Source organism: Geodermatophilus chilensis, from assembly GCF_002802985.1.
Taxonomy (GTDB): Bacteria; Actinomycetota; Actinomycetes; order Mycobacteriales; family Geodermatophilaceae; genus Geodermatophilus; species Geodermatophilus chilensis.
On the sequence record NZ_NVPT01000016.1, the window covers coordinates 1 to 48,720 of the forward strand.

The 48,720-nt window shown below is 73.1% G+C and carries 57 protein-coding genes, 1 pseudogene and 1 other annotated feature; of the genes and pseudogenes, 32 read left to right on the plus strand and 26 right to left on the minus strand.

The genetic code is table 11. From position 1 onward, the window contains the following. Window positions 1-1,129, plus strand: a 1,129-nt coding sequence (locus CNO22_RS04285) for a nickel/cobalt transporter (RefSeq protein WP_232806782.1), incomplete at its 5' end; no start/stop codon positions are given. 920 nt (window positions 1,130-2,049) lie between these two features. Here the strand turns inward: CNO22_RS04285 and CNO22_RS04295 are convergent. After that, window positions 2,050-2,712, minus strand: coding sequence for a Crp/Fnr family transcriptional regulator (locus tag CNO22_RS04295; protein ID WP_198588093.1), 663 nt, complete (start codon window positions 2,710-2,712; stop codon window positions 2,050-2,052). Between the two features lie 287 nt (window positions 2,713-2,999). On the opposite strand from CNO22_RS04295, the gene CNO22_RS04300 reads away from it, so the two are divergent. From CNO22_RS04300 to CNO22_RS04315, 4 genes are all read left to right on the plus strand, one after another. After that, on the plus strand, window positions 3,000-3,455 hold the full coding sequence (locus tag CNO22_RS04300) for a DUF6789 family protein (RefSeq protein WP_100498118.1): 456 nt from the start codon (window positions 3,000-3,002) through the stop codon (window positions 3,453-3,455). A gap of 8 nt (window positions 3,456-3,463) precedes the next feature. Beyond that, window positions 3,464-3,799 (plus strand): glutaredoxin family protein, encoded by a 336-nt coding sequence (locus CNO22_RS04305; protein ID WP_198588094.1) that lies wholly within the window; start codon window positions 3,464-3,466, stop codon window positions 3,797-3,799. After that, window positions 3,789-4,373, plus strand: coding sequence for a TlpA family protein disulfide reductase (locus CNO22_RS04310; protein ID WP_100498119.1), 585 nt, complete (start codon window positions 3,789-3,791; stop codon window positions 4,371-4,373). Before CNO22_RS04305 ends, CNO22_RS04310 begins: the two co-directional genes overlap by 11 nt. Window positions 4,374-4,560: 187 nt before the next feature. Next, window positions 4,561-5,385, plus strand: a complete 825-nt coding sequence (locus CNO22_RS04315) for a transposase family protein (RefSeq protein WP_100498160.1) — start codon at window positions 4,561-4,563, stop codon at window positions 5,383-5,385. Between the two features lie 124 nt (window positions 5,386-5,509). Here the strand turns inward: CNO22_RS04315 and CNO22_RS04320 are convergent, their stop codons facing one another. The 3 genes from CNO22_RS04320 to CNO22_RS04330 form a co-directional block, all read right to left on the minus strand. Then, window positions 5,510-6,712: a site-specific integrase gene (locus CNO22_RS04320; protein WP_198588095.1), complete on the minus strand. Its 1,203-nt coding sequence runs from the start codon at window positions 6,710-6,712 to the stop codon at window positions 5,510-5,512. Between the two features lie 386 nt (window positions 6,713-7,098). After that, a complete protein-coding gene (locus CNO22_RS04325) occupies window positions 7,099-9,267 on the minus strand; it encodes an acyltransferase family protein (RefSeq protein WP_100498121.1) in 2,169 nt (722 codons plus the stop codon). A gap of 171 nt (window positions 9,268-9,438) precedes the next feature. Then, window positions 9,439-10,362: an oxygenase MpaB family protein gene (locus CNO22_RS04330; RefSeq protein ID WP_100498122.1), complete on the minus strand. Its 924-nt coding sequence runs from the start codon at window positions 10,360-10,362 to the stop codon at window positions 9,439-9,441. Window positions 10,363-10,853: 491 nt separating this feature from the next. Between CNO22_RS04330 and CNO22_RS04335 the strand changes: the two genes are divergently transcribed. The 3 genes from CNO22_RS04335 to CNO22_RS27460 all read left to right on the plus strand — a co-directional run bounded on the left by CNO22_RS04335 (window position 10,854) and on the right by CNO22_RS27460 (window position 12,636). After that, window positions 10,854-11,759, plus strand: a complete 906-nt coding sequence (locus tag CNO22_RS04335) for an alpha/beta fold hydrolase (protein WP_100498123.1) — start codon at window positions 10,854-10,856, stop codon at window positions 11,757-11,759. A 59-nt stretch (window positions 11,760-11,818) separates the two neighbouring features. After that, window positions 11,819-12,010 (plus strand): hypothetical protein, encoded by a 192-nt coding sequence (locus CNO22_RS04340; RefSeq protein WP_100498124.1) that lies wholly within the window; start codon window positions 11,819-11,821, stop codon window positions 12,008-12,010. Window positions 12,011-12,471: 461 nt separating this feature from the next. Then, window positions 12,472-12,636 (plus strand): alpha/beta fold hydrolase, encoded by a 165-nt coding sequence (locus CNO22_RS27460; protein WP_157936795.1) that lies wholly within the window; start codon window positions 12,472-12,474, stop codon window positions 12,634-12,636. A 111-nt stretch (window positions 12,637-12,747) separates the two neighbouring features. On the opposite strand, the gene CNO22_RS04345 is transcribed toward CNO22_RS27460, so the two are convergent. Both CNO22_RS04345 and CNO22_RS04350 read right to left on the minus strand, forming a co-directional pair. After that, window positions 12,748-13,077 carry a GNAT family N-acetyltransferase gene (locus CNO22_RS04345; protein WP_100498125.1) on the minus strand — a complete coding sequence of 110 codons (330 nt, stop codon included), beginning with the start codon at window positions 13,075-13,077 and terminating at the stop codon, window positions 12,748-12,750. Window positions 13,078-13,276: 199 nt separating this feature from the next. Then, window positions 13,277-14,968: a PHA/PHB synthase family protein gene (locus CNO22_RS04350; protein ID WP_100498126.1), complete on the minus strand. Its 1,692-nt coding sequence runs from the start codon at window positions 14,966-14,968 to the stop codon at window positions 13,277-13,279. 671 nt (window positions 14,969-15,639) lie between these two features. On the opposite strand from CNO22_RS04350, the gene CNO22_RS04355 reads away from it, so the two are divergent. Both CNO22_RS04355 and CNO22_RS28115 read left to right on the plus strand, forming a co-directional pair. Beyond that, on the plus strand, window positions 15,640-16,431 hold the full coding sequence (locus tag CNO22_RS04355; RefSeq protein WP_198588096.1) for a ZIP family metal transporter: 792 nt from the start codon (window positions 15,640-15,642) through the stop codon (window positions 16,429-16,431). Window positions 16,432-17,057: 626 nt separating this feature from the next. Next, window positions 17,058-17,243 (plus strand): hypothetical protein, encoded by a 186-nt coding sequence (locus CNO22_RS28115; RefSeq protein WP_198588097.1) that lies wholly within the window; start codon window positions 17,058-17,060, stop codon window positions 17,241-17,243. Window positions 17,244-17,886: 643 nt separating this feature from the next. Here CNO22_RS28115 and CNO22_RS30040 read toward each other — a convergent pair. The 11 genes from CNO22_RS30040 to CNO22_RS04405 form a co-directional block, all read right to left on the minus strand. Then, window positions 17,887-18,054: a DDE-type integrase/transposase/recombinase gene (locus tag CNO22_RS30040; RefSeq protein WP_408609688.1), complete on the minus strand. Its 168-nt coding sequence runs from the start codon at window positions 18,052-18,054 to the stop codon at window positions 17,887-17,889. A gap of 39 nt (window positions 18,055-18,093) precedes the next feature. Further along, a complete protein-coding gene (locus CNO22_RS30045; RefSeq protein WP_408609689.1) occupies window positions 18,094-18,483 on the minus strand; it encodes an IS3 family transposase in 390 nt (129 codons plus the stop codon). Beyond that, window positions 18,391-18,519 (minus strand) — a sequence feature (AL1L pseudoknot). It overlaps the preceding gene by 93 nt. After that, window positions 18,480-18,803, minus strand: coding sequence for a transposase (locus CNO22_RS30050; protein WP_408609690.1), 324 nt, complete (start codon window positions 18,801-18,803; stop codon window positions 18,480-18,482). It overlaps the preceding feature by 40 nt. The genes CNO22_RS30045 and CNO22_RS30050 overlap by 4 nt, the downstream gene beginning before the upstream one ends. A gap of 324 nt (window positions 18,804-19,127) precedes the next feature. Next, window positions 19,128-19,358: a hypothetical protein gene (locus tag CNO22_RS04370; RefSeq protein ID WP_100498129.1), complete on the minus strand. Its 231-nt coding sequence runs from the start codon at window positions 19,356-19,358 to the stop codon at window positions 19,128-19,130. A 155-nt stretch (window positions 19,359-19,513) separates the two neighbouring features. Next, a complete protein-coding gene (locus CNO22_RS04375) occupies window positions 19,514-19,723 on the minus strand; it encodes a hypothetical protein (RefSeq protein WP_100498130.1) in 210 nt (69 codons plus the stop codon). 754 nt (window positions 19,724-20,477) lie between these two features. Next, window positions 20,478-22,808: a carbamoyltransferase HypF gene (gene hypF, locus CNO22_RS04380; RefSeq protein WP_100498131.1), complete on the minus strand. Its 2,331-nt coding sequence runs from the start codon at window positions 22,806-22,808 to the stop codon at window positions 20,478-20,480. A gap of 23 nt (window positions 22,809-22,831) precedes the next feature. Further along, window positions 22,832-23,887, minus strand: coding sequence for a hydrogenase expression/formation protein HypE (gene hypE, locus CNO22_RS04385; protein WP_232806783.1), 1,056 nt, complete (start codon window positions 23,885-23,887; stop codon window positions 22,832-22,834). Window positions 23,888-23,931: 44 nt separating this feature from the next. After that, window positions 23,932-25,071: a hydrogenase formation protein HypD gene (gene hypD / locus CNO22_RS04390; protein WP_100498133.1), complete on the minus strand. Its 1,140-nt coding sequence runs from the start codon at window positions 25,069-25,071 to the stop codon at window positions 23,932-23,934. Next, complete coding sequence (locus CNO22_RS04395) at window positions 25,068-25,724, minus strand: D-sedoheptulose-7-phosphate isomerase (protein ID WP_198588098.1); 657 nt, start codon at window positions 25,722-25,724, stop codon at window positions 25,068-25,070. Before CNO22_RS04395 ends, hypD begins: the two co-directional genes overlap by 4 nt. After that, complete coding sequence (locus CNO22_RS04400; RefSeq protein WP_198588099.1) at window positions 25,721-26,437, minus strand: HypC/HybG/HupF family hydrogenase formation chaperone; 717 nt, start codon at window positions 26,435-26,437, stop codon at window positions 25,721-25,723. Before CNO22_RS04400 ends, CNO22_RS04395 begins: the two co-directional genes overlap by 4 nt. Next, the gene (locus tag CNO22_RS04405) at window positions 26,434-26,754 is read right to left on the minus strand and encodes a HypC/HybG/HupF family hydrogenase formation chaperone (protein WP_100498134.1); all 321 of its coding nucleotides are present in this window, start codon (window positions 26,752-26,754) and stop codon (window positions 26,434-26,436) included. The genes CNO22_RS04400 and CNO22_RS04405 overlap by 4 nt, the downstream gene beginning before the upstream one ends. A 105-nt stretch (window positions 26,755-26,859) precedes the next feature. Between CNO22_RS04405 and CNO22_RS29615 the strand changes: the two genes are divergently transcribed. The 3 genes from CNO22_RS29615 to CNO22_RS04420 are packed head-to-tail and all read left to right on the plus strand — an operon-like array spanning window position 26,860 to window position 28,352. Further along, the gene (locus CNO22_RS29615) at window positions 26,860-27,618 is read left to right on the plus strand and encodes a nucleotide-binding protein (protein ID WP_100498135.1); all 759 of its coding nucleotides are present in this window, start codon (window positions 26,860-26,862) and stop codon (window positions 27,616-27,618) included. Further along, a complete protein-coding gene (locus CNO22_RS04415; RefSeq protein ID WP_100498136.1) occupies window positions 27,615-27,932 on the plus strand; it encodes a nucleotide-binding protein in 318 nt (105 codons plus the stop codon). The genes CNO22_RS29615 and CNO22_RS04415 overlap by 4 nt, the downstream gene beginning before the upstream one ends. A 21-nt stretch (window positions 27,933-27,953) precedes the next feature. Beyond that, window positions 27,954-28,352, plus strand: coding sequence for an ATP-binding protein (locus CNO22_RS04420; protein WP_100498137.1), 399 nt, complete (start codon window positions 27,954-27,956; stop codon window positions 28,350-28,352). Window positions 28,353-28,359: 7 nt separating this feature from the next. Here CNO22_RS04420 and CNO22_RS04425 read toward each other — a convergent pair whose 3' ends face one another. Continuing rightward, window positions 28,360-29,148, minus strand: coding sequence for a nucleotide-binding protein (locus CNO22_RS04425; protein WP_100498138.1), 789 nt, complete (start codon window positions 29,146-29,148; stop codon window positions 28,360-28,362). Window positions 29,149-29,272: 124 nt separating this feature from the next. Between CNO22_RS04425 and CNO22_RS04430 the strand changes: the two genes are divergently transcribed. Then, a complete protein-coding gene (locus CNO22_RS04430; RefSeq protein ID WP_100498139.1) occupies window positions 29,273-29,821 on the plus strand; it encodes a NifU family protein in 549 nt (182 codons plus the stop codon). Window positions 29,822-29,831: 10 nt separating this feature from the next. Here the strand turns inward: CNO22_RS04430 and CNO22_RS04435 are convergent, their stop codons facing one another. Further along, on the minus strand, window positions 29,832-30,326 hold the full coding sequence (locus CNO22_RS04435) for a hydrogenase maturation protease (protein ID WP_157936796.1): 495 nt from the start codon (window positions 30,324-30,326) through the stop codon (window positions 29,832-29,834). A gap of 19 nt (window positions 30,327-30,345) precedes the next feature. Between CNO22_RS04435 and CNO22_RS04440 the strand changes: the two genes are divergently transcribed. From CNO22_RS04440 to CNO22_RS04465, 6 genes are all read left to right on the plus strand, one after another. Beyond that, window positions 30,346-31,584, plus strand: a complete 1,239-nt coding sequence (locus CNO22_RS04440; protein ID WP_100498141.1) for a tetratricopeptide repeat protein — start codon at window positions 30,346-30,348, stop codon at window positions 31,582-31,584. Further along, window positions 31,581-32,327 (plus strand): biotin--[acetyl-CoA-carboxylase] ligase, encoded by a 747-nt coding sequence (locus CNO22_RS04445; protein WP_100498142.1) that lies wholly within the window; start codon window positions 31,581-31,583, stop codon window positions 32,325-32,327. Before CNO22_RS04440 ends, CNO22_RS04445 begins: the two co-directional genes overlap by 4 nt. Window positions 32,328-32,460: 133 nt before the next feature. Beyond that, window positions 32,461-32,643: a hypothetical protein gene (locus CNO22_RS27465; protein ID WP_157936797.1), complete on the plus strand. Its 183-nt coding sequence runs from the start codon at window positions 32,461-32,463 to the stop codon at window positions 32,641-32,643. After that, a complete protein-coding gene (locus CNO22_RS04455; protein ID WP_100498144.1) occupies window positions 32,640-32,897 on the plus strand; it encodes a hypothetical protein in 258 nt (85 codons plus the stop codon). The genes CNO22_RS27465 and CNO22_RS04455 overlap by 4 nt, the downstream gene beginning before the upstream one ends. After that, window positions 32,894-33,160: a hypothetical protein gene (locus CNO22_RS04460; protein ID WP_157936798.1), complete on the plus strand. Its 267-nt coding sequence runs from the start codon at window positions 32,894-32,896 to the stop codon at window positions 33,158-33,160. The genes CNO22_RS04455 and CNO22_RS04460 overlap by 4 nt, the downstream gene beginning before the upstream one ends. Further along, the gene (locus CNO22_RS04465; RefSeq protein ID WP_100498146.1) at window positions 33,157-33,387 is read left to right on the plus strand and encodes a hypothetical protein; all 231 of its coding nucleotides are present in this window, start codon (window positions 33,157-33,159) and stop codon (window positions 33,385-33,387) included. Before CNO22_RS04460 ends, CNO22_RS04465 begins: the two co-directional genes overlap by 4 nt. Window positions 33,388-33,444: 57 nt before the next feature. Here the strand turns inward: CNO22_RS04465 and CNO22_RS04470 are convergent, their stop codons facing one another. After that, window positions 33,445-34,239, minus strand: a complete 795-nt coding sequence (locus CNO22_RS04470; protein ID WP_157936799.1) for a hypothetical protein — start codon at window positions 34,237-34,239, stop codon at window positions 33,445-33,447. Between the two features lie 142 nt (window positions 34,240-34,381). On the opposite strand from CNO22_RS04470, the gene CNO22_RS04475 reads away from it, so the two are divergent. Continuing rightward, entirely contained in the window at window positions 34,382-35,011 is a 630-nt protein-coding gene (locus tag CNO22_RS04475; RefSeq protein ID WP_100498148.1) for a hypothetical protein, read from the plus strand. Window positions 35,012-35,044: 33 nt separating this feature from the next. On the opposite strand, the gene CNO22_RS04480 is transcribed toward CNO22_RS04475, so the two are convergent. The 3 genes from CNO22_RS04480 to CNO22_RS04490 are packed head-to-tail and all read right to left on the minus strand — an operon-like array spanning window position 35,045 to window position 39,112. Further along, entirely contained in the window at window positions 35,045-35,800 is a 756-nt protein-coding gene (locus tag CNO22_RS04480; protein ID WP_100498149.1) for a hypothetical protein, read from the minus strand. A 16-nt stretch (window positions 35,801-35,816) separates the two neighbouring features. After that, complete coding sequence (locus tag CNO22_RS04485; protein WP_100498150.1) at window positions 35,817-37,718, minus strand: nickel-dependent hydrogenase large subunit; 1,902 nt, start codon at window positions 37,716-37,718, stop codon at window positions 35,817-35,819. Window positions 37,719-37,750: 32 nt separating this feature from the next. Continuing rightward, the gene (locus CNO22_RS04490) at window positions 37,751-39,112 is read right to left on the minus strand and encodes an NADH-quinone oxidoreductase subunit B family protein (protein ID WP_198588100.1); all 1,362 of its coding nucleotides are present in this window, start codon (window positions 39,110-39,112) and stop codon (window positions 37,751-37,753) included. 104 nt (window positions 39,113-39,216) lie between these two features. On the opposite strand from CNO22_RS04490, the gene CNO22_RS04495 reads away from it, so the two are divergent. The 3 genes from CNO22_RS04495 to CNO22_RS04505 are packed head-to-tail and all read left to right on the plus strand — an operon-like array spanning window position 39,217 to window position 40,741. Beyond that, window positions 39,217-39,603, plus strand: a complete 387-nt coding sequence (locus tag CNO22_RS04495) for a hypothetical protein (RefSeq protein WP_100498151.1) — start codon at window positions 39,217-39,219, stop codon at window positions 39,601-39,603. After that, on the plus strand, window positions 39,600-39,974 hold the full coding sequence (locus CNO22_RS04500) for a PadR family transcriptional regulator (RefSeq protein WP_100498152.1): 375 nt from the start codon (window positions 39,600-39,602) through the stop codon (window positions 39,972-39,974). The genes CNO22_RS04495 and CNO22_RS04500 overlap by 4 nt, the downstream gene beginning before the upstream one ends. Next, on the plus strand, window positions 39,971-40,741 hold the full coding sequence (locus tag CNO22_RS04505; protein ID WP_157936800.1) for an ATP-binding protein: 771 nt from the start codon (window positions 39,971-39,973) through the stop codon (window positions 40,739-40,741). Before CNO22_RS04500 ends, CNO22_RS04505 begins: the two co-directional genes overlap by 4 nt. Here the strand turns inward: CNO22_RS04505 and CNO22_RS04510 are convergent. Next, on the minus strand, window positions 40,716-41,588 hold the full coding sequence (locus CNO22_RS04510; RefSeq protein WP_100498153.1) for an oligopeptide/dipeptide ABC transporter ATP-binding protein: 873 nt from the start codon (window positions 41,586-41,588) through the stop codon (window positions 40,716-40,718). The two genes, CNO22_RS04505 and CNO22_RS04510, sit on opposite strands and share 26 nt — an antisense overlap. A gap of 117 nt (window positions 41,589-41,705) precedes the next feature. Between CNO22_RS04510 and CNO22_RS27470 the strand changes: the two genes are divergently transcribed. Next, window positions 41,706-41,912, plus strand: a complete 207-nt coding sequence (locus CNO22_RS27470) for a hypothetical protein (RefSeq protein WP_157936801.1) — start codon at window positions 41,706-41,708, stop codon at window positions 41,910-41,912. 64 nt (window positions 41,913-41,976) lie between these two features. Here CNO22_RS27470 and CNO22_RS28825 read toward each other — a convergent pair whose 3' ends face one another. Together CNO22_RS28825 and CNO22_RS30055 are read right to left on the minus strand one after the other, a co-directional pair. Then, window positions 41,977-42,288 carry a hypothetical protein gene (locus CNO22_RS28825; protein WP_232806784.1) on the minus strand — a complete coding sequence of 104 codons (312 nt, stop codon included), beginning with the start codon at window positions 42,286-42,288 and terminating at the stop codon, window positions 41,977-41,979. Between the two features lie 64 nt (window positions 42,289-42,352). Next, a pseudogene (locus tag CNO22_RS30055) lies at window positions 42,353-43,306 on the minus strand (GAF domain-containing protein); the annotation flags it as partial. Window positions 43,307-43,419: 113 nt separating this feature from the next. On the opposite strand from CNO22_RS30055, the gene CNO22_RS04520 reads away from it, so the two are divergent. From CNO22_RS04520 to CNO22_RS28835, 7 genes are all read left to right on the plus strand, one after another. Further along, a complete protein-coding gene (locus tag CNO22_RS04520; RefSeq protein WP_100498155.1) occupies window positions 43,420-43,923 on the plus strand; it encodes a helix-turn-helix domain-containing protein in 504 nt (167 codons plus the stop codon). 283 nt (window positions 43,924-44,206) lie between these two features. Continuing rightward, entirely contained in the window at window positions 44,207-44,698 is a 492-nt protein-coding gene (locus CNO22_RS04525) for a periplasmic substrate-binding domain-containing protein (protein WP_232806786.1), read from the plus strand. Then, window positions 44,699-45,835: an ABC transporter substrate-binding protein gene (locus tag CNO22_RS04530; RefSeq protein WP_100498157.1), complete on the plus strand. Its 1,137-nt coding sequence runs from the start codon at window positions 44,699-44,701 to the stop codon at window positions 45,833-45,835. A gap of 419 nt (window positions 45,836-46,254) precedes the next feature. Next, complete coding sequence (locus CNO22_RS04535; protein ID WP_157936804.1) at window positions 46,255-46,773, plus strand: SRPBCC family protein; 519 nt, start codon at window positions 46,255-46,257, stop codon at window positions 46,771-46,773. After that, window positions 46,773-47,273 carry a nitroreductase/quinone reductase family protein gene (locus CNO22_RS04540; protein ID WP_100498165.1) on the plus strand — a complete coding sequence of 167 codons (501 nt, stop codon included), beginning with the start codon at window positions 46,773-46,775 and terminating at the stop codon, window positions 47,271-47,273. Before CNO22_RS04535 ends, CNO22_RS04540 begins: the two co-directional genes overlap by 1 nt. Further along, window positions 47,273-47,458: a hypothetical protein gene (locus CNO22_RS28830; RefSeq protein WP_157936805.1), complete on the plus strand. Its 186-nt coding sequence runs from the start codon at window positions 47,273-47,275 to the stop codon at window positions 47,456-47,458. Before CNO22_RS04540 ends, CNO22_RS28830 begins: the two co-directional genes overlap by 1 nt. Window positions 47,459-47,752: 294 nt before the next feature. After that, on the plus strand, window positions 47,753-48,058 hold the full coding sequence (locus CNO22_RS28835) for a hypothetical protein (RefSeq protein WP_232806785.1): 306 nt from the start codon (window positions 47,753-47,755) through the stop codon (window positions 48,056-48,058). The last annotated feature ends 662 nt before the right edge of the window (window positions 48,059-48,720 follow it).

Here is a 48,720-nt window from a genome sequence, read left to right on the forward strand (position 1 = left end):
CGAGCTGCGCACATACCCCGAGGACCTGCTCGCCTCGCCGCTCGACGTGCGCTCCTTCGAGGTGGCGACGGAGCCCGGCGAGAACACCGCCGCAGGCGCGAGCGCCGTCGCCCCGTCGTCCAGCGACCCGTTCGGGTCCGCGATGGCCGCCCTCGACCGCCGCCTGCAGACCATGATCGGCGACGGCCGGCTGACGCCGCTCGTGGGCGCTCTGGCCGTCGGCCTCGCCGTCCTCCTCGGGTGCGGCCACGCGCTGCTGCCCGGCCACGGCAAGACCGTCATGGCCGCGTACCTAGCCGGCCGGCGAGGCCATTCCCGGGACGCTGTCCTGGTCGGGGCGACGGTCACCGCCACCCACACGGTCGGGGTACTCGTCCTGGGCCTGGCCGTCTCGTTGTCGAGCTCCTTCGCCGGTGACCAGGTGCTGCGGTGGCTCGGTGTCGTCAGCGGCGCGCTCGTCGCATCGATCGGCGCCCTCATGCTCCGCGGAGCCGTGCGCACCCGCCGGTCGGACGACGCCGCCGTTGTCGAGGACGCGCCGCTCGCCGTCGGAGTTGGCGCGCTCGTGAGCGCCGGAGTAGGCACCCGTCCCCACGTCCGTGCGACGGACGTCCGGACGCGCGACCACTCGCACGGTCACGATCACTCGCACGATCACGACCACCCGCACGATCACGACCACTTGCACGCGGACAACCACGACCACGTTGATGGTGGCGTGCGCGCCTGGTGGTCGGGTCGGCACAGCCACCACCCAGGCGGGCACACCCACGCGCCGCACGCTCACGGTCACCGATCCGGCCGCGGCGGCCTCGTCGGGATGGGCATCGCCGGCGGGCTGGTGCCCAGCCCCTCCGCGCTCGTCGTCCTCCTCGCCTCGATCGGCCTGGGACGGACTGTGTTCGGTGTCTTCCTCGTCGTCGCCTACGGGCTGGGCATGGCAACCACGCTGACCGCTGTCGGGCTGGCGCTCGTTCACATGCGTGACCGATTGAGCCGACGGCTGACTGTGACCGGCTCATCGAACCCGCTGCGGCGAATCGCCCGGACTGCGCCGCTGCTCACGGCGGCGTTGGTGTTGACGGTCGGCCTGGCGCTGGTCGTTCGGGGCGCCGTTCTCGGAGCCTGACGAATGAGTTCCTGGATCAATGGCGGCTCCATCACTTCCAGAGGGAGTCGTCGGACACGCCCTAGCGTCACCGGACGCCGCGCAGGACCGCCCCGAGGATGGCCACCGGACTGCGACGGCGGCGTTCCGCTCGGCGTAGTAAGCCAGCGCCGCCGGCGTGTTGCCGGAGGTCAGGTGATCCGGTGGCCGGACCTCATACGAAGACATGACGTGACAGTCGAAGCGGGGTCGTGTTCCTTGTCCACGAGGAGTTCCGGATGCTCTATAGGGCGGCTGCGTCACTTCCAACCGAGGACCGGGAGCAAGCGAGCGCCGAGCTCCGTGGGCAACTCCGCGTCATGGCCGGCGCTATCGGGTCCACCCCGGACTGGACGACCTTCCGTGTCGACGGCCCCACCCACGTTCCGGGACGGGGCGGCCAGAGCAGGTTCGAGTGGAGTGCGACCGTCAGCGCAGAGGATGGCGATGAGGATGTCGACCCCGATGCACTTGTCGGCCACGCCGAACCGACATCTCCTGCGGCGGGAGAAACGCAACCCTTCGCGACGCCGAGGCCTCGCCAAGCAGGCTGATACGTCGGCAGAGCGCGAGGACATCGCTCCGCGGCCGACTCGCAATCCCGAGCTCTTACACAGACCATCTGACAGGGCCTGTGAAGGATGTCCCGCGACAGCTGTGCACGATGTCCTGAACTCAGACACCCCCTCGGACACCGCACCGCCCCGGGATCCCTGCAGGTAAGGAACTCGGGGCGCTTCCATGTTCGGGGCCTTGCGAGACCCATACCGGGTCGCGCTTCCGAAAACGGCACTCGGGGACTCGGGTAGAACCGGGCCAAGCTCGGACGGCATCCACGACGGGATCCGAAGTCGGATAGCGGAAGAAGCAGTCCCGTGCATGGGCGCGATGATCCTGCCGCCTCAATCCCCTCCGTGTCTCGAAGGGCGAGGGCGCCCGTAATCCCACTGCTCGGCGACGGCTCGCAGCCCCTCCACGTCCAGGACGACGATTTCGCCCCGGCGGAGCGTGACGAGACCGGCCCCCCGTAGCTCACCCAGGAGCTTCGTTGCTGTCTCCCGGGTGGTGCCCACCAGTTCGGCCAACTGCTCGTGCGTCAGCCGGATGTGGGACCCCCGCTGCGCGAAGAGCCCGGACTCCGGTGCCGCAGCGGCCAGGCGGCAGAGGACTGCGGCCACCCGCTGCGGCGCGGTCTTCAGGACGGTGTCGGCGAGCCGTTGCTCCACCTCGGCGAGCCTCCGGCCCAGCCCCGTGACGATGCGGGTCACGATGCGGGTGTCGGACAGGAGCATCGTGCGGACGTCGTACTCGCTGATCAGGCACAGCACGCTGGGCTCCTGCGCCTCGGCGAACCCCTCACCCATGCGCTGGCCGATCAGCTCCATCTCCCCGAACAGCGCTCCGGGGCCGAGCACGGCCAAGGTCACGCGCCTCCCCTCCGGTGAGATCCGGTAGATGCGCACCGAGCCGGCCTTGACGATGAACAGCACCTTCTGCGGCTCGTGGGGTGACCAGAGCAGGGTCCCCGCGGCGACCGTCCGCATGGGCGCGCGCGGCGAGGTCAACCATCTCCTGCTCGCTGAGGTCCTGGAAGACCTCGACCTCCGAAAGGCAGAAGACGGGCGTCCTGGAGAATGGCACGGCCGCTCCGCCGGCCTCGGCCGTCACGATGCTTCTCGCCCCTCCCACCGCTTCTTCGCCCCCGTCAGCCCGGCGTAGAAACCCGCCCGTCGGGCTCACTGTCGCACCCACCGGATGCTTGAAGTGTGTCCTGGCACACAGATCGGCGCAGCGCTCCTCCCTAGCGTCCGGTCCAGCGGGTGACCGACGCCCGCCGGAGAGGAGCACGACGATGCGCGCGACGACTGCTGGAACGACAGCCGGGGCGGGACAGGCGGCCCTCATTCAGCGGGTGATTGCCGGGGTAGTCGGTGGCCTCGCCGGCGGAGTGATCTTCGGCGCCATGATGCAGTTCATGGGGATGATGGGGATGATCGCCCAGCTGGTGGGGAGCAGCTCGGCAGCGGTCGGGTGGGTGGTCCACCTGGCGATCTCCGCCTTCTTCGGCGCGGCGTTCGCCGTGTTGCTCGGTGGCTTGCTGCGTGGCCTCGGCAGGGCCGTGCTTCTCGGCGCCGTGTACGGCGTGCTCCTGTGGGTCGTCGGGCCGCTGCTGCTGATGCCCGCGTTCCTCGGGATGCCGCTCTTCGCCATCAACGACATGGCGCTCATGAGCCTGCTCGGCCACGTGATCTTCGGGCTGGTGCTGGGCCTCGTCGCGGGCGCGATGCTGCGCCGCCGACCGGCCTGAGGGCCCAGGTGCCAGCCGCGCGGGAGGGCGCGCGCAGGCAGACCACCGCATTCGGCCGGGCTCCGCGGCTGCAGGTCTACGTCAGCGCGGGTTGCCCGAGCTGCCTGCGGACCCGGGAGCTGATCGCCCAGCTCCGCCGGCTCCGCTCGGGGGCCGCGGTCGAGGTGATCGATCTAGATCGCCTGGCCGCCGGGGCCGGCCGGGCGGACGTGGTCGGCACGCCGGCCTACGTGCTCGGGGGGCGAGTCCGCTGGCTGGGCAACCCCTCGGCCGAGGAACTGCTTGCGGCCTGGGACGAGGAATCCGCGCACGACCTGGAGGGGGCTACCGATCATGGCCGTTGAGGGGCGGGCACGAGCGTCCGTCCGTCACCGCCTGCTCGGTCCGGCGGTGGTCGTGGCGGTGGTCGTGCTGACCGCCTGCTCGCCGAGCGCCGGACCCACCGCAACCTCGGCCGGGGCAGCCCCTCCTGACGCACAGAGTGCGCGGGGTGCCGGCCCGGCGGCCGTCGGGGCTGACGCCCTGGGCGGCCAGACGCTCGACGGGCAGCCGTTCTCCTGGAGCCGGCTGGCGGGCCGTCCCGCGGTTCTGTGGTTTTGGGCGCCGTGGTGCACCATCTGCCGGGCGGAGGCTCCAGAGGTCGCCGAGGTGGCCGCCGAGTACACGGGGCGGGTCGAGGTGATCGGGGTGGCCGGGCGCGGGGATCGCACCTCGATGGAGGCGTTCGTGGCCGACACCGGGACCGGCTCCCTCACCCACCTCGTCGACGAGAACGGTGAGCTGTGGAACCGCTTCGGCATCGTGTCCCAGCCGGCGTTCGTGTTCGTCGACCCTTCAGGAGACGTCGAGACCTTCGCCGGCTCCCTCGGCGAGGCGGAACTCCGAGCTGTCCTCGACGACCTGGCAACGGGAAGCTGACATGGACCCGGCCCTGTTCGCACTGAGCCTTTCCCAGTAGCGGGTGGCTGGCAGGTCGGACAGGACACGCCGACGAGCGCGAGGTGACGGGAGGAAGCGCAGGACCTCGGTAGGAGGGACGTCTTCTCACGGATCGTCTTCCCCATCCGAGGTCGTGGGCGTGTCCGATCCTGTCACCTACACCGCCGTGCTTCCGGTCGCCGAGCAGACCGTGCAGTTCGTGTCGGGCCTGCTGGCCGCCGAGCGGCGGCGTCGAGGCACCCGCGGCCGCCGCCGGGCGCTGGGCTGCTACCGGCAGGCGGTGCTGGTGCTGCGCTGGTTTCTCGACGGCACCCGGCTGGCGCAGTTGGCCGCCGACAACCGGATCGGCCGCTCCACGGCCTACCGGTATCTGCACGAGGGCATCGACGTCCTCGCCGCCGCCGCACCGGGGCTGCGCGGAGCGCTGCTGGCCGCCCGCGCCGCCGGCCATTCCCATGTGACGGTGGACGGCACGCTGATCCGTACCGATCGGTGTCGCGTCGCCGGGCCGACCGCCCGCGCCGACCGGCCCGAGCGCCGAGTGGATCTGTGGTGGTCGGGCAAGCACGCCGCGCACGGCGGCAACGTGCAGGTCCTCGCCGCCCCGGACGGCTGGCCGCTGTGGACCTCGGGCGTGCGGCCCGGCCGTGAGCACGACACCACCGCCCTGCGCGGCCACCCCGAGGCGTGGCCGCTGCTGACCGAGTGGACCGACGACACCCACGCCGTGCTGGCCGACCTGGGCTACGAGGGCGAGCGGGCGGCGCTGACCACGCCGATCAAGAAGACCACCGACGCACCGCTGACCGACGACCAGCGCACCGTCAACCTGCTGCACGCCGCCACCCGCGCCCCGGCCGAACGCGGCAACTCGCTGCTCAAGACCACCTTCAAGGCGCTGCGCCGGGTCAGCCTCTGCCCCTGGCGCGTCGGCGCGATCACCGCCGCCGCCCTTGTTCTCCTCCATCACCAGCACGGCCGGACCACATGATCACCGACCTGGCCCAGCCGCTACTGGGAAGACTCACTTCATCGCCCCGGTGTTCCTGCAGGTCAGGTGCCCGGGGTGTTTCGCTGAAGAGGCCTCTGAGGCCCTCGTGATACTTCGTTGCCGGTCAGCCCTCCAGCAGCGCGCCGAAACGGTCCGCCGCCTCGCGCCCCATGCCGGGGTGCACGTGCTGGTAGACGGTCAGCGTGATCCTGGCACTCGCGTGGCCCAGGCGCTCCGAGACGACCTTCACCGGCACGCCGTCGGCCAGCAGCAGGGTGGCGTGGGTGTGGCGCAGATCGTACGGCCGGATCACCGGCAGTCGCTCCTCCCCCAGCGCCTTACGCGCCTGGACGACCTGGCCGGCGAAGCGGCGGGAGAACCGCTCGGGGTGCCGATAGGTGCCGTCCAGGTTGCTGAGCACGAGCGCCGAGTCGCGCACGAGGTCGAGAGCCAGCAGGCCCCGAGCTGCCCGGTAGGCACGAAGCGCAGCCACGGTGCCCGTGTCCAGGTCGACGACCCGGGACCGGCCCGTCTTGGTCGGCCCCTCGACGAGGCGCTCGCCGGCGCCCCTGGCCTTGACAACGCCGGCGCTGCGGCGGACCGCGCGCCGGCCGGCGTCCAGGTCGACGTCCCGCCAGCGCAGGGCCAGCGCCTCACCGCGGCGCATCCCGGTGGCCGCGAGCAGCCGCCAGCCCATGGCGAGGTCCCGGTCCTCGGCGTGGGCCCAGCCGAGGAACCGGCCGAGCTCGGCCCCGGTCCAGGCCTGCATCTCCGGAGGGCGGGCCTCCGACGGGCTCGGTGGTGTCGACCTGTCGGTCGGGTTCACGGAAAGGCGCCCCTGCTTGACCGCGCCGCCCAGGGCCGACCGCAGGATGGTGTACACGTAGCGCACCGTGCGGGCGGAGAGGCCGCCCTGCGCGTCGGCCCGGCCGGACGCCTCGAGCTTCTGCATCCACGCGTCGACCGCCGAGCCGGTGAGACGGGCGACCGGCTGCGCACCGAGGTAGGGCTCGATGTGCAGCCGGATGTTCTTCCGGTAGGAGGCCAGTGTGGCGGGACTGAGCCGCTGCCCCTGCACCCACTCGGCGAGGTAGGCGTCGAGGCGCTGCTTCGACGGCTCGACCCACTCCCCCACCTCGGACGTGCGGATCTCCGCGCGCAGAGCCGCAGCGGCGTCCTTCCTGGTCTTGAAGCCCCGCTTGAGAATGACGCGCTTCGTCCCGTCCTCCCGCTGGGCGGTGAACTTGATCAGGAAGCGCGGGCCGGCCTTGGTCGTGTACTCACTGATGCTGCCCTCGCCCGCCTGACGTCGCCGTGGCTTGGCCATCGCCGGAACCCCGTTGCTCGACCGTGAACCGCTGCCAGCCCGCTGACCGCTGCTGCATCGGAGGCACCTGGTTGTGTAGCAGCGAGGAGCAGCCCGACGGGCGACGCCGTCCCTCATCTGTGGATGCACGCCGACCTTGTGGACCAGGGGTGACCAACGGGCCGTGCCGCCGCGTGCTGGTGTCCGCGAGCCTTCTCAGCAGGCTTCCAATTTCCTCCAGATTCTCCTCGGTCAGCCTCCTGAGGAGCTGGCGTGGGCCCGATGACCTCAACCTGAGAAGCGGCCGCTCAGCGTCACCTCGCCGGAGCATCGGCTGCACCCGGTCGTGGAGTGGCGCGGCCATCGTGCAACCGACTCGCAGGAAGGTCGCATGGCCGTGGTGCTCGTCAGCGTCCGGCCATCGCCTGGTCGACCGCTGCTGCCAGCACCGGTGTGAGCCACTGGGCGTAGCCGACCGTGAGGTGGTTGTCGTCGCGGTAGACCAGCTGGTTGCCGACGATCAAAGGGCACCGGGTCGCGGTGCAGAAGAGGGAGGTCAGGTCGGCATAGTGGCCGCCGCCTGCCGCCGTCGCCGCCGCTTCGGCGGCGATGCCGCCGTCGTTGACGGCGCGGGTGCGGTCGGGCGCGCAGGCGGCTGCTGACGTGAGGTGCCCGGACAGGCAGCGGGGGACGTTCGTGAGCGGATCGGGAACCGGTCCCAGCACCAGCACGACCGCTCCGGTGGCGCGGAGGTCCGCCACCGTGCGCGTCAGGCTGTCGAGCCACTGCGGGCCGTACACGGTGAAACCAAAGTCGAGCCCGTAGCGGCGGGTCATGCCGAGCACCACCACCGCGGGCGGATCGGCGTGGATTCGGTCCAGGACCTGGGAGCGCCACTGCTCGCACTCGGTGTAGCGCCGGCCGAGGTAGGGGCTGGTGATGGGCAGGTCCAGCAGGGGGCAGGTGACCTTGCCGAGGGTCTCCAGTCGCCACTGCCGCTGCTGGGCGACCTGCTCGAGGGCCGGCTCCCACTGGGCGGCATGGGAGTCCCCTATCAGGGTCACCGTGGTCCTGGCCTCCGTCGCCCCGTAGGTGCAGGTGTCCACGCCCACAGCCGTCCACGTCAGCACGCACCCGTCCCGGAACGGAGCGGGCCGGTCGGCCGCCGCCCCGGCCAGGGGCGGGGTCAGGTTCGAGGGGACGGCCTGGATCTCCACCGAGCCGGCGACGGCCGCCTGGACCTGCGCGGTCAGGGCCTGCACCGCCGCCTGCTCCGGCGGCAGGGTGGGGCTTGTGGAGCTCGCTGGGACACCGCTCTCCGGCGGTTCGGGGTCCCCGATTCCCGGTGCCCGCGCCGCAACGCCCGGCCCCACCGGGACGGGGACGACGGAGAGCACGACCAGCACCGCCGCGACCCCCGCCGCCGTGACGCCGCCGCCGAGCAGCAGGCTGCGGCCGGCCGACCGCCGCAGCGTCGCGGCGAACCGGAGCGGGTTCTCGACGGCGTGCAGGGTGAGCACCGCCAGGCCCCCACTGAGCGCAGCGGCTGCCAGTCGGCCGCCCAGGCCGAGCGGGTGTCCAAGGAGGAACGGCGCCAGGACCAGGACCGGCCAGTGCCACAGATACCAGGAGTACGAACACCGCCCGATCAGCCGCATCGGCGCGACGGACAGCGCAGCGCCCACCCCTCCCCGAGGCAGCGCGCACCCTGCTCCGACCACGAGCGCGGCGCCGAGGACCGGAGCCAGCGCGGCCGGCCCGGGAAACGCAGTCGAGGCGCCGAGCCGCGCGCAGCTGAGCACCACCAGCGCCAGGCCGGTCCACCCCGCCAGTCGGGCCACCGCCGGCGGCAGCCGGCGCCACCACGAGACGGTCAGGGTCACCAGGCCGCCGACCGCCAGTTCCCATGCACGCGCCGGGAGCGAGAAGAAGGCCCACGGCGGTGCGGTGCGGGTCCAGTGCACCGACAGGGCGAACGACGCCGCGGCGACGGCCGCGAGCACCACCAGCAACGGCACCACCGAGCGGCGCTCCTGCGCGGCCCGGCGCCGTCTGGCCCGGGAGCTGACCAAGCCGGCGGTCCCCGCAACGATGATCAGCAGGGCCGGCCACAGCAGATAGAACTGCTCCTCCACACCGAGCGACCAGTAGTGCTGCACCGGCGACGAGGGCTCGTCGGCGGCCAGGTAGTCGGTCCCGCTGAGGGCGAACCGGTAGTTGCCCGCGTAGATAGCGCTGGCGAGCACGTCACCCAAGACGCTGCGCGCCTGCAGCGGCGGCAGCAACCAGGCGCACGCGACCGCGACGACGACGAGCACCGTCACGGCGGCGGGCAGCAGGCGCCGGGCGCGGGCACCGTAGAACCGGGCCAGGCGCACCGAGCCGGTGTCCTCCACCTCCCGCCACAGCAGGCCGGTGATGAGGAAGCCCGACACCACGAAGAAGACGTCGACCCCGACGAAACCACCGGGAAAGCCGGGGACCTCGACGTGGTAGAGCACCACGGCCAGCACGGCGACCGCCCGCAGACCCTCGACGTCGGGCCGGAAGCCCCGACGCTCCTCGGCGTCGGCCATCTCCGAAGGCTACGGACGATGCCCGGCGGTGGCCACAGCCGCGTCCGCAGGCTGACCGGCCGGCAGAGGGACGGTCGACTCTCGTGCTGTGCCGCGATGGCGCGTGTCCGGGGCAGATCGTCAGACACTGCCTCATCCCACGCCGTGACCCGACTTCGCCGAAGACAATGCCTAACGAAGCAGCGGTTGCAGGCGGCGTTGGGCGGACAGGTAGTGCGGCCAGTAGCGCACGTGCGCAGGTAGGGCGGGCACCGCGGTTCGGGTCACGAGGCGGGCGGCGGAGAATGCCTGCTGCTCCCGCCAACCCCAGCTCAGCCGGTAGCCGGCACGGAGCCGGGGCGGGAGCAAGCCGGCCGCGAGGACGCCGGTCAGCCCACCGGCACCGATGTTCAGGGGCCAGGCCAGCCCTGAGGCGCCGGCGGAGAGGATCTCCCCGGCCAGCGCCCGCGCCTGGGGGCCGACCTCGAGCACCCCGTCCTCGTCCATGCAGCGCACGTAGCGCTCGAGATCCGCATGACTGCGCGGCAGCAGCTCCTCCGGCACGCCGAAGAGCCGGCCGAATCGGGACATCTCCGCCTGATAGCCGGCCCGGCGCTGCAGGGTCAGCGGCGCGATGAACCCGTCGTAGAGCTCCAACGCCGTCCACACCAAGGTGGCGTGCACCCACAGCGCCAGCTGCGGATCCTCAGCCCGGTAGGCGGTGCCGGCGGGAAAGCCGCCGACGGCGGTGCCGATGCGCCCGGCGACATGCCGGTGCCGCGCCCGAACCCGGGCGGCTGCGGCGGCGGCCTGTCCGCGGTCGCCGAAGACGACGGTGAGAGTGGCGTCCAGGGTGGCGCGCAGCCGGTGCAGCGGATCCGCGCGGAAGCCGCTGTGCTGCCCGACGCCGGCGGCGACGAGAGGATGGGCCAGCTGCAACAACAGGGCGGCCGGGCCGGCGGCCAGCAGCACCCGCTCCCGGCCGATCCGCCAGACCTCCGAGCCCGGCCCGAACAGGCCCGGATCGCCCGGCACGCCCGGGGCCGGGTCGGCAGGGAACAGCGAGGCGAGATAGCCGACCGGCCCGACACCGCCGCCCGATCCCGACCACCGCATCTAGACCACCCCATTCACGTCGCCCAGCCACTCTTCCTGCCTCAGCACCCGCACCTCCCGCCACAGCCCCCGGTGGTTTTCACAGCAGGGGGGCGTTACGGAGCGGCGGGACGGCATCCGTGCCCCCCTCCCCGAAGAAGCCGCGTGGGGTTGCGGAGTAGTTCCGCTCTCTGCATGGCGCATCTTCGACACCGCCATCTCCGTCGTGAGGGTGACGCTCGCTGTCGCCTTGGTCGTCAGCTGTGGGAGGGGCGGGCACCGATTTCCATACCCTGTCGACCGGTGTGGATGGCGCCGGCAGGTGGCTCGCCGCTGTGCGCCATGCGCGGGACGGAGGGGCCGAGACGGTGGGCTGACCGGACGCTGGAGCCTCGTGCGGAGGCCGATCCCGCTGCCGGCGGCTGCGGCGTGCCCGGGGCGGGCCGGAGCCGGTTCGGTAGATTCGCGCGGGTGCCGCTGCCTGTCCCGCATCCGTACGCCGTTCTGTCCTGGTGAGCAGCCGCGAGGTCCGCAGCGCGGACGGAACCAGCATCCGCGCCTGGTGCAACGACGGCGACGGCACCCCGGTGCTGCTGTGCAACGGGCTGGGCGCCCCGGCTGCGGCGTGGCCCCGGCTGGTCGCCCGAGGCAGCGGCTACCGGGTCATCAGCTGGGACTACCGCGGCCTCGGCGGCTCGCAGCGTCCTGCCGACCGGGAACGGGTGCAGGTGGAGGATCACGCCGCCGACGCCCGCGCGGTGCTGGACGCCTTCGGAGTGCGCGCGGCGACTCTGGTGGGCTGGTCGCTGGGGGTCAATGTCGCGTTCGAGCTGGCCCTGCAGGACCCGGCGCGGGTCGCCGGAGTGCTGGCCGTCGCCGGGGTGCCCGGCGGCAGCTTCTCCTCCCTGTTCGCCCCGCTCGGTGTGCCGCGGCCGCTGCGAACCCGGATCGGGCACCTCAGCAGCTGGTGGCTGCCGGTGATCGGGCCGCTGCTGCCGCCGGTCGCGGCGGGTCTGACCGCGTGGGAGGACGCGCTGTGGCTGGCCGCCTCGGGCGGCGCGGCGAGAGAGGGCGCGCCTCTGGGCGCGCTGACCGCGGTGCTGCGCGAGTTCGCCGACCACGACTGGCGGTGGTATCGGCGCCTGGTCGCCGCGGTCGCCGCCCACGCGCCGCTGGATGTGTCGGCCGTGCGCTGCCCGGTGACCTTCCTGGCCGGCCGCTACGACCTGTTCGTCGACACCGCCGACCTGCGCCGGGCGGCCCGCACCCTGCCGGCCGCCCGGTACCGTGAGCTGGCCGGCACCCACTTCCTGCCGCTGCACTACCCGCAGGTGATGCTCGCCGAGCTGCGCCACCTCACCGGCGCCACGTCCGTCGCGGGAGTGACCCCGTCGCCGGCAACCGTTCGGCGAGGGTAGGAACGCCGCACGGAGCGCCGTTTCGGGAAGGCAGCGTCCGATTGACGGACGGGCGGCGGGTGTCGTACGCGGAGTTCGGGGACCCGGACGGCGTGCCCGTCGTCAATTGTCACGGCGCGCCCAGCAGCCGGCGCGAGCGCTACTTCCCGGACGGCGAGGAGTGCCGCCGGCTGGGGGTGCGGCTGGTGGGGATCGACCGCCCGAGCTCCGGCCGGTCGGATTCGGCGCCGCGGCGGCGAATCGTGAACTGACCGGCCGACGCCCGACAGGTGCTCGATGCCCTGGGCCTCGGCGAGGTCCTCGTGCTGGCGCTGTCCGCCGGCGTGCCGTACGCGTTGGCCCTGGCCCGCGCGCTGCCGGACCGGGTCCGCCGGATCGCGGCGGTCGGCGCCAGCCCACCGCCGGACGTGCCGTGGCCCTGGCCGCCCGTGCCGGCTGCCCTCCGCTCGCTGCTGCTGCGCCCCGGCCGGCTGTCGACAGCCGCCTCGCTGCCCGTCCTGGGCCCGGCGGCGCTGCACCCGCCGCTGTTCGCCTCCTACCTGCGCCGGCGGCTCGGACCGCCCGATCGGAAGCTGCTCGACCGGCCCGACGTGCGCAAGACGCTGGAGGAGACCTTCGCGGAGGGCTGCGCCAGGGCTGGCGGCCCGGGGCGTACGACCGGGCGCTGCTGCGGCGACCGTGGGGATTCGCCGTCCGCCAGGTGCCTCGACCGGTGCAGCTCTGGCACGGCCGCGCCGACTGGCAGGCTCCGCTGCCCGGCGCCCGGCTGCTCGCCGCCGAGATGCCCACGGCGCAGCTGCGGGTGCTGCCCGGGGCGGGCCACCTGCTCGGCTTCCACCACGGCGCCGAGATCCTCACCGACCTCACCGCCCCGTGACCGCGGACCCGGGTCAGGGAGGCGGCACTCCACGGAGCCGGTACGCGGCGGCCAGCGTGCCCAGATGGTCCGCCCCGTCGTCCCGCGGACGGCCGGTTCCTGGATCAGATTTCAGGCTTGGTCCGGCTGGGCGGGCGGCAGCCCGAACATCGACCGGTCGGCCGCGGCGACCAGGTCGAGCTCGGCGGGATGGGTGCGCAGGACGTGGCGGACGAAGGGGCAGTAGGGCCGCACCCGCAGCCGGCGCTGGCGGGCGGCGGTCAAGACACCGCGCACCAGGATGGTGCCCAGCCCCCGGCCGTGCCTAGTGGGGTCGATCTCGGTGTAGGGCAGGGTCATGGCGTCGTCAGCCACGTGATAGCTCGCCCAGCCGAGGACCTCATCGTCGATCCGCAGCTCGAAGCGGGCGAGGTCGGGACGGTCCACCACGGTGATCCTCATGGCCTGCTGTCTCCTGCCCGCCGGGGAGCCTGGCTGGGCGTGCCTGGCGGTCATCGAGCCGGTGCGGCCACCGGCACGGTGCGGGGCGAGCGCCGGAATGTGCGGCCGTCCCGCCGCTGCCGCCCGACTGCCGCTGCGCCGGTTGACGTTGGCGAGGGCGTCGCTGCGATTCGGACCTGCCCGCCGCGGAGGGTGCGGATCAGGGGGGCGGCCGGTCGAGGACGTAGGAACCGGGCGCGGGCTGCAGCGGCGGGTGGAGGTCGCTGCCGAGCTCGACGGGCGCGGGCACCTCGTCGCCGGAGCGCTCGATGGTCCACGGCGCCCAGGCCTGCCACCAGCTGCCGGTGTGCCGCTCGGCCGCGGCGCGCCAGTCTTCTGGGTCCGGCCCCGGGGCCCCGCCGGTCCAGTAGCAGTCCCTCGGGTTGCCCGGCGGGGTGGCCAGGCTCTGGAGGTGGCCGCCGGAGCTGAGCAGGAAGGTGGCGGGGCCCGAGAGCAGCTGGGTGGTCCGGTAGCAGCCGGTCCACGGGGTGAGGTGGTCGTCGGCCGCGGCGATGACGAGCGTGGGCAGCGTGATCTCGGCCAGATCCACCGGGGTGCCTAGCACTGTCATCGCGCCGGGCCGGAGGAGCGTGTTGTCCCGGAAGCTCTGCAGGAACTGCTCGTGCAGCGCGGCCGGCAGGTTGGTGCCGTCGGCGTACCAGGCCAGGAGGTCCGACGCCGGTGGGTCCTCGCCCATCAGCCACTGGTGAACCAGGGAGCCGAACACCAGCTCGTCGGGGTGCATCCAGCTGAAGGTCGACTGCATCGTCCGCGCGGGGATCACCCCGCGGGGCCGGGAAACGCGCCGGCCGGCGCCGAGGCGGCGCCCCGCGAACGCCGCGATCGGCGCCGGAGTGGCGAAGTCCAGCAGGGTGGCGGCGTATCCGGCGCTGTGCACGCTGTGGTCGGCGATCGCGGCGGGATGGGTGAGCAGCGTGGTCAGCAGGATTCCGCCGGCGCAGAAGCCGATGGCGTTCACATCCGGCGATCCGGTGATCTCCCGGGCCACCCCGATTGCCCGGCGGATGCGCTCCGCATAGGTGTCAAGGGTCCAGCCGGCGTGCTTGCGCGTCGGGTTGCGCCAGCTGATCAGGAATACCTGCAGCCCCTGGGCGACGGCGTATTCCACGAAGCTGCGCCCCGGCCGCAGATCGAGGAAGTAGAAGCGGCCGATCGGCGGCGGCACGACCACCAGCGGACGCTGCCGCACCCGCTCCGTGGACGGCTGGTACTGCAGGAGCTCGATGACGTCGTCGCGGTACACCACCACCCCTCGGGTCGCCCCCAGGTTCCGGCCGACGGTGAACTCCGATCGGTCGGCCGGCGCGGGCAGCCCGCCGTGGTGCCGCAGATCCTCGACCAGATGCCCCACGCCCTGCAGGACGCTGCGGCCGCCGGTGTCGATCGCCCGCCGCAGCGCCGCCGGATTGCCCAGCAGCGTGTTGGTCGGCGCCATGCCGCTGATCAGCGCGTTCAGTGCAAATCGGGCCCGCTCGACCGCGCGCCAGTCGGCGCCTTCGGCCTCGTACTGGTCGACCAACCGAGCCAGCGAGGAACCCCACGCCAGATAGGCCTGGCCCAGCCGTCGATAGCCGGGGTGCTCGCGCCACGCCGGATCGGCGAAGCGCTCGTCCTGCTCCGACGGCGCCAGCCGGTCGGTGCCCCGCAGGATCGCGGCGAAGTCCCGGCCGAGACGGACGGTCTCCCGAGCGAGAGGGCGCGGCCGGGCGAGCGCACCGACCAGGCCGCCGGCGACGCCGCGGACGGACGGCAGGGCGACCACCTCGGCGGCCTCCGGCAGAAGGACCGGCTCGGGAGCTCGCTCGTCGGGGGAAGCGACGGACGCAGACACAGGGCCTCCTGGTCTCGGATATCGACCGACGCTATCGAGCAGACCGGCAACGGCAACAGGGCGCTTCCACGCCGTTTCGGCACGTGACCGTCACCCGTGACAGGTGGTCCGCGCGGCCGTTGCCGCCAGGGTTCGGTTCACCACGCAGGGTTCCGGCTGCCGCAGGAGAAGACCGAGGAGCTCCTCGCGACTTTCCCGGCGGCCGGGGTGGGCAAGGCCGCAACAGTGGGCCATGACCGTGGAGGTGGGCCATGAGCGAGGACGGCGCATCCCGCCGCGAGTCCGGGCTGGGATCGAGGCTGAAACCGAACAGTGTCATGGGGAGGTTCAGGCGGCGACAGCCGCGAGCTGGCGGGATGAGCGGATGGCCACCCCGAGGACGGCCAGGGCGGCGAGCACGGTGAAGGCGACCACGACCGGGGGCGTCTGCGGGGGAAGTCGGCCAGCGCCGGTAGGCGTCGGCCCAGTAGGCCGATGACGGCGGCCGTGGCGACGGCACCCCGGCGGTCCCGGCGCCCGACCCAGAAGAGGCGGCGCCCACAAGGGCGCCGGCAACCACGGCCAGGACCGCCCAGATGATGATCTGCGCGCTGTTCAGGGAGTACGGCATCGCGGGACAGTCACCGATCATCCTGAGGTAGTGGCCGCGGTCGCAGGGGTAAGCGGCCCCCGTGGGTGTGGCATTGCTCTTCGGCGCGGTCGCGTCGAGCGCCCTGCTCATCGGCGCCGGGATCGGACTGCGCGCCCGGCTGCCGGAACGCCTGCTGGCGGCACTGCTCGCCTTCGCCTCCGGTGCGCTCATCACCGCGCTGGCGTTCGAGCTGTTCGAGGACTCCTTCGAGCAGGGCGGCCTATGGCGCGCCGGTCTCGGCATGGTCGTCGGTGCCGTCGTCTTCACCACGCTCAGCGCCCTGCTGGACCGGTGGGCCGAGCCGGACGACGGCGGTTCCCCTGACGCCACGGAGGGCGGCAGCCCCAAACTGGACAAAGACGCCGCCGCCGCGGAGCGCCCGCCGACCGCCGCCTCGGCCAAGAGCACCGCGGGCCTCGCCCTGCTGGCGGCCGTCACCCTCGACGGTGTTCCGGAGAATGTCGCGCTGGGAGTCTCCCTCGGCGAGGGAACCGGCGGCCTCGCCCTGTTGGCGGCCATCTTCGTCTCCAACCTGCCCGAGGCGCTGGTCGGCAGCGCCTCGATGCGCGCACAGGGCCGCTCCCCCGCGTTTGTTCTGGGGACGTGGACGGCCGCCGGGGTCCTGCTCGCGCTCGCAGTCGCGGTGGGCGCCGGACCGCTGTCGGCCGCCGATCCGACGACGATCTCCCTACCGCTCGCGTTTGCCGCCGGCGCCGTGCTCGCGTCGCTGGCGGACACGCTCATGCCGGAGGCCTACGAGAAGGGCGGCCCGCTCGTGGCGCTGAGCACGACGGGCGGCTTCGTCCTGTCGTTTCTCCTGGCAACGCTGTAGGGCCCATCCCTCCCCCGCACCGCCCTTCGCACGTGGAGCCTGCTATAGCCGTCGGAGAAGAACGGCTCGTGTGGCCGACGAGGGCGCGGACGTCCCGGGCTCCCGCGGTCGTCGAGGTCCCCTCCACCGCGGACTTCGCCGCGACCAGGGCGGCCGCGGCCGACCCCGGTCGCGGCGCGCGGACGCGGCACAGGGTCCGCGTTGGGCACCGATCCCGCGGCCGCCGTGGCGGAGATCGCCGTACGCGTGCTTCGGCTCATCGACACCCCAGGACGGCACCGAGCTCGTGACAACGAGCTCGGGCGGCATGCGGCTCAGGGACTACCTGCCCACGTACGTTCAAGCAGGCCGCCCACACGGCGCCCCCCGCCACAGCCCTGAGGGTCGGTCACTTGTCAGGCTGGCGCATGAAATAGTTCGGCTGACGGTAGGCCTGCGGCACACCCGTGGTCAGTCGTCGGAGGACCAGCGCAGGGCGCGCCGCTCGTCTGGCGTGGTACGCCCCAGACGCCGAAGCGCTCATCGGCCGCCAAGACATAGGCAAGACACGCTCCGCGGCGGGGCACCGCCGGCAGGACATCACCGCTGCATCTGTCGCCCCACCTCTCTCAGAACAGTAGAGCCAGATGATCTTGCATGACGAGACCGTGGCCATGCTGGAACTCCAAGCCTTCGCCGACGAAGCGCCCGCCCGGGCCGCCGCACCTCAACGCCGAGCCGCCCGGCACCGCGCCTGGGCACAACGACTACGCCGACACATCCAGCAGGCGCTGCGACCCGAGACCATCAAGCCCGATCCCCCTTCGCACTGATACACGCGGCCGCCGCGTCGATCCATGGCTGGGCGACGTCTAGGCCCTCCGCCGTAGCCGCCGCACGCAGAGTCGACGCCGCGACCTCCACCGGCTGACCGGCCGCCCGATCACTGGCGAGCTCGAACACGGCAATGGCCTTCAAGCGTGCCTCCAGAGGCAGGTGCTCCAGGTGGCTCTTCCAGTCAGTCGAACCGGTCACCTGCCCTGCCATGCCCGATTGCGGAACCGCTCATGCCGATGAGCCCCAAGCAAGGGGCAACCCTGCGTTGCCACGTCCCCACGGGGGTTGAGTAGCCGAACCCAGTGGTCAAGCAGCCGGCCGCCGGGACCTCGGCTCGTCATCCCCGCCCTATGTGATACGGCGCTTGGCAGTGAACCGTCCCCGGTTCTGTAGCGGGGTGATTATGCCGGCAGCGGTTGCTGCTCGGCGGTGATGGAACGGTAGTACTCCTGCTCGACCTCGATTGGCGGCCTGTGGTCGAGGGCGCTGTGCAGGCGGGTGGTGTTGAACCAGTGCACCCAGGACAACGTGCCGAGCTCGAGTCGAGGCGACCGCGCCGGCATCGGTCAGGCGGGCCTGGTAGCGAATCGCTGTGTATTGACTACCGGCGTCGCTGTGTTGGATCACGCCAGTGACGTTTCACCTGCTCGTTCCCGGGGTCCACAGGGCCATCTTCAGTGCCTCCAGGGGCAGCTCGGTGGGCATCGCCGAGGAGGTGCGCCAGCCGACGATGCGACGGCTGAACGCGTCGGAGACGAAGGCGGTGAACGCCATGCCCGACCAGGTCGGCACGTAGGTGAAGTCCACCAGCCACAGGCGGTTGGGCGCCGGTGCGGTGAAGTCGCGCTACACCAGGTCTGGCGGCCGGGCCGCCGCCGCACCAGGCCGGGTGGTCCGGACGACCCGGCCACGGCGGGCTCCCTGCGGGACCTCAGCGCGCAAGAGCCGCTCCACCTGGCGGCGCGAGACCGGGCGGCCGGCCACGCCACCCTCGCCGCCCAGCTGGGCGTGCACCTTGCGCACGCCGTAGAGCCCCCGGCCGATCTCGCGGTCGCTGTGCACGGCACGGATCCGCTCGAGGACGACCGCATCCCGCTGCGCGCGGGCCGCAGACGGGCGGGTCTTGGCCGACCGGTAGGTGCTCGGGGCGATCTGCAGGCCGTGCTCGCGCAGGACCCGGCAGATCGGCTCGACCCCGAACTCCTCCTTGTGCTCGTCGATGTAGTCGACGATCACCGCTGTGGGCGGTCGAGCTCCGCCGCGAAGAAGGCCGACGCCGTCTTCAACATCGCGTTGGCCCGGCGCAGCTCGCGGACCTCCCGCTGCAGCTCGCGCAGCCGGGCCCGCTCGCCGATGGTCAGTCCCGGCTCGGCGCCGGCGTCGACGCGGGCCTGTTTGACCCAGTTCCGCAGCGTGTCCGGCTGGATGCCCAGCTGCTCACCGACCCGTCGGCAGGCGGAGTTCACGCTCAGCTTCTCCGGGCCGTCGACGAGGTCGCAGGCGAAACGGATCGACCGCTCACGCAGCTCGTCGGGGTACTTCCTCGGTGCAGGCACGATTCCACTCTCCCGTGGATTCGGACCCGCTACGAGACCGGGGACGGTTCACCCGCTAGCTACTCGACCAGCGCCGGAACCTGAGCCCTCGCCCCACACCGGGCGGGGGCGCTGCCACATCCAACACCCCGGTCTTGTGCGGACCGGCGTGTGCCGGGGTGCGCGGGGGAGACCATGGGGCCGCCATGCTCTCTTCGGGCCGCGAACTGTCGGCCCGCGGTGGTGTGCTGGGCGCCATGAGCGACGAACCGGAGCTTGGACGTGCGCCCCGGCCACAGAGCGCCCCCGGCGGGCTCCCTTGACCGCCGGGGGCGCTGGCCTCGATCAGGCCGAGTGCAGCCCGACGACGACGTCGCTGTCGTTGCCCTTGCCGGCCGGATGCGCCTCCATCCCGCTGAGGAGCCGCACCGTCTGCCAGCGCCCAGGCGCCCATGCTCGCGTCAGGACGCCCTCCAGGGAGAGTGCGACCAGCGCGCCGCCCTCGGTGGCCAGGATGCCCGCCTCGATCCGCTCCTCCGTGCCGTCCGCCGCCTGGACCAGCCACACACCCGGCATGCTGTGCTCCCCCTCCAGGCGCCGCGACTCAGCGCCGTACCCGAACACAACGGGGCTGGATGCGAGGCGGCAACTTGAGCTGGGCGCGGCATAACCCCCGGTTACCGGAACAGTATCGTGCGGCATCGAGCTGCGGCGGAGGTTCACCGTGCGGCTCAGAACTGGGAGTGCTGCTCCGGCCCGCCCCGCATGTACTGATACAAGCGGTCGGCCAGTGGCCAACCCTGATCGGCGCGGCGCCGCAGCACCGTCGGTTCGCGCTCGGTGGCCAGCTTGGCACGCTGCTCCAGCATCAAGGCCGTCTCGCGATGCAGCGCGATCTCCTGGACCAGCTCGTCTGTCTCCCGGTTGCTCAGCGGCGACACGCCAGCTGAGAGCCTGCCACGACCCTTGGCTGGAGCCATCCAAGAATCGTTAGGCCACAACTACCACCTGGGGCTACAGCGGATCCCCGAAACCCAGTCGCCTGCGTTCCACGAGTCGTGCATGCGGAGCCCATGTCGGCGCGGTCGAGAGAGCCGCCCGCGACCGGCTCAGGCTTCCGGCCGCTGAGCCCAGGGGTCGGGGCCGCCTTTACAGACGCTGAGCCCGGCGAGAGTGTCGGCCCGCGGTGGTCGACTGGCCGCCGGAGTCGGCATCTCGCTGACCGTCGTTCCCGAGCACGCGCGGCAGGGTCATGCTTGTGGCGGCCGCCACTGTCACGAGCAGTGACGCGTTCACGACCGCCCATGATCGCTTGTCCCCAGACGTCGGCCGCGAGTCCACAGCGGTTCACTCCAGCCCGTCTACGCAGCTCAGACGGGATACGGAACGAGCGCACACATGGACGAAGGCCGGGGCACGGACCGAAATGGTCAAAATGGGTGGTCAAGCAGTTCCGTTCCGAGCGCGTCCTTCGGGGAGTGGCGGGCCCTACACGATCGTCCGCCCGGGATCGTTCGACGCCGTCCCACCCGACGACGACCGCCTGAGGTGGTCTGCAGGACACGCCCGGTCGCGAGTCACGATGTCGGGAAGACACGGCGCCAGTTCTTGCCCTGCCCATCGGTCGAGGCGGAGGTCAGCCTGCACTGCTTACCAGGCTGGTGTCCCACCGGCGGTGGCCGTCTGGCCGTGGGGTCATGAGGACGGCGACCGTGATCGAGTCGTCGACTTGGCGAGTGGCTCGCCGCAGATCGTTTCCGGGGCGGTCCCCGGCTCGCGCAGGAGGGCAGCTGCTACGGCCGCCTGACCCGCACTGAGGGCGCCGTCATTGCACGGCAGCTCCTCGTGGAGGAGCACGTGCAGGCCGGCGCGGCGGAGGTGCTCGGTCAGCAGCTCGGTCAGGTAGGCGTTCTGGAACACCCCTCCGGTCAGCGCGACGGTGTCGACCCCGTGCGCGCCGGCCAGCCCACAGGCCAGTTGGGCGGCCGACGCGGCGAGACCGGCGTGAAAGCCGGCGGCGATCCGCGCCGGCGGGAGGCCGCGCGCCCGGTCGGCGACGACCTGGCCGAGCAGAGGGCCGGGGTCCAGCACACCGTCGACGAGCGCCATGGGATAGACCGGAGCCCGGGCCCCGTCGACCGTGCACGCCAGCGCTTCGAGCTCTACGGCGGCCTGCCCCTCGTAGCTGACCCGCGATCGGACGCCGAGGAGGGCGGCCACCGCGTCGAACAGCCGCCCCACGCTGGAGGTCTCCGGCGAGCGGCCCGAGCGCACGAGGGAGAGCACGGCCGCCCACCGCGGGTCCAGGGCCGGGCCGAGCCCCGCCGCCACGTCCTCTCCGAGCGCCCGGTGCAGCCACGACAGCGCGGTGCGCCACGGCTCCCGGACGGCGGCGTCCCCACCCGGCAGGGCCGCGGAGGTCAGGTGCCCGACGCGCCGGAAGCCGGTGAGGTCGGCGAGCAGGAACTCCCCACCCCACAGGGTGCCGTCGGTACCCAGGCCCAGTCCGTCGAAGGCGATGCCGAGCACGGGCTCGGTCCGGCCGTGCTCGACCAGGCAGGAGGCGACGTGCGCGTGGTGGTGCTGCACCCCGACCAGCGGCAGCCCCGAGTCACGAGCCCAGGCGGTCGATCGGTAGTCCGGGTGCAGGTCGTGGGCGACCGCGGCGGGCCGGACCCGGGCCAGCCCGGTCAGGTGCTCGATCGCCTGCTCGAAGGCCACGGACGTCGCCCAGTGCTGCAGGTCGCCGAGATGCTGGCTGAGCACCAGCGCGCGGCCCCGGGCCAGCGCCACGGTGTTCTTCAGCTGCGCGCCGACGGCCAGCACCGGCCGGTCGGCGTCGACGGGCAGCCGCACCGGCTGCGGCACCCACCCCCGGGCACGCCGCAGCACCTGCAGCCGGCCCCCGGCCGCGCGGACCACGGAGTCGTCGGCACGGACGGCGATCGGGCGGTCGTGACCGAGGACGCCGTCGACGAGCGGCCCCAGGCGGTCCCGGGCCTCGTCGTCGTCGCAGGCGACGGGCTCGTCGCTGAGGTTGCCGCTGGTCATGACCAGTGGCCGGTCGAGGGCCGCGAGCAGGAGGACGTGCACCGGACTGGGCGGCAGCATCACGCCCAGCTCGGGGAGGCCGGGGGCGACCTCGTCCGCGACGGCGGCACCGGCCCGGCGCGGGGCCAGGACCACCGGCCGCCGGGGCGAGGCCAGCATCGCGCGGGCCACCGGGTCGAGCAGACACAGCGCATCGGCGGCGGCCGGGTCGCGCACCATGACGGCGAAGGGCTTGTCGGGACGCTGTTTGCGGGCACGGAGCCCGGCCACCGCCGCCGGCAGGGTGGCATCGCAGGCGAGGTGGTAGCCGCCGACCGACTTGACCGCGATCGTCCCGCCTCCGGACAGGCAGGCCACGGCGGCCGCGAGCGCTCCCGGACCGCTGACCGGCTCGCCCTGCGCGGTCCACGTCAGGCGGGGGCCGCACTCGGGGCAGGCGTTCGGCTGGGCGTGGAACCGGCGGTCGGACGGGTCGTCGTACTCCGACTGGCACGCCGGGCACATGGCGTAGCCGGCCATGGTGGTGGCCGGGCGGTCGTAGGGCACCGCCCGGACGATCGTGTAGCGGGGGCCGCAGTCGGTGCAGTTGGTGAACGGGTACCCGAAGCGTCGGTCACGCGGGTCGGACAGCTCGGCGAGACACGCGTCGCACGGGGCGACGTCCGCGCTGACCCGCAGGTCGGGATCAGCACCGGGCGTGCTGGCCACGATCCGGAAGCCGGTGCCACCGGCCGGAGCCACGGACTCCACCTCGACCGTCTCGACGGCGGCCAGGGGCGGAGGCCGCTCGCGCACGGTGCGGACCAGCTCGTCGAGGGTCGGTTCGGAACCCTCGACCTCGAGGACGACGTCGCCGCCCTCGTTCGCGGCCCAGCCGGTGAGGCCGAGTTCGGTGGCCCGCCGGTGGAGGAAGGGACGGAACCCGACGCCCTGCACGGTGCCCCGGACACGGATGCGGCGCCGCGCCACGGTCATCGCCGGACGCCTCGGCGAGCGCGTCAGCAGATCCGGGGCAGCGGATCGCCGACCAGCATGTCGACGATCCGGCTGCCCCCGAACGAGGTCTCCAGCAGCACGATGCGCTCCGGCTCGGCGGCGACGCGCCCGATCACGGCGGCGTCCGCTCCCAGGGGATGCGCCCGCAGCGCCGCCAGCGCCGGAGCGGCCTCCTCCGGCGGGACGACGGCGACGAGCTTGCCCTCGTTGGCGACGTAGAGCGGGTCGATGCCCAGCAGGTCGCAGGCTCCACCGACCGGACGGCGGACGGGCAATGACGACTCCTGGAGCACGACGGCCACCTCCGCCTGCGCCGCGAGCTCGTTGCAGACGGTGCCCACCCCACCGCGGGTGGGGTCGCGCAGCCACCGCGTGCCCGGCGCGGCGGCGAGGAGGACCTCCACGAGGTCGGCCAGCGGTGCGGTGTCCGAGACGACGTCGGCCTCGAGGTCCAGGTCGCCGCGGGCGAGCAGCACCGCCACGCCGTGGTCGGCCAGGGTGCCGCTCACCAGCACCACGTCCCCCGGCCGGACCCGATCGGCGCCCAGCCGCCGCCCGGCGGGGACCAGGCCCACCCCGGCCGTGGTGATGAAGACGCCGTCCGCCGCCCCGGTGTCGACGACCTTGGTGTCCCCGGTGACGACCGTGACGCCGGCCGCGGCTGCGGCCTCGGCCATGTCCGCGGCGAGCGCGGCCAGCTCCGCCACCGGGAAGCCCTCCTCGATCACGAACGCTGCCGACAGCCAGGCCGGCCGCGCCCCGCACATCGCCAGGTCGTTGACCGTCCCGTGGACGGCCAGCGAGCCGATCGACCCGCCGGGGAACCGGTGCGGACGCACCACGTAGGAGTCGGTGGCGAAGGCGAGCTGGTGGCCCGAGGGCAGGGGCAGCAGCGCTCCGTCGCCGAGGGGCTCCAGGGCCTCGTTGCGGAACGCCTCGAGGAAGACCGCGTCGACCAGGGCGGCCGAGGCCTTGCCCCCGGCGCCGTGGGCCAGCGTCACGACCTCGTCGGTGAGCCGCGGCCGCCGGCGCCGGAAGGCCTCGATGCGCTCGAGCACCAGCTCCTGGCGTCCCTCCGGCGTGAGGGGCCGCCCGCGCCCGTTCACGAGGAGGCCGCCGCGAGGCCGGCCGCGGTGCGGTGCAGGCGACCGAAGGTGTAGTACGCCGCGCACGCGCCCTCGGACGACACCATGCATGTCCCGATAGGTGTCTCCGGGGTGCAGGCGGTGCCGAACACCTTGCACTCCCAGGGCTTGATCGCGCCCTTGAGCACCTCGCCGCACTGGCACGCCTTGGGGTCGGCGACGCGGATCCCGGGCAGCTCGAAGCGCCGCTCGGCGTCCCAGTCGGCGAACTCCTCCGACAGGGCGAGCGCGCTCTGCGCGATGAAGCCGAGCCCCCGCCACTCGAAGTGCGGTCGCAGCCGGAAGACCCGTTGCAGCATGGCCAGCGCGATCGGGTTGCCCTCGTCGCGGACGACGCGGGTGTACTGGTTCTGCACCTCGCACCGGCCCTGGGCGTACTGCTCGAGCAGCATGACGATCGACTGCAGGATGTCCAACGGCTCGAACCCCGCCGTCACCAGCGGCTTGCCGTAGCGGCGAGCCACGAACTCGTAGGGGCGGTTGCCGATCACCGTGCTGACGTGCCCCGGGCCGAGGAAGCCGTCGAGCCGCAGGTCCGGGGACTCCAGGATCGCCTTGAGCGGCGGGACGATCGTCACGTGGTTGGAGAAGACGCTGAAGTTCCGGACGCCGGTCTCCTGCGCCCGCAGCAGCGTCACCGCGGTCGACGGCGCCGTCGTCTCGAACCCGACGGCGAAGAAGACCACCTGACGGTCGGGGCTCGCCTCGGCGATCCTCAGCGCGTCCAGCGGCGAGTACACCATCCGGACGTCGGCGCCGCGGGCCTTGGCCTCCAGCAGGCTGCCCGCGCTGCCGGGCACCCGCATCATGTCGCCGAAGGAGGTGAAGACGACGCCGGGCTGCTCGGCCAGCGCGATGGCGTCGTCGACCCGCCCCATCGGGATGACGCACACGGGGCAGCCCGGCCCGTGCACCAGCTCGACCGTCTCGGGCAGCAGCTGCTCGATGCCGTGCCGGTAGATGGTGTGCGTGTGGCCGCCGCAGACCTCCATGAAGGCGTACGGCACGCCGTCGCGGCCGGCCTCGGCGAGCTCGGTGATCCGGCGCACCGCCACCCGCGCCGCTGCCGGATCGCGGTACTCGTCGACGAACCTCACGGGGCTCCCTCCCGCTCGAACTCGTGCTGCACCCGCTGCCACAGGGCGTGGGCCAGCGCCGACTGCGCCTCCTGGGTGCGGTGGACGCTCTGGCCCTCGACGGCCAGGCAGTGGTCGAGGTCCGGGCAGGTCGCCATGGCGCCCCCGCCGTAGCCGGCCAGCCCGACGGTCAGCAGTCCCCGCCGGCGGCCCTCCGCGAAGGCCTTCAGCACGTTGGTCGAACCCCCGCTGGTCGACAGGCCGACGGCGATGTCGCCGGGGCGGCCGTGCGCGATCAGCTGCCGGGAGAAGACCACGTCGACGCCCACGTCGTTGGCCAGCGCGGTCAGGACGGCGGTGTCGGCCACCAGGGAGCGCGCCGGCAGCGGACGTCCGGCCACCGGCGAGGCGAACAGCGCGGCCAGGCCGGCGGCGTCGGTGGCCGAGCCGCCGTTGCCGAAGGTGAGCAGGCGCCCGCCGGACCGGAACGCGGCGGCCATGGCGGTCGCGACCCGGTCGAGGTCGTCCGCGAGACCGGCGATGCTCGTCCTGCGCAGTCGGACGCTCTCGGCGGCCTTGGCCTCGGCGGAGGAGGCCAGGTCCGCGAGGAGCGCCGACGCGTCGGTCTCCTCCGACTCGAGGAACGGGTAGAGGAAGCTGCCGCCGCCGGTCACGATGCCGGGTCCAGTCGGGTGATCGCCATGCCGGCGTGCACGACCAGCAGGTCGTGCACCTCCACGGTCCCGACGAGGGCGAGATCCACGCGTTCGGCCCGCTGGCCGGCCCGGACCACTGCGGAGACGCCGTCCACCTCGATCACCTCGGCCAGCCGGCCCTCGTCGGAGCAGGTGGTGCAGACCGGCCCCTCGCAGGCGGCGTCCGGCTGCAGCAGCCCGGGGTGCTCGAGCCACACGTGCGCCAGTTCCCAGAGCAGGTGGTAGAGCAGGATGAAGCCCCCGTCGTGCTCCGCGGCCTCGTCGGGCAGCCACAGCACGTGGTCGGCGACCCCGGCGGCCGGCCGCTCGCCGCCGCCGATCCACACCGAGGTGACCCCCCAGGCCGGCGTGCGGCGGACCAGGTCGAGCACGCCGGCCGAGCCGGCCGGTCCGATGGCCACCAGGACGTCACCCGGTCGTGCGTTGGCGCGGGCGGACGCCGTCAGGTCGTGCGGTGGCAGCGCCACCGCGGCCAGCGCCGGCTTGCCGACGATCACCGGATGGACGAACTCCACCGCGACGTGCTGGGCGTGGTGGGGCGACGCCGGGGAGGCGCACCACATGGTCCCTCCCGCGGCCAACCGCCGGGCCAGCACCCGCGATGCCGAGGCCAGGTCCTCGGCCAGACCCGGAGGCAGCCCCGTCCCTGCGGGCACGCGGGTGGTGGTCACGACCGGCTCGCCTGCGCTCCCGCCCGGTCGACGTCGAGCCCCTCGACGCGTGCCGAGTAGTCCGACAGCTCCTGCTCGTACATGTCACCGAGCCGCTTGAGGGCGTCGAGGGTCTCGCGTGCCTCGTCCTCGTCGATGCGCGCCATGGCGAAGCCGACGTGCACGAGCACCCAGTCGCCGACCCGGGCGCCGTCCGGACCGTCGAGGCCGATCAGGGCCACCGAGACCTCCCGGCGGACACCGTCGACGTCCACCTTCGCCCGCAGCGCGGCGGGATCGCTGATCGCCACGATCTGGCCGGGAATGCCAAGGCACATGGGTGAGCCCCCTGAGTGTCGGGTGACCTCCGTCACTGTAGGGCGTGGACTAGATGTGCGGAACCAGTAGCGGAGGACGCGCGGTCCCCGCCTACAGTCCCGCCCATGCGGGTGGCCTTCGTGGGCAAGGGCGGAGCCGGCAAGTCGTCGCTGGCCGGGACGTTCGCGCGCGTGCTCGCCGCCGCCGGCGAGCAGGTGCTGGTCCTGGACTCCGACCCCATGCCCGGCCTGGCGCTGTCCCTCGGTGTCCCCTCGGTCGACACCGGGCTGCCCGACGACGCGGTCGAGGAGTACCAGGAGGGCGGCCGCCGCCGGTACCGCCTGCGCTCCGGGCTGACCGGGCAGGGGGCCGTCGAGCAGTACGCCGTCGCAGGGCCGGACGGAGTGCGCTTCCTGCAGCTAGGCAAGGCGCGCGGCCCCCGGTGGGACAACAGCCGCCCGCACTGGGCCTTCCAGCGCGTGCTGGACGACCTGCCCGGGGACGACTGGAGCATCGTCGGCGACCTGCCCGGGGGCACCCGCCAGCCGTTCATGACCTGGGGGCGTTACGCACGGACGTACCTGGTGGTCGTCGAACCCACCCCGGCGTCCCTGCTCTCCGGGCGGCGCCTGGCCCGACTGGCCGCGAGCCGCGGCACACCGCAGGTCCTGGCGGTCGCCAACAAGATGCGGCAGCCCGACGATCCGGACCGGGTGGCGGCCGGGACCGGACTGGACGTCCTGGGCGCCGTTCCGTTCGACCCCGCCGTGGCCGAGGCCGACCGGCAGGGCCGGGCGCTCCTGGACGCCGAGCCCGCCGCGCCGGCCGTCGCCGCAGTACGGTCCCTCGTGGAGGCCCTGCGCAGCCGGGAGGCACCGTCGTGAAGATCGCTGTGGTCGGCAAGGGCGGGTCCGGGAAGACCACCACGGCGGCGGTCCTCGCCCGCACCTACGCCCGACGGGGGCACGAGACCCTCGCTCTGGACTGCGACACCAACCCCAACCTCGGCATCTCGCTGGGCCTCGGCGAGGACGCGACCGAAGCCCTGGTCACCGTCCGCGACGCCCTCGACGCGGGTGAGGAGGAGCACGCGTCGAGCGCGGACGACCTGGTCGAGCGCTTCGGTGCGACCGCTCCCGACGGCGTCCGCCTCGCGGTCGTCTCGGCGATCCAGAACCCCGAACCGGGCTGCCCGTAGTGCGGCATCTCACCTGAGCAGTTGCTCGGGCAGCTGGAACGTCCCGGTCGCGCCGTCATCGCCGACTTCGAGGCCGGCCTCGGCACGGTGCTGCGGATGGACGGCCGGCCGGTCGACGTGGTCGTCGTGGTCGTCGAGCCCACGGCCAAGTCGCTGGAGGTCGGCCGCCGTGCGGCCGACGCCGTCCGCGAGGGCGGCCTGGGCCGCGTCGTGGTCACGGCCAACCGGGTCCGCGACGACGACGACGTCGCCCGGGTCCGCGCGGCCTTCCCAGGGCTCGACCCGGTCCTGGTGCCGGACGAGCCGGCGATCGTGGCCGCGGAACGGCGCGGCGAGGCGCCGCTGGACGCGGCTGCCGACTCCCCCGGGGTGCGGGCCCTGGTGCAGCTGGCCGAGAGCCTGCTCCCCGGCCGCGGCTGAGGTACAGCTAGCCGAGCCCGGCGGGGTCGGCGGCGTCGACGGCGTCGAGCACGTCGTCGAGCGCGGTTCGGACCGCCGGAGAGGGCGTCAGGGCGCCGGTCGTGCCGGCGCGGTCGGCCTGGGCGACCTGCTCCTCGTAGGGGAGGACACCGGCGACCGCCAGCCCCTCCTCCGCCAGCGCACCCCGGAGGTACTCCTCGTCCTCCGGGGTGCGCGCCTTGTTGCCCACGGCCAGCACCTGCGGGATCCCGAGCTCGGCCGCCAGTGCCGCCGTCCGCGCCGCCGTGAGCACGGACTTGCGAGTGGGTTCACAGACCACGAGCAGGAGGTCGGCGTGCGCCAGCGTCCCGCCGGACCGGCTCAGGTGCTCCAGCCCCGCCTCCATGTCCACCAGCGTCAGGTCGACGTCGGCGAGGGCGTCGGCGAGCAGGCTGCGAACCGTGGCGTGCCCACCACAGGTGCACCCGGCGCCCGCTTCGGCGACCCTGATCGCCGAGATCAACGTGGGCCCGGCCGGTGTCGGCCGTCCGTACTGCTCGACCAGGTCCGCCGCCGCGAGGCCTCCTCCTCTGCCGACCACGACGCTGCGCGGCAGGACCGGAACGGCCTCGGTCTCGGCCAGCGACAGTCCGAGGGACAGTCCCAGGTTGGGGTTGGAGTCGGTGTCGACGGCCACGACCGTGCGGCCACGTTCGGACCAGGCCCGGGCCAGCAGGCCGGCGATGGTCGTCTTGCCGACTCCGCCCTTCCCCACCACGCCGACCTTGAGGGCGGTCGGACGTGCCACGGTCCTCATCGCGTCCTCCTCGCGGCATGCAGTCGGTAGTGGTGCAGGTCACCTACCAGGGGCAGACTGCCACCACGCTGCCGAACCGTCGACAGGCAGGAGGGCTGCACGGTGACCAGGGTGCGGACCGCTCGTGGCTGAGGAGACCCCGACGGACCGGACGCTGGCCGAACTCGGGCCGCTGCTCGACCGGCTCGAGGACTTGCTGTGCGAGGTGGACGAGTTCGACGACGCGGCACGGAGCCGGGTGTTCGAGCTGCTCGACGGCGTCGATGCGCTCCACCGGCTGGCGGTGACCCGGCTGGCCGATGCGCTCGGCGCGGACACCGACAGGCTGCGGTCGAGCGATCCAGCGGTCGCCTGGCTGTTCGAGGCCTACGGCGTGGGTGTCGACGACGTCGCGGCCGCCTCGGCGGCGCTCGACCCGGTCCGCCCGTACATCACCGAGCACGGCGGGGACGTCGAGGTGCTCGCCGTTCAGCGCGGGGTGGTCCGCGTGCGGCTGAGCGGCACCTGCTCGGGCTGCACCTCGGCCGCCCAGACCCTCCGGTACGGGGTGGAGGACGCCCTGCGGGAGAACCTGCCCGGCTTCGTCGCGATGGAGGTCGCACCCGACAGCGGCGCCGCCCCCCACCCGCCGCCCGGCCCGGTGCTGCTGCAGATCCAGCCGCGACCGGCGTGACCGTGGCTCGTCAGCCTCCGCTCACGACGTGCTCCGCCAGCAGCCGGCCGACCTCCGCAACGGCCACGTCCACGGCTCGCGCGGTGGCCGCGGACAGCCCCTGCCCGACCCGGTCGGTGTCGGTTGTCTGCACGCCCACCACGAGCGTGGTCTCCGGCAGCACGCCGAGGGCCCGCGCCACCATCAGCGCTTTCTCCGGGGTCGCCAGGTGCATGTCCGCCAGTTCGTCGCGCCGCCGGTCGGGCGACAGGGCCGCGACGTCTAGCACGTCCGGGCGCTGGACCACCACCGTGCCAGCCGGCCGGCCGAGGTCGACGGCATCGACCACGATCAGCACCTCGGCCCCCGGCATCAGCTCCTGCACCAGGTGGATGCCCCCGATGCCGACCTCGAGCACGCTGACCCCGGCGGGCAGGCCCACCGCCAGGAGGCGTTCGGCCACCGCACTGCCGAACCCGTCGTCCCCCCGCAGCACGTTGCCGAAGCAGGCGACGATCGCGGCCACGGCAGCAGGGTAGGCGGCCATGACGGCAGCCCAGCCGGATCCGCTCGCCGCACGGCTCGACCGCTATCCGGTCACCCGGTATCCGGTACAGCACGCCACGACGCAGTTCCACCTCGGTGCCTCGCGGCTGGCGGCCGGGGACCCGACCGCCGCCCTCGATGCGCTGACCGTGGCCCGGCGCGTCTTCGGCGAGGCGAGCCTGCGCCTGGAGGAGGCCAAGGCCACCACCATGCTCGGCATCGCGCTGCGGGAGTCCGGCCGGCCGGCGGAGGCCGCGACGGCGTTCCGCGCGGCGGCGGAGTCGTTCGCGGAGCTGGGCCAGCCGGTCGAGCAGGCCGCAGCCTCCTACAATCTGGGGCTGGTCCTGCGCGACGGTGGGGACGTCGCCGCAGCCCAGGCCGCCTGGTCGACCGCGCGGGAGGCCTTCCGCGCCAGCGGGCAGCCGGCCCAGGCGGCGGCCTGCGCCCGCGAGCACGGCGCGTGTCTGCTCACGGCCGGCGACCCCGAGGCCGCGCAACCGCTGCTCGAGGAGGCGGCCGTCCTCGCCGAGCGGGCGGGCGACCTGCCTGGGCTCGGAGCCGCTCTCAACGCGCTGGGGCTGGCGTTGCTGGCGACTGACCGGCCCGCCGAGGCCGCGGAGACGTTCCGCCGGGCGCTCGGCGCCTCCCCCCGCACGGTCCGCCCGGCCGAGTACGCCATGGCCAAGGCCAACCTGGCGCTGGCCGCTGCTCGCGCCGGGCAGGACGCGCGTGCCCGGCTCGCCGCCCGGCAGTCGCTGGCCGTGCCCGCGGCCGCCGCACCCGTCCGGGCCCAGGCCCGCCAGGTGCTGGCCCAGCTGCCGCCCCCACCGGGGAACGACCTGCTGGACGTGCTCGACGAGGAGCCGCCCGACCGGTGGACCGCCACGGTCCGCGAGGAGGTGCTGCGACTGGTCGAGGCACCGGCTCCCGAGCGTCGAGCCGCCGTGGCCGGCTTCCTCGAGGGTGCGCTCGCCCGTCCGGGGACGGCTCACGCGCTGGTCCAGAGCTTCCTGCACGTGCTCCTCGAGCTCCCGCCGTCGGGGTACGACCCGATGGTGCAGGCCGTGGTCGGAGCCGCGGTCGCCGGTGGGCCCGAGGCCTCGCCGCGGAACCGCGACGCGCTGCGCCGGGTGATGCGCTCGGCCATGGCCAGGTTCCCCGTCCCGCAGTGGGACCGGCTCGCCGCGAGCTTCGACGCGGTGGCGGCCGAGAGCGGTGCGCCGCTCGGTTGGCGATGAGCGCAGACCTGGCCGCCGAGGAACTGACGCGCCTGCTCGGCACGCGCCCGTTCCGCTCCTACCCGGCGCTGCTGTTCACCGAGCCGGCGGCGATGGCCTGGGCCCGAACCGGAGCACCGGCCGGTGCGGTGGTCGTCGCCGACTACCAGGCCTCGCCGCGGGGCCGTGGCGGCTGGCCGTGGCAGGTGCGTCCCGGGCACGGACTCGGTTTCTCCCTGGTCCTGCGCCCGGACCTGCCGCCGGAACGGGAGGGCTGGCTCTACGTCGTCGCCTCCGTCGCACTGGCCGACGAACTGGGCGACGTCCGGTTCGCGTGGCCGGACACCGTCACAGCTCCGGACGGCGGCACCGTTCTCGTTCGGCTCGGCGCCTTCGTGCAACTGGGGCCGCAGCGCACCGAGTGGGCGGTGGCCACGGTGCTCGTCGAGGACGCCGCCCCACCGCGAGGCCGGCTGCTCGCCCGGCTCGCCGCGGCCGTCGAGCAACGACTGACCCAACCGCCCGCCGCGGTGCTCGAGGCCTACGCGCCGCGGTGCCTGACCCTCGGCCGGTTCGTCCGGGCGCGCATGATCCCGCTGGGACCGGGCGGACCCGCGGTCGTCGGTGAGGCGGTCGACGTCCTTGCCGACGGTGCCCTGGTCCTGCGCACGGCCCGGGGCAACCGCGTCGCCGTCCGCCCACCCAACCTCGGCCTGCTCGAACCGGCCGAACCGCCCGACGAGGGGAAGCAGGAGGGCATGTAGGTGTTCCTGACATGTAGTAGCGTCCGGCCGCGTGATGCTGGTCACACCAGGCGCCTCGGCACCGTCGGTCCGGTCCGCGCTCAGCAGCGCCTCCGTGCGATGGAAGGTCGGCTGGTGCGTGGGCGGAGCGGTCGTGGTCGTCAGCGCCGGGCTGCTGCTGACGATCATCGGGTACGCCCGGCGCATCGCGCGGCAGGCCGACGAGATCACCGCAGCGCTCGAAGCGGCCCGCGCCAACACCGCCCCCCTGTTCGACCTCGTGCGCACCAACGGTCACCTCGATCGCATCGCCGCGCCGTCGCAGGAGCGTCGGTGAGGCGCGCCGAGCGCCTGGCCGCCGTCGTCGGGCTGGGTGCGGGGGCCGCGGTCGTGGGCGTGGCCGGTCTGCTGTTGCACCGCACGCTGGCCGTGGCCCAGGAGATCGGGCGGTACGCCGGGGACATCGCGACGGCGGCCTCGGCGCTGCGCGACAACACCGACCTGGCGGGGCACCTGACGACCCTGGGGGCGGGGGCGGCCCGTCTCCGTGCTGCCGCGGACGGTTCACCGGCGGAGGGGGCGGTTCGATGACACACGCAGACCCCAACCAGGTGCGGTGGCTGGTCACGCTGGCAGGCGGAGGGGTCGCCGTCCTCGCCGTCGCCGGCCTGCTCGAGACACTGCGTCGGAGCGTCGCCGACGTCGACGCGGCGGTCGACCGGGTCTGGACGGCGGGGAAGCTGGTAGCGCAGAACACCCAGGCGGGGCACCTGCTCCGGGAGACGACGGCGCGGACCGCGGCACTACATGGGGCGCTCGGCGCACCCGACGGGTCGAAGGAGCGTGCTCGGTGAGAAGAGGCCTGATCGCACTCACCCTCGGCGAGGTCGCCGTCCTGGTCGGCGCGCTGGCCGGCTACCTCGTCGCCATCACACGGACACTGCGCCAGGTCTCGCAGACGCTGGCCCGGATCACGATGGGGGTACGCGCCATCGAACGCCAGACAGAACCGATCGGACCCGCGCTCCAGGCGGTCAACGCCGACCTCGACGCGGTGGCCTCTGCGCTCGAGCGCGGCTGATTCGCCGGCGCCGAGGTCCGGTTCCGGAGCTGTGCGGAAGACAGCCCGCCCGGAGGGTCAGGAGCCGGCCTGCTCCAGTGCCTCGGTCGGCACCGTGTAGCTGCCGCTCATCGTGAACTGCACGTCGCGGAACTCACCGAGCTCCGCACACCCCTCCGGGGCGAAGCAGAAGAAGTACCCGGCGATGGCGCCCTCGCCGCGCAACTGTTCGTACGGCCCGGTCCCGCCGACGATCTCGAGGGAGCCCTGCCAGACGACCGTCTCGTCCGTCGCCTCCACCGCCTGCGCCGTCCACTCGAAGCGGATGCGGTCCTTCTGGGGATCCGGCACCGGATCGGGATCCGGCGTCACCCCCGGCCGCAGCTGGCAGACGGTGAGCTCCAGTGCGCCTTCCAGCTGCATCGCACCGTCGTCCCCCTCGCTGACCTCGAACTCGAGGGGGTGAGCGCGGGTCGACGCCGGGACGCGGCTGCCCGGCACCAGCGCGTTGAACGTCGGGAGGTCGCCGGAGATGTTGTTGACCGGCGCGTTCCCGGTGCAGGGGATGGCGGCGTACCGGTACGGACCCTCGCCCTGCGCGGTGCCGTCCCAGGGGTTGGGCTGCTGTTCCCCGACGTCGGCGCCCGCGTACGGCGTCGTGTGGGCCATCTCGACCAGGCTGAACGACCCGCGGATCTGGTCCTCGCCCTGCCGCAGGACCGGGTCGCCCGCCCCGGTGCTCGGCGAGGTGCTCTCCGAATCGCTCGGAGCCGGCTCAGCGCCTCCCCCCTCGGCTGCCGGATCACCGCTGCAGGCGCCGAGGAGCAGGGCCGACGCCACCGCGAGGACTGCGGACGAGGATGTGTGGGACATGCTTCCCCTCCCGGGAAACGGCGGGCTCCACCCTGGCCGGAGTCAACCAGCGCGGAGCGATCGGCGCATCTCCCGACGACGGTTGACGGCACCCCGCGGCGGTGACACCGTCAGCCGGGACACCGGCGTCGGTGGAGGTGCGATGGTGCGCGGCATCGTGATCGGGCTCTGTAGCACGCTGTTCCTGGTCGTCACCGCGACGGGCGCACTCGCCTGCGACACCAGCTCCTGGCTCCAGGTGCGCGGCACGGCCGCCCCGGGCGCCGCCGTGACGGTCTACGGGGGCGGTCTCGAACCGGGCCCGATGACGCTGGTCTGGGACCGTTCCGGTGGCGAGGTCGTCGGTGCTGCCTCCGTCTCGCCGGACGGCCGCGTGGAGGCCGACGTCGAGATCCCCGCCACCGCCGCCGGACGGCACACGATCATCGCGGTGCCCGCCGCTGCGGCCGAGTCGCCGGTCGACCTGCACGCCTGGACCGACGTGATCGTCCCCGGGGGCGCCGTCGAGCCACAGCCGGTACCGGTGCCGGTGCCGGCGGGCCGGGCCACCGCGGAGTCCTCGCTGGCGGGCCAGGTCGGGCTCGGGCTCGCCGCCCTCACGATCGCCGTTCTGGTCCTGGCTGTCCGGCGCCGGCGCGCCGCCGGTCGCGCTGCGGCGGCAGGCATCGGCGGAGTCGATGCCCTCGACGCCGAGCTGCGCGGCCTGCTCGACGAACAGCAGCGCGACCCCTCCTCCGCCACCGGCACACCCGGCTCGCCGGTCAGCCGCTGATCGCCACGGGCCGACGGATCGAGCGCCCCCCGATCAGGGCACGGGACGAGCCTCCAACGCCTCCAGGCGGTCGAGTTCCTCGATGAGTGCCCACCACAGGCCCCAGTCGCGGTGGTCCATGCCCTCGCTGCTCGCCCCGGCCGCGATCCCGAGCCTCAGCCGGTCGCGCAGCCGGAAGGTCGCCCCCCAGCGGCCGTCCCGGTCCAGGCGGACGAGTTCGTCGAGCAGTGCGTGCAGCGCACGGAGGGACGCCGAGTCCCCCAGCCGGTAGCCCTCCAGCAGTGTCCGCAGCTCGTCGGCGAGCCGGAGCAGGGGAGCCCGCCGCACCTCGTCCCGCACGATCGCGAGGGCCGCGCCGAGACCGGCGGCGGCCGACGGGCTCAGCCCCTCCCCCGGATCGACCTCCTCCGGCTCCACCTCCACCGTCACCGTCCGGCCCGGGAGCACCCGCAAGCCGGCGGCCACGTCGACGACGAGGTCGACGTGCACGTAGCCCACGACGGCGTTCCCGACCGCCGCCTGCAGGTCGTCCGGTGCCAGCTGTGGCGGGTCGATGCGCCGACGCTCGACCGTTCCGGGCGCCCGTCCGCGTCGCACAGCGGCCACGAGCACGAGCGAGTCGGGCCGCAGGTCCTCCAGCCGCTGCGCGACGGCCACCGCGCCGTAGTGCAGGTCCTCGACGAGGACGTCCGGGCCCAGGCCCTCGGCGGCGAGCCGCTCCGCGGCGAGCCGGCCGAGGTCGAGATCGCCCTGGAACAGCTCGCTCACCCCGCCGACGAGGACGGTCATCGGTGCCGAGCGGTCCTCAGTCGCCGCCGCAGGAGCAGGTGTTGACCTCGCGGACCACCTCGCCGGCACCGGTGTGCACGTGCGTGGTGCACGGCATGCACGGATCGAAGCTGCGGATGGCCCGGAGCATGTCGATGCTGGTGAAGGACGACGGGTCGGACATCTCCTCGATGATGGGGGTGTTCATCACCGCCTCCTCGTACGGGCCGGGCTGACCCCAGGGGTCGCGCGGTGACGCGTTGATCGTCGACGGGGTGCAGATCTGGTAGTTGGTGATCTTGCCCTTGTCCATGACGAGGTGGTGGGTGAGCCAGCCCCGGCCGGCCCCCCACCACCCGACACTCACCCGTTCGTCGTCCGGGATGGCGTTCTCCAGCTCCTCGGGTGTCATGGCGGCGACCCGGCGTTCGCCCTGCTTGTGCATGTCGTAGGCCTGCAGCAGGCTCTCCAGCGCCACGAGCTGGCTGAACAGGTAGTGGTAGGCGCGGCCGCGGTTGCGCTCGAAGGCGTTCCACTTCTCGGGTACGCGCCACTCCACCTCGCGCTCGCCGGTCTCCCCCTTCGGCACCAGGAAACGCATGCCGGAGCCGGTGGCGGTCATGAACTCGCTCTCGGGCATCTTCTGCGCCTTGGCGGTCATGAGCAGGCGGGAGTAGCAGCCGGCCTCCACGACCTGGCGGTCCCAGCGCGGGGTGCACGCCCAGGTGTACTTGTCCTTCCAGTTCTTGGCGCCGGGCTTGGGCAGCGTCCGCTTGTTCCAGGGGTGGTAGGGCGACAGCGGGTTGCCGAGCGAGTCGGTGGCGAAGCGGGTGGTCGAGGACTCCTCGTAGTAGGAGTGCTCGACGAACTCCTCCCACCCGATGTTGATGTCGGTGAGCCGGGTGGTCAGCAGCTCGCCACCGATCACGACGCCGGGCGTCGACCAGCGCTTCTCCCCCCAGGAGTTGCAATTCTCGTAGGTCGCGTCGTAGGCGTGGGGGTCGTCCCAGTAGCCCGGGTCGATGTGGTTGGTCGGGCGGTAGCCGGTCAGCTGGAAACGGTCGTCGGCCTCGTAGAAGAAGGCGGGGATGTCGTCCCAGACCGCCATCATCCGCTGCGCGTAGTCGAAGATCTTGCCGAGTCTCGAGTGGTACTCGTTCAGCGTCTGCAAGGTCAGCGTGGTCGACACGCCCCCGGGCACGACGTTCTCCGGATGCGGGTACTTGCCGGTGAGCAGGACGACCATCTCCCGCGAGAGCCGGGTGAACTCCAGGCCCTCGCGGTACAGCTTGCCGGTCAGCGGGTTGAGCGCCGTCATGAGGTCGGCCATGGTGGCGAATCCGTGGATGTGCACGTTCGGGCACTTCCACGCCTCGGCCTTCGGCCACAGCTCGGGATTGGTGGTCCTGACCACCGACTCGGAGTAGTCGGGACCGGCGAGCAGGTAGAGGTGCAGCGGGTTGTCGTACCCCATCTCCGCGGCCTCGGTCATGTTGCGGACGACGGTGCCGAGGGGCGGCGGCTTGATGCCCATCGCGGACTCGATGGCGTAGGCCGCCGCGTGCGCGTGCACGCCGCCGCAGACGCCGCAGGCACGCGACGCCACGAAGATCGCGTCCCGCGGGTCCCGGCCCATGAGGATCACCTCGTAGCCGCGGAACAGGGTCGCCACGGCGTGCGAGTCCAGGTACGCACGGTTCTCCAGGTCGGCCGTCACGTGCACGGCCATGGCCCCGGCGATGCGGGTGACCGGGTCCATGTTGAGGTCCTTGACGTGCCCGTTGCGGGCCACCAGACGCGCGATCCGCGCGGTGCGCTCCTCCTCGGTCATCCCGACGTCCGGCTTGGTCAGGGTGACGTCGTAGGGGTTGGGGATCCCGCCGCGCAGGGTGGCCCGCCCGCGCTCGTCGAACTCGACGGGCAGCGTCTTGAAGCACATGGGGACTCCTCGATCGGTCGCGACGGAGTTGGTCAGACGCGGGGCTCGGGGCTGCCGCCGCTGGGGGCCTCCTCGCGCTTGCCCCACACGTCGGCCTTGGCCTTCCCACGGTCACCGGAGCGGCGGAGCGCGTCGTAGAACCTGTGGTTCACCTGGGCGATGGCCGACGGTTCGGGCATCTCGCGCCCGAAGCCGCTGGGCGTGGCGCCCTGCCGGTCCCAGCGCACCTCACGGTTGAGGTTGTTGTTGCTGAACCTGCGCAGCGGCCGGATGACGCTGCCCACCATGCGCGAGACCGTGGTCGAGGCGAACGAACCCGGCGGCCGCTTGTAGAACGGGGTGAACTTGTCGGGGAAGCCGGGCATGGTGCAGCCGATGCACGGCCCGCCGGCGTTCATGCAGCCCCCGACGTGGTTGATCATGCCGCGGGAGGTGATGTTGCAGTTGACGACCGGCCCCCAGCAGCCCACCTCGACCAGGCACTCGGGGTCGCCGAACTCCTGCGCGAACGTGCCCTCCTCGTAGTAGGCGCCGCGCACGCAGTTGCGGTGCACCGTCTCGCCGAACAGCCAGGCCGGCCGGCCCAGCTCGTCGAACTCCGGCAGGGGGCCGAAGCCCTGCAGGAAGTAGAGGATGGCCGCCACGGTCTCGGTGAAGTTGTCGCCGATCGGCGGGCAGCCGGGGACGTTGACCACCGGGACGCCGAAGGTCGAGCGGTAGTCCTTGCCGAGCCAGTCCATCAGGCTCATCGCCCCGGTCGGGTTCCCCTCGGCCGAGGGGATCCCGCCCCAGGTCGCGCAGGTGCCGATGGCGATCATCGCGGCCGCGTTGGGGGCCAGCCGTGCCACCCACTCCGAGGCGGTCACCGTGCGCATCTCGCCGTCCGGACCCCACGGCTCCTCGCCCTGACCGGACCAGTAACCGCCGGAGGCGGCGGCGGCCAGCTCGTCGGAGATGGAGCCCTCGAGGACGACAGCGTAGGGGGCGTTGAGCGTGCCGGCGATGGCTTCCTCCGCCGCCCGCGTGTAGTGCGGCCCCGACTCCATGTTGAGCACCGGGTGGTGCAGCACGACGCGGGGCAGGCCCGGGTGAGCGCCCAGCAGCAGGCTCTCCACCGACGGGGTCGTCGCCCCGGTGGTGGCCACGCTGCAGCCGTCGCAGCTCATCCCGGCGAACCAGAAGACGTGCAGCTTCTCCAGTGGGCCGAACCGCGCCGGGTTGGAGCCCTGGGCGTCAGCCGGGAGCATGTCCTCGGTCACCTGCCCGGAGGGCAGGCCGAAGGCGCCGAACTCCTCGATGTCGTGGAAGCGCTCCACGGGGCCCAGCTCGTCGAGCAGCTCCTGCGCTGGTGTGCGCGGCTGCAGCCGGGGTGAGCGGGTCTGTCGGTCCGCCATTCGACGCTCCGGTGGCGAGGAGGGACGCCGGTAGGTGCACCGTACAGCTACCAGGCCGATCCGGTGTAGCGTGCGTCACACCTGGTCAGTGTGGAGGAGCGGACGTGGACGACCTGCACCCGCCCAAGTCCGAGGCCCTACGCGCCCTCTACTGGCGCAGCGAGATCCTCCAGGTGATGTTCTGGCTCCGGGGCGAGGGCCTCGGTGACGTCGTCGATGCCGCGCTGCTCGAGCGCTTCCTGGGCGTCGACGCCGCGGTCGGGGTCGGCTACCTGGACCGGCTGGTGGCCGGCGGCTACCTCGACCGCACGCCGGGCGGCTACGTGCTGTCCGAGAGCGGCCTGGCCGAAGGCCGGACCGAGTTCGCCCTGGGCTTCTCCGACCTCACCCGACCGGCGCACGGCGAGTGCAGCGCCGACTGCTGGTGTCACAACTCGGTGGAGGAGGCGCTCGCCTGCGCCGCAGAGCGCGCGACAGGCACGGACGCATGAGCGGCGCACCCCGGGAGGAGGTCCCCGTCGGGCTGCCGCGCAACTACCTGCGGCCGTGCCTGCTCCTGCTCCTCGCCGAGGGAACCTCCCACGGGTACGAGCTGCTGGAGCAGGTGTCCGCCCTCGGCCTGGACCGGGTGGACCCGGGCGGCCTCTACCGAAGCCTGCGGGCCATGGACGAGGAGGGGCTGGTCCGCTCCAGCTGGCAACCCTCGGCGAGCGGACCGGCGCGCCGCACCTACCAGCTGACCGACGAGGGGCGGGAGTGGCTGCACGCCGTCGCCGGTTCGCTGGCCGAGATCTCCCGCAGCCTGGAGGCCTACCGCGCCCGCTACCAGGCCGTCCTGGAGCAGAGCAGGCCTGCGCGGTGAGACTGGCCGTCGCCGGCAAGGGCGGCGCCGGGAAGACGACACTGTCCGCCACGCTGGCCCTCCTGGCCGCCCGGAGCGGCCGGCCGGTCGTCGCCGTCGACGCCGACGCCAACCCCAATCTGGCCACCGCCCTCGGCGTGCCGCCGCACGCCGCTTCCCTCCGCCCGGTTCCACCGTCCCTCGTCTCCCGTCGCCGGGGTGGCGCCGGGCTGCTCGAGCCGATCGACGAGGTGCTGGACCGGTACTCGGCGTCCGGACCGGACGGCATCCGCCTGCTCGGCATGGGGGGTCCGGCGCACGCCGACGAGGGGTGCCTCTGCGCCGCGCACGCGGTGGTCTCCGCGGTGCTCGAGGACCTGGGCGGCCCGGAGCGGCTCGTCCTCGTCGACATGGAGGCCTCGCCGGAGCACCTGAGCCGGGGCACCGTCCGGCACGTCGACGCGGTCCTCCTGGTCGCCGAGCCCTACTACCGGTCCCTCGAGACGGTGCGGCGGATGAGTGCCCTCGTCGCCGAGCTGCCGGTGCCCTCGACGTCGGTCGTCGCCAACAAGGTGCGCTCGCCGGCGGACCGCGACGCGGTCGAGGAGTACTGCGGACGACACGGTCTCGCCTTCGCCGGGGCGGTCCCGTGGAGCGACGCCGTGGGGCTCGCCGACCGGGCCCGGGTGCCGGTCGCGGACGGGCCGGGCACGGGTGACGTGGTCGCGGCCGTGCACGACCTCGCCGGCACCCTCGGCCGCCTCACGGGCCATCGGCTGCTGGGCTGATGGTCCGGACCTCGGCGTACAGGCAGGCGCTGGGATGGTCGCCGCCCGGGCGCACGACCAGTGCAGGGACCTCCCGGGCGCAGTCGTCGGTCGCCTTCCAGCACCGGGTGCGGAAGCGGCAGCCCGACGGCGGGTCCACGGGGTCGGGGACGTCACCGGCCAGCAGGATGCGGGAGCCGGACCCGCGCCGGGCCGGGTCGGGGACGGGCACCGCCGAGAGCAGCGACTGCGTGTAGGGGTGTGAGGGCCGCGCGTAGACCTGCTCCCGGGTGCCGGTCTCGACGACGGTGCCCAGGTACATGACCGCCACCCGGTCGCTGATCTGCCGCACCAGCGCCAGGTCGTGGGCGATGAACAGGTAGGACAGCCCCAGGTCCCGCTGCAGACGGTCGAGCAGGCCCACCACCTGCGCCTGGATGGAGACGTCGAGGCTGGACACGGGCTCGTCCAGGACGAGCAGCTCCGGATCGAGGGCGAGGGCGAGGGCGAGGGCGAGGGCGAGGGCGCGGGCGATGCCGATCCGCTGGCGCTGCCCGCCGGAGAACTCCGCGGGGTACCGGTGCACCGCACCGGCCGGCAGCCCAACCAGGTCCAACAGCTCGGTCACCCGCCGCGCTCCTCCCGCGGCGCGGTAGCGGCCAGCCGTCCGCAGCGGCTGGGCGACGATCTCGCCCGCGCTCATGCGGGGGTTGAGCGAGGCGTACGAGGAAGGACAAGGACGTCCCCACCGGCTCACCGCTGCGCCGGACGCTCCTTCCCGCGGTCCGCGCGGACCTGCCGCCCGCCGCGCGGTCGACGCCGCCGGGGGCATGCGGCGAGCACTGGGTCCGCTGCTGTGGTTGTCCATGGGACGGGGTGGGTAGCGCGAGCGACGGACGGGAGCCCGCCCGGCTTGGACCCAACAGGTCGGCGGTTCCCCTGCTCCGGTCGTGGGTCTCGTGTCCGCGGCCAGGAGGACGTCACCATGAGCACGAGTGAGCGTGTCACCTGGGAGACCTGCCCGACCTGCGGACGGTGTGCAGCGGTGGGCTGGCGGGACGGGATCCCGGTCGAGGTCGACTGTCCCGGCGGCTGCGGGCTGACCGCCGCGGAGTTCACCGGGCGGACCCGCCCGAGCGTCCTCTCCTCCTCGGTCGGGCGGTGGACGACCGCGGCCAGCACCTGGAACTGAGGCCCACGTCGGTCCCGACCGGCGTCCCAGCGAGTCGCGTGCCCGGTCGGTGGAGCGCCGCTCCTCACCCGGTCGGCTCGGGTGGCGGTGCGGGCCGGTCCCCGGATTCGTCCGGTCGCCGGCGGCAGGACGGCCACGGTCGGACGTAGGGGACGTCGCGGGGCAGCCCCAGCTCACCGAGCCGCTCGTTGAGCGCGTGAGCCAGGATGTCGTACTGGTGGTCGTCGAGCGGCATGAGGCCGACCGTGTAGGCCTCGAGCTCCAGCGGAGCCGCAGTCCCGCCCAGGGCGATGTAGCGGAACCACAGCTGCTCGAGGTCCAGCTGCCCGCGCCGACACGCCGCGGTGACGGCCTCTCGCCGCCGGTCGCCCGTCATGAACACCGCTCCTCCCTGCCGACGGACCCGAAGCGTCGGCGCTGGTGGAGGACAGGATTTCCCACGCGAGGTCGCGCGCCTTCGTGTTCGTGCGCTGCGACCGCTCCGCCAGCATGCGGAAGGCGGTGTGCTCGTCGACGTGGTGGCGTTCGCGCAGGACCCCCTTGGCCTGACCGATCAGGTCGCGGGTGACCAACGCCTGGTGGAGGTGCGCGTTGAGCCGGCGCAGCTCCTCCTGGGACCGGGCATTGGCCAGGATCACCGCCGCCTTCTCGGCGAACAGGGCGAGGATCCGCTCGTCGCGGTCGGTGAACGCCGCCTCCTGTCGGGCGTAGACCTTGACCGCCCCGAGACTCTCCCCGCGCACGACCAGCGGGGTGCTCAGGCTGCTGCCCAGGCCCAGGTGCGCCACCGACGCGGTCCAGTTCGGCCACCGCGTCTCGTTCCACGTCGAGTCGACGCGGTAGCCCACCTGGTCCCGGGCGGCCGACAGACAGGGGCCCTCGTCGAGCTCGTACTGCAGGGCGTCGGCCTCCTCCACCAGCGGATCCGTGGCAGCCGCGGTCGTCCTCGTCGGCCCGTCCAGCAACGTCACCCCCGCACCGTTGCTGCCGGGGAGGGTCTCCGCCGCCAGGGTGGTGACCAGTTCGAGGACGCTGCTCAGCGTCTCCTCCGCCAACAACACGCCGCTCAGGCGACTCAGCGCCGCCGACAGGCCCGCGGCTCCGAGCGCACCCAGATCGCCCGAGGATCCCTGCGCCCCGGTCACGTCACACCTGCGGGTGGGTGCTGGGAGACGGAGGGACGGCACCGCGGCCCCTGCGCAACCTCCGCAAGCCGGCCGGTCGACAGGACGGGTTCGAACACAGACATGACCACTCCTCGCCCGGCGCGGGACGGGGAAGGCCATCGGCTTCTGCTTCCGCCACCGCCACGGCAGGCCTGAGTCTGCTCCGCGTGCCGATGACCCCACGGTCCTCCGGGCCCAGGACTTGTCAACGATCGTTTCGGTAGCCATGCTTGCGGTAACGATTCTTGCCGCAACCCCTATTGCGGCAAGAATCCTTGCCCACACAGCCCCTGCCACGGCCCGGTGGACCGGCGCCCGACCTCGAAGGAGTGAACAGCCACATGAGACACGAGGACGCCGGTCGCCAGGTCCGCGAGGACGCCGACCGCCCACCGGACGCCGCGCGGGAGGCGCCCCAGCACGACCCGACGCTGCTGGCGCTGGAGGAGCTCGTCGCCGCCGCGGAAGAGGTGTGCCGAATGGCCGCGCACGTCACCACCCGCGCCGCACACATCCGCACCCGCCGCATGGAGGGACTCCCCTACCGGCAGATCGTCGCGGGCGAGGACGTCCCTCTGATCGCCGCCCTGCTGACCCACAACATCCAGCGACTGGAGGCGGCCGGTACCCGGTTCCGGCAGGCCGAGGCCCACGCCCTGCACGACGAGGGCATGACGATGGAGGAAATCGGCCGGCTCTTCGGACTCACCCGCCAGCGCATCTCCGCACTGATCCGCGGCGCATCGGCTCCAGCACCGGACCAGGCCATCCACCAGAACGGCCCCCTGCCGAACACCGCTGGCGCACCGGACCTCCCCGATGAGTCCGGCCAGTCCGGTCGATGACCGGACGGGCGCAGCCCGGCGCAAGCTGCACGTGGGCCACGCCCACGCTGGCGTCGATGCTGCTCGGTCACGGCGACTGCTTCTGCCATCCTCCAGTGATGGGCCCTGCCGGGATTCCATGCCCGCCGCGACCTGCGGGTGCGTGACGCACGAGGCTCCGCTCCACCACCGATGACGGCAGGCAGTGAGGCGCTGGCGCACTCGACCGCTGTCCGATCCGCTCCGGCGCCCCAGCTGTTCCGGCATCGGGCCCCCCGACGCCGGGTAGCCGCAGCTGGTGGAGATGCTGCAGCGACTTGCCGGCCGGGTGCGCGGGAAACCGCGCGGCAGAGTGCGGGTGGTCGACCCCAGCCCGTTGAACTGGCTGTACATCACGTACAACACCGTCGAGGAGCCGGTGCGGGTCACTCACCGCGGCAAGGTGCGCCCGGCGGCGATGCGCAGCTACCGGTGGCGGGGCAGGCGGACGCTGGAGATCCGGGTGCGGCCCGGCGACCGCTTCGCGGACGGCACCACGCTCACCGCCGACTCCGTGCGCCGGGCTCTGGAGGAGCAGTTCCGGTGGGAGGCGCCGCACCCGCCGGGCACCCACTTCAACATCGACCGGCGCAGCCGGGTGGAGATCGTCGACGAGCACATCGTGCGGCTGCACATGCCCGAGGTCGACGGGCTCGTGCTGGGCAAGCTGCGGGCCACGCACGTGATGAGCGACCGGTTCTGGGCAGACCTCGGCTTCGGCTACGCCCGCAACCGCTCGGGCGAAGGCCACTGGTAGGTGATCGACGCGCCGGGGCCGTGGGCCTCGGGAGCCTTCACCCTCATCGAGGGGCACTCCGTCATCGACACCGAGGCCATCGTCACCGATGGCGCCGACCGCACCTGGCTGCAGACCGAGGACCGCTCCCCCACCCTGCGGCTGCGGGCCAACCCGCACTACTGGGACCGCCGCCGCGGGCCCCGCGTGGCGGAGGTCGAGTTCCGCAACGACCTTCCGCCCGAGCGAGCGCTGGAGCTCGTGTGCGACACCGTCGGGGAGGTCGACCTGGTGACCGAGGTGCCACCCACCGCCGCCGGGCGCGTACGCCGCTCCCGGCACGCGCGGCTCGTCGCGGTCGACGCCGTGCGCGTGCTGGCCGGGGCAATCGACCGCAGCGCCGAGGGCCTGCCGCTGGTCGACGTCCGCGCCCGGCGGGCACTCAACCTGGCCGTCGACCGCCGCGCCCTGGCCGACGACGTCCTCGACGGCCATGCTCACCCGTTGGCCGGGCTCACCCCGCCGACGCCGCTGACCGCCCTGCACCGCGCGCCCGGACGGCTCCGCCCGTACCCACACAATCCGGACGAGGCCGCGCGGCTGTGGCGGGCCGTCGGCGGGGCCCACCGGCCGCTGCGGCTGGCGACCTTCGGCTCCTGGGAAGCCGTCGCGCACGCCGTCGCCGCCCAGTGGCACACCGCCCTGGGGCTGGCCGTGGACGTGACGGCGCTCCGCGGTGCCGACGCCGAGCGCGACGCCCGCCGCCGACAGGCCGCCAAGCTGCCGCGCGACTGGGACGTGCTGCTGGTCGACCACGGCGCCCAGTCGGTCGACGTCCCGCCGTTGGAGCTGCACCGGGCCTTCGTCGGCCGCTCCGGTGAGTTCCGCGCCGGCCCCGTCGACCCGGAGTTCGAGCGGCTGTTCACCCGGCTGCGGAGCCGCACCTCGCAGCTGGGGCAGGTGCTGGCCGCCAACCGGATCGACCGTTACGTCAGCTCTCAGGCTCTCGCCCTGTTCCTCGTCGCACCACGGGCGCTGTACGCGGTCAACCACGACGTCGACTTCCGGCCGTACGCGACCACCTTCGAGCTCGCCGACACGTCCGTCCGACGCGGCCACTGGTCGACGCGGCAGCGAGGGACGCCCGTGGCAACGTAGGGCGGTCGTCGTATGACCCCCAGTCACATTCGAGGGGTTCTCCGCCATCCGTTGTGATGCCGTTCGCGCAGGTCCCGGACCCCTACGACGTTCGCTGCCGTCCGCCCCGGAGCGCTGCCGTACAGGCCGGGTTGCTGTACCGGTTGCTGTAGCTCTCCTCCCGCGTTCCGGCGTGTCGACCGGTCCGAGTCTTGGCCTCAGTGGAGCGTGCGCCGGGACTGCGCCGGCCGCCCTCCCTCGCGGAGGCTGACGCGCCAAAGCGCTGGTTATGCGTGTCTGGCCTCGGAGGATGGAGGCCACTCCGCCTCGTCCAGTGCTCGGCTCTCCGTTTGCCTCGGCTCGGCCAGGTGACCAACTGCGCGCCACTCTGCACCGTGGTCGGGTCGGTCCTGGCCGGACGTGCCGCCCGCTCAGGCGACGTGGTCGCGGTCCGCCTCGTGGGCGCGGCCCCGGAGCGGGTCTTCGAGTTCCTCGCCGACCTGCACAACCACTGGCTGCTGGAGGACCGCTTCGTCGAACTCAGCGGCCTCGACGGCGACGAGGGCAGCGGCCCCCGCGGGGGCCGGGTGCGGCTCAAGGGGCCACTCGGCATCAGCCGGGAAGCACGGACCCGCGTGCTCTCGGCCCGCCCCCCCACCGCGGTCCGTCCCGGCAGGTTGGCCGGACGCGCGGACATCGGCAGGGGGACCACCGGACGGGTGGCCTGGGAGATCGCCGTCGGGGAGAACGGCGGGTCGCGGGTCACCTTGAGGGCGGCCGCGGAGCGCGCGTCCCTGCTCGATCGGACGCTGCTGCTGCTCGGCCGCTGGTGGCTACAGCACACCTTCGACCGCGCCCTCGCCAACCTCGACCGCATCCTCGAGCCGGCAACGACAGCGCCGGAGACCTCACCGGCTCCATCCGTGCGGCCCGTCCTCGAGCAGAAGGCGGCCGGGTGATGCGCGACCGGAAACGGCGGCTCACCACGGCACTGGCCCGCCACGTCGTCAACCCGGTCATGCGCAGAGCCATCGAGCGGGGCATCGCGCCGCCCGGGTACGCCCTCCTCGAGACGACCGGGCGCAAGTCGGGACTGCCGCGCCGCACCCCCGTGGGGAACGGACTGGACGGCGACACCTTCTGGATCGTCGCCGAGCACGGCCGCAGCGCCGACTACGTGCGCAACATCGAAGCCGACCCCCGGGTGCGGATCACGGTCGGCAGGAGATGGCGCACGGGAATCGCGGTCCTCCTTCCCGAGGACGACGCACGCGAGCGCCAGCGTCTGATCGGCCGCAGGTTCAACGCCGCCGTCGTGCGCATGATGGGCATCGACCTGCTCACCGTGCGCGTCGACCTGGAGTCGTCGACCCTTTCAGGAAAGAAGCCCGACAACGAACTGGCCGCGCAACCGCAGACGTCCGCCGGCCCGGCGGATCCTGACCGGAAGAGGAACTGATGACCCTGGACCTGGCAACGCGTAATCGTCCTCGACGCCGCTCGACCTGTTGCCGGACCGCACTCGTCGGCGTCGCGGCGCTCCTGAGCTGGACTCTGGCCGGGTGTGGGGACCCCGACGACGATGAGGGCGGCGGTGGCGGTGGCTACTTGTCTCAACAGTCGATCCAGCAGGAGCTCGGCTGAGCCACGACGGACCCACGGAGCTACGCCCGCCCGTGGCGATGGAGTGGAGGAGAGAAGAGTCAGTGGAGCTATGGATCAACCCGTCGTGCTCGAAGTGTCAAGTGGCCACTGAACTGCTCGACGGAGCGGGCGCCCAGTACACGGTCCGCCGACCCGCCCACGGGCGATGAGCTGGACGCCGTGCTGCGCCGGCTGGGTCTCGATTTCTGGGACATCGCATGATCCAACGAGCCTCTCGCCGACGAACTGGACCTTGCGCATCTGCCGCGCGACCGCAGACGCTGGCTCAACGTCATGGCCGCCAACCCGCTGCTCATCCAGCGGCCGCTGATCACCGCCGATGACGGCACGACCCGTGATCGGACGGTCGGAGGAGGCGGTGCGTCAATCGCTCCGAGCTTCCACACCTTCCTGGTCGTCCGGCCCGCCGCGCTGACCGTTGATGCGTGCACCGTCCGGCCTGGGCGAAACTTCGCGACCGCGCATCAGGACATCCAACGCCGCGTCCTCATGTTCGCCGTCACCTCCCCCTTTCCGGTCAGCGCGGGAAACGGACGGAACACCGACCGCGGGTCGCCGAGCGCTCGACGGTCGCGGTGAGCGCTGGGGGCCCGGCGGAGCAAGTAGGACCGAGCCCCCAGCCCATAGGACACACACGACAGCCCGCGCGATCATGACCATGGGGCTCTTCCTTCGCCGGTTGCGCTTGTGATCACGGCCGGTGGGAGGCGGCGGCACGCGGCTACGTCGCCTCCTGACGCACGGCGACGGCAGATGGGGCCGCCAAGCCGCCCGCGGCGGCGACGGTCATGGCGGCGCTGCCAGCGTCCACGCGCCCGCGCGCCACGCTGAGCAGTCCCGACAGCGCGGTCCCGATGCTCACGCCGGTGGCCACGCGCATCATCTCGATCGGGTCCGAGCCGGGCGCAGCGTCGCCATTCCGAGGCCCATCAGACTCAGGCCGTACACCCGGATGAGGTGCGGGACGACGGGAGCCGAATCCGAGGCCGGTCCCCAGAACCGGCCGGAGACGACTGGCACCGCCGCGAGCTGAGCTCCGATCGTCAGCGTTCTGACTGCAACGGTCTGCGGGATCCGAGAGGTCGTGCGACGGGTGACGGCAGAATCGGCGGTCGGCGGGTAGAGACAGCACCATGGACCCTCCGCGACTCCTCCCGTGCCTTCCGGCCACACCTCAGAAGGCGGTGTGCTGGTCGGCAGCGACAACGCCCGCCGCCGACTCGTCGTCTTCGAGGACCCGC

What these genes read in the sequence shown, in the direction of transcription:
- CNO22_RS04300 (WP_100498118.1), top strand. Translation starts at nt 3,000, where the DNA reads ATGCGCGCGACGACTGCTGGAACGACAGCCGGGGCGGGACAGGCGGCC.
- CNO22_RS04310 (WP_100498119.1), top strand. Translation starts at nt 3,789, where the DNA reads ATGGCCGTTGAGGGGCGGGCACGAGCGTCCGTCCGTCACCGCCTGCTC.
- CNO22_RS04320 (WP_198588095.1), bottom strand. Translation starts at nt 6,712, where the DNA reads ATGGCCAAGCCACGGCGACGTCAGGCGGGCGAGGGCAGCATCAGTGAG.
- CNO22_RS04325 (WP_100498121.1), bottom strand. Translation starts at nt 9,267, where the DNA reads ATGGCCGACGCCGAGGAGCGTCGGGGCTTCCGGCCCGACGTCGAGGGT.
- CNO22_RS04330 (WP_100498122.1), bottom strand. Translation starts at nt 10,362, where the DNA reads ATGCGGTGGTCGGGATCGGGCGGCGGTGTCGGGCCGGTCGGCTATCTC.
- CNO22_RS04345 (WP_100498125.1), bottom strand. Translation starts at nt 13,077, where the DNA reads ATGAGGATCACCGTGGTGGACCGTCCCGACCTCGCCCGCTTCGAGCTG.
- CNO22_RS28115 (WP_198588097.1), top strand. Translation starts at nt 17,058, where the DNA reads ATGATCTTGCATGACGAGACCGTGGCCATGCTGGAACTCCAAGCCTTC.
- CNO22_RS04370 (WP_100498129.1), bottom strand. Translation starts at nt 19,358, where the DNA reads ATGCCGGGTGTGTGGCTGGTCCAGGCGGCGGACGGCACGGAGGAGCGG.
- hypF (WP_100498131.1), bottom strand. Translation starts at nt 22,808, where the DNA reads ATGACCGTGGCGCGGCGCCGCATCCGTGTCCGGGGCACCGTGCAGGGC.
- CNO22_RS04405 (WP_100498134.1), bottom strand. Translation starts at nt 26,754, where the DNA reads ATGTGCCTTGGCATTCCCGGCCAGATCGTGGCGATCAGCGATCCCGCC.
- CNO22_RS29615 (WP_100498135.1), top strand. Translation starts at nt 26,860, where the DNA reads ATGCGGGTGGCCTTCGTGGGCAAGGGCGGAGCCGGCAAGTCGTCGCTG.
- CNO22_RS04425 (WP_100498138.1), bottom strand. Translation starts at nt 29,148, where the DNA reads ATGAGGACCGTGGCACGTCCGACCGCCCTCAAGGTCGGCGTGGTGGGG.
- CNO22_RS04440 (WP_100498141.1), top strand. Translation starts at nt 30,346, where the DNA reads ATGACGGCAGCCCAGCCGGATCCGCTCGCCGCACGGCTCGACCGCTAT.
- CNO22_RS04445 (WP_100498142.1), top strand. Translation starts at nt 31,581, where the DNA reads ATGAGCGCAGACCTGGCCGCCGAGGAACTGACGCGCCTGCTCGGCACG.
- CNO22_RS04460 (WP_157936798.1), top strand. Translation starts at nt 32,894, where the DNA reads ATGACACACGCAGACCCCAACCAGGTGCGGTGGCTGGTCACGCTGGCA.
- CNO22_RS04470 (WP_157936799.1), bottom strand. Translation starts at nt 34,239, where the DNA reads ATGTCCCACACATCCTCGTCCGCAGTCCTCGCGGTGGCGTCGGCCCTG.
- CNO22_RS04475 (WP_100498148.1), top strand. Translation starts at nt 34,382, where the DNA reads ATGGTGCGCGGCATCGTGATCGGGCTCTGTAGCACGCTGTTCCTGGTC.
- CNO22_RS04480 (WP_100498149.1), bottom strand. Translation starts at nt 35,800, where the DNA reads ATGACCGTCCTCGTCGGCGGGGTGAGCGAGCTGTTCCAGGGCGATCTC.
- CNO22_RS04485 (WP_100498150.1), bottom strand. Translation starts at nt 37,718, where the DNA reads ATGTGCTTCAAGACGCTGCCCGTCGAGTTCGACGAGCGCGGGCGGGCC.
- CNO22_RS04490 (WP_198588100.1), bottom strand. Translation starts at nt 39,112, where the DNA reads ATGGCGGACCGACAGACCCGCTCACCCCGGCTGCAGCCGCGCACACCA.
- CNO22_RS04500 (WP_100498152.1), top strand. Translation starts at nt 39,600, where the DNA reads ATGAGCGGCGCACCCCGGGAGGAGGTCCCCGTCGGGCTGCCGCGCAAC.
- CNO22_RS04510 (WP_100498153.1), bottom strand. Translation starts at nt 41,588, where the DNA reads ATGGACAACCACAGCAGCGGACCCAGTGCTCGCCGCATGCCCCCGGCG.
- CNO22_RS27470 (WP_157936801.1), top strand. Translation starts at nt 41,706, where the DNA reads ATGAGCACGAGTGAGCGTGTCACCTGGGAGACCTGCCCGACCTGCGGA.
- CNO22_RS28825 (WP_232806784.1), bottom strand. Translation starts at nt 42,288, where the DNA reads ATGACGGGCGACCGGCGGCGAGAGGCCGTCACCGCGGCGTGTCGGCGC.
- CNO22_RS04520 (WP_100498155.1), top strand. Translation starts at nt 43,420, where the DNA reads ATGAGACACGAGGACGCCGGTCGCCAGGTCCGCGAGGACGCCGACCGC.
- CNO22_RS04525 (WP_232806786.1), top strand. Translation starts at nt 44,207, where the DNA reads ATGCTGCAGCGACTTGCCGGCCGGGTGCGCGGGAAACCGCGCGGCAGA.
- CNO22_RS04540 (WP_100498165.1), top strand. Translation starts at nt 46,773, where the DNA reads ATGCGCGACCGGAAACGGCGGCTCACCACGGCACTGGCCCGCCACGTC.
- CNO22_RS28830 (WP_157936805.1), top strand. Translation starts at nt 47,273, where the DNA reads ATGACCCTGGACCTGGCAACGCGTAATCGTCCTCGACGCCGCTCGACC.
- CNO22_RS28835 (WP_232806785.1), top strand. Translation starts at nt 47,753, where the DNA reads ATGGCCGCCAACCCGCTGCTCATCCAGCGGCCGCTGATCACCGCCGAT.